This is a genomic window from Paenibacillus sp. sgz302164 (assembly GCF_056120505.1).
Map to the genome: position 1 here is coordinate 118,650 of NZ_JBVYOL010000018.1, position 41,974 is coordinate 160,623.

At 51.6% G+C, this 41,974-nt stretch carries 32 protein-coding genes (1 of these 32 running past the window's edge); all 32 read right to left on the reverse strand.

Features of this window, described 5'->3' with window-relative positions; all coding sequences use genetic code 11:
* Nucleotides 1-1,370, reverse strand: the beginning of a protein-coding gene (locus AC0LWT_RS26860) for an S-layer homology domain-containing protein (protein WP_474684355.1). Its footprint begins 1,903 nt before the window's first position; the window shows 1,370 of its 3,273 coding nt (coding positions 1-1,370); it begins with the start codon at nucleotides 1,368-1,370; its stop codon lies off the left edge, out of view.
* A 377-nt stretch (nucleotides 1,371-1,747) separates the two neighbouring features.
* Complete coding sequence (locus AC0LWT_RS26865; protein ID WP_474684356.1) at nucleotides 1,748-4,888, reverse strand: S-layer homology domain-containing protein; 3,141 nt, start codon at nucleotides 4,886-4,888, stop codon at nucleotides 1,748-1,750.
* Nucleotides 4,889-5,082: 194 nt separating this feature from the next.
* Entirely contained in the window at nucleotides 5,083-5,715 is a 633-nt protein-coding gene (locus tag AC0LWT_RS26870) for a hypothetical protein (RefSeq protein WP_474684357.1), read from the reverse strand.
* 235 nt (nucleotides 5,716-5,950) lie between these two features.
* Nucleotides 5,951-8,827, reverse strand: a complete 2,877-nt coding sequence (locus tag AC0LWT_RS26875) for an S-layer homology domain-containing protein (RefSeq protein ID WP_474684358.1) — start codon at nucleotides 8,825-8,827, stop codon at nucleotides 5,951-5,953.
* Complete coding sequence (locus AC0LWT_RS26880; protein ID WP_474684359.1) at nucleotides 8,824-9,225, reverse strand: S-layer homology domain-containing protein; 402 nt, start codon at nucleotides 9,223-9,225, stop codon at nucleotides 8,824-8,826. Before AC0LWT_RS26880 ends, AC0LWT_RS26875 begins: the two co-directional genes overlap by 4 nt.
* A 225-nt stretch (nucleotides 9,226-9,450) precedes the next feature.
* Nucleotides 9,451-13,440: an S-layer homology domain-containing protein gene (locus AC0LWT_RS26885; RefSeq protein ID WP_474684360.1), complete on the reverse strand. Its 3,990-nt coding sequence runs from the start codon at nucleotides 13,438-13,440 to the stop codon at nucleotides 9,451-9,453.
* A 780-nt stretch (nucleotides 13,441-14,220) separates the two neighbouring features.
* The gene (locus AC0LWT_RS26890; protein ID WP_474684389.1) at nucleotides 14,221-15,330 is read right to left on the reverse strand and encodes an MraY family glycosyltransferase; all 1,110 of its coding nucleotides are present in this window, start codon (nucleotides 15,328-15,330) and stop codon (nucleotides 14,221-14,223) included.
* Nucleotides 15,331-15,467: 137 nt separating this feature from the next.
* Nucleotides 15,468-16,259, reverse strand: a complete 792-nt coding sequence (locus AC0LWT_RS26895) for a WecB/TagA/CpsF family glycosyltransferase (protein ID WP_474684361.1) — start codon at nucleotides 16,257-16,259, stop codon at nucleotides 15,468-15,470.
* Between the two features lie 59 nt (nucleotides 16,260-16,318).
* Complete coding sequence (gene csaB, locus AC0LWT_RS26900) at nucleotides 16,319-17,455, reverse strand: polysaccharide pyruvyl transferase CsaB (protein WP_474684362.1); 1,137 nt, start codon at nucleotides 17,453-17,455, stop codon at nucleotides 16,319-16,321.
* Nucleotides 17,431-19,482 carry a DUF5693 family protein gene (locus tag AC0LWT_RS26905; protein WP_474684363.1) on the reverse strand — a complete coding sequence of 684 codons (2,052 nt, stop codon included), beginning with the start codon at nucleotides 19,480-19,482 and terminating at the stop codon, nucleotides 17,431-17,433. The genes csaB and AC0LWT_RS26905 overlap by 25 nt, the downstream gene beginning before the upstream one ends.
* 182 nt (nucleotides 19,483-19,664) lie before the next feature.
* Nucleotides 19,665-21,371, reverse strand: coding sequence for a phospho-sugar mutase (locus AC0LWT_RS26910; RefSeq protein WP_474684364.1), 1,707 nt, complete (start codon nucleotides 21,369-21,371; stop codon nucleotides 19,665-19,667).
* Nucleotides 21,372-21,401: 30 nt separating this feature from the next.
* Complete coding sequence (gene fabZ, locus AC0LWT_RS26915; protein ID WP_474684365.1) at nucleotides 21,402-21,830, reverse strand: 3-hydroxyacyl-ACP dehydratase FabZ; 429 nt, start codon at nucleotides 21,828-21,830, stop codon at nucleotides 21,402-21,404.
* A 149-nt stretch (nucleotides 21,831-21,979) separates the two neighbouring features.
* On the reverse strand, nucleotides 21,980-22,501 hold the full coding sequence (locus tag AC0LWT_RS26920; protein WP_474684366.1) for a CDP-alcohol phosphatidyltransferase family protein: 522 nt from the start codon (nucleotides 22,499-22,501) through the stop codon (nucleotides 21,980-21,982).
* A 111-nt stretch (nucleotides 22,502-22,612) separates the two neighbouring features.
* Entirely contained in the window at nucleotides 22,613-22,855 is a 243-nt protein-coding gene (locus AC0LWT_RS26925; RefSeq protein ID WP_474684367.1) for a DNA-directed RNA polymerase subunit beta, read from the reverse strand.
* Between the two features lie 26 nt (nucleotides 22,856-22,881).
* Nucleotides 22,882-23,745: a flagellar hook-basal body protein gene (locus AC0LWT_RS26930; protein WP_474684368.1), complete on the reverse strand. Its 864-nt coding sequence runs from the start codon at nucleotides 23,743-23,745 to the stop codon at nucleotides 22,882-22,884.
* Nucleotides 23,746-23,800: 55 nt separating this feature from the next.
* Entirely contained in the window at nucleotides 23,801-24,697 is an 897-nt protein-coding gene (locus AC0LWT_RS26935; protein ID WP_474684369.1) for a flagellar hook-basal body protein, read from the reverse strand.
* Nucleotides 24,698-24,732: 35 nt separating this feature from the next.
* Nucleotides 24,733-25,731, reverse strand: a complete 999-nt coding sequence (gene mreB, locus AC0LWT_RS26940) for a rod shape-determining protein (RefSeq protein ID WP_474684370.1) — start codon at nucleotides 25,729-25,731, stop codon at nucleotides 24,733-24,735.
* Nucleotides 25,732-25,911: 180 nt separating this feature from the next.
* Nucleotides 25,912-26,202 (reverse strand): sporulation transcriptional regulator SpoIIID, encoded by a 291-nt coding sequence (gene spoIIID / locus AC0LWT_RS26945; RefSeq protein ID WP_474684371.1) that lies wholly within the window; start codon nucleotides 26,200-26,202, stop codon nucleotides 25,912-25,914.
* A gap of 248 nt (nucleotides 26,203-26,450) precedes the next feature.
* Nucleotides 26,451-27,191 carry a peptidoglycan DD-metalloendopeptidase family protein gene (locus AC0LWT_RS26950; RefSeq protein ID WP_474684372.1) on the reverse strand — a complete coding sequence of 247 codons (741 nt, stop codon included), beginning with the start codon at nucleotides 27,189-27,191 and terminating at the stop codon, nucleotides 26,451-26,453.
* A 100-nt stretch (nucleotides 27,192-27,291) separates the two neighbouring features.
* Nucleotides 27,292-28,344 carry a stage II sporulation protein D gene (gene spoIID, locus AC0LWT_RS26955; protein ID WP_474684373.1) on the reverse strand — a complete coding sequence of 351 codons (1,053 nt, stop codon included), beginning with the start codon at nucleotides 28,342-28,344 and terminating at the stop codon, nucleotides 27,292-27,294.
* A gap of 113 nt (nucleotides 28,345-28,457) precedes the next feature.
* A complete protein-coding gene (gene murA, locus AC0LWT_RS26960; protein ID WP_474684390.1) occupies nucleotides 28,458-29,777 on the reverse strand; it encodes a UDP-N-acetylglucosamine 1-carboxyvinyltransferase in 1,320 nt (439 codons plus the stop codon).
* 245 nt (nucleotides 29,778-30,022) lie between these two features.
* The gene (locus tag AC0LWT_RS26965; protein ID WP_474684374.1) at nucleotides 30,023-30,274 is read right to left on the reverse strand and encodes a DUF1146 family protein; all 252 of its coding nucleotides are present in this window, start codon (nucleotides 30,272-30,274) and stop codon (nucleotides 30,023-30,025) included.
* Nucleotides 30,275-30,294: 20 nt separating this feature from the next.
* On the reverse strand, nucleotides 30,295-32,811 hold the full coding sequence (locus AC0LWT_RS26970; RefSeq protein ID WP_474684375.1) for a S8 family peptidase: 2,517 nt from the start codon (nucleotides 32,809-32,811) through the stop codon (nucleotides 30,295-30,297).
* A 170-nt stretch (nucleotides 32,812-32,981) separates the two neighbouring features.
* Entirely contained in the window at nucleotides 32,982-34,493 is a 1,512-nt protein-coding gene (locus AC0LWT_RS26975) for an NADH-quinone oxidoreductase subunit N (RefSeq protein WP_474684376.1), read from the reverse strand.
* 4 nt (nucleotides 34,494-34,497) lie between these two features.
* Entirely contained in the window at nucleotides 34,498-36,120 is a 1,623-nt protein-coding gene (locus AC0LWT_RS26980; protein WP_474684377.1) for a complex I subunit 4 family protein, read from the reverse strand.
* Nucleotides 36,110-38,023 carry an NADH-quinone oxidoreductase subunit L gene (gene nuoL / locus AC0LWT_RS26985; RefSeq protein ID WP_474684378.1) on the reverse strand — a complete coding sequence of 638 codons (1,914 nt, stop codon included), beginning with the start codon at nucleotides 38,021-38,023 and terminating at the stop codon, nucleotides 36,110-36,112. The genes AC0LWT_RS26980 and nuoL overlap by 11 nt, the downstream gene beginning before the upstream one ends.
* Nucleotides 38,024-38,038: 15 nt before the next feature.
* Complete coding sequence (gene nuoK, locus AC0LWT_RS26990) at nucleotides 38,039-38,350, reverse strand: NADH-quinone oxidoreductase subunit NuoK (protein WP_474684379.1); 312 nt, start codon at nucleotides 38,348-38,350, stop codon at nucleotides 38,039-38,041.
* A gap of 3 nt (nucleotides 38,351-38,353) precedes the next feature.
* On the reverse strand, nucleotides 38,354-38,884 hold the full coding sequence (locus tag AC0LWT_RS26995; RefSeq protein ID WP_474684380.1) for an NADH-quinone oxidoreductase subunit J: 531 nt from the start codon (nucleotides 38,882-38,884) through the stop codon (nucleotides 38,354-38,356).
* Nucleotides 38,877-39,329, reverse strand: a complete 453-nt coding sequence (gene nuoI, locus AC0LWT_RS27000) for an NADH-quinone oxidoreductase subunit NuoI (protein ID WP_474684381.1) — start codon at nucleotides 39,327-39,329, stop codon at nucleotides 38,877-38,879. Before nuoI ends, AC0LWT_RS26995 begins: the two co-directional genes overlap by 8 nt.
* 13 nt (nucleotides 39,330-39,342) lie before the next feature.
* Entirely contained in the window at nucleotides 39,343-40,347 is a 1,005-nt protein-coding gene (gene nuoH / locus AC0LWT_RS27005; RefSeq protein ID WP_474684382.1) for an NADH-quinone oxidoreductase subunit NuoH, read from the reverse strand.
* Entirely contained in the window at nucleotides 40,348-41,448 is a 1,101-nt protein-coding gene (locus tag AC0LWT_RS27010) for an NADH-quinone oxidoreductase subunit D (RefSeq protein WP_474684383.1), read from the reverse strand. It abuts the gene before it with no gap.
* Between the two features lie 3 nt (nucleotides 41,449-41,451).
* The coding region (locus AC0LWT_RS27015) for an NADH-quinone oxidoreductase subunit C (protein WP_474684384.1) at nucleotides 41,452-41,974 on the reverse strand (523 nt) is incomplete at its 5' end.

Below are 41,974 nucleotides of genomic sequence, written 5' to 3' on the forward strand. Positions count from 1 at the left end.
ATATCTCCAGCTTCCATTTTTGTAATGAATGGAGCCACACCTACTGTGAAGTTTTTGCTTGCAGACAAGTGTGTATCATTGAAGTAGATGTTTACTGGAATGACAGTCAAGTTGGATTGCGATTCCGAACTTGGACCAGACTTAGTGCTATCAAAAGTAATTTTCAGTACGCCATCGTCTTTTTTAGTAATTTGAGCGGTTTGGCTGTTGCCCAAAATTACTGTGTAAGAACCAGCCGAGAAGGAAGCATTTTCACCGTATTGGTTAGTAGCTTTAACAAGTACAGTTGCGCTTGTAGTTTTAGCGATTGTATCGCTAGCATTTACGAAGTCGATTTTCTTAACAACTTCGTTTTCAGCAGTGAATTTAGCAGTTGTTTTATCAACAACTTTTTCATCCAAGCCGCTCAGCGTAACTGTGTACTCACCAGCACGAAGATTTGCATCTAAAGACAAGGTTGCGGATTTTTTATCATCAGCAAATTTAGTAGTCGATACAACATCAGTGTTGCCTTGTTTCACGGAAAGCTTAGCTTTGTCAGTGTCAACTGGTTTGTTGAAGCTAACTACAACTGTTTTAACGCCAGTAGGCTTAGCTTCTGTTACGGAAATTTTGCCAGCTGGAACATATTGTTGTTTAGCTTCGTATGCGCCAGTCAGAAGCAGGTCGCGAGTTGCATTGGATTTACCGCCGAAACCGCCGTCAGCTGCTGGGAACAATTTCAGTTCGAGAGCCAATGCTACATAGCCTTGTGCCCAATCGTCAACTGTTGCATCGTCGCCAGTTTTTGCTTTTGCTTCAGCATCTTTACCCAGTACGCGAACCAGGAAAGTTGCCAGTTGTTCTTTAGTTACTTTGCCAGCTGGGTTGTAAGTACCTTCGCCGTAACCGTCAGTTACGCCGGCAGTTTTCAGAGCTTCGATGTAAGGAAGCGCATAGCCGTTAGCTGCATCGTCGGATTTAACATCGGAGAAGCTGGAAGTTTTCAGGTCTTTGTTGATGTCAAGAGACATGACCAAAGCCGCTACTTTAGCGAATTGAGCGCGGTTCATTTCTTCTTTCAGACCAAACTCAGTGTCGCTGATTCCGTCGAAGATTCCTGCGCTAATCATAGCGTCGAATTTTGCTTTTGTCGCTGCGTCAAGATCTTTAAGATCTGTGAAGTTAGCGGATGTTTTTGTTGCTGTAGTTGCTGATGTAGTTGTTGCTGCTGTATCAGCAAATGCTACGGAAGAAAATACGGATAATGCCATTGCTGTAGAAAGAACTACGGATAAACTTTTCTTCATAACCTTTTTTTCTCCTCCTCGAATATCTTTCGCTTTATTTTGTAGGTTTGATCTAACAATATTTGAGCTCGATTCACTCATTGTCCGGTTCACCCCCTTTCCAGAGTTGGAGCATAATTATAACTAAGTTCGCTTGTAGCCCTTTAGCCACATGGAAACTAGTAAACTTTAACTAGAAAAGAAAAGATAGGTACCCACTCATACCACTTCACATTATACAATGGTCGAATAGCGTCGTAAAGAGTTATTTTTAATCATTTCCAAAACAGGCTAACTGTTCTTCTTGCCTTAACTGTTTTCAAAAGTATTAAACGCAGTATTCGAAAAAAAGTTGCGTCACATGAAAAAAAAGTTTTTTCTGCATCATTTTTTATTTTGAATTGGCTAAAAACACGTTGTTTGCATAAAAATAAACAAACAAAGAAGACCCCGAAGGGTCTTCTTTGCTTGCTTATTGATTATTGAGCTGTCAAAGCGATGCTTGCCGATTTGCCGCTTGGTGCTGTAGCCGTCAGGTCGAAGCTTACGGATGTCGATGGGCTTGTTGGCGTTGCCACTACGTTGCCGTATTGGTCTACCGATACCGTTCCGCCCACCACATGGTCGACCGAGAATGTTGCGCCGAGCAGGTAGTTGTACATTTTCGCGTCGCCGTCTTCGTACTTGATGCCGTAGTTGTCGACGATGTTCATACCTGTGAAGGCGTTGAATCCGCTAAGTCCGATCGTTTTGCTTGTATCGTCGAAGCTGAGTTGATCTACTGCAAGCGCATCGCTCTTCACGGTTACTGCTGTTGTTGCTGTTTTCACTTTGCCGTCGTTCGTTTTGTAACTCACGTTGATCGTTGCCGTTCCCGCTTTGTTACCAATCACATACCCTTTGCCACCAGAGTAAACTACTTGAGCTACTGATGTGTTCGAGGAAGCAATTGCAGTAATTTGTTTCGGAAGCGCTACAGTGTCGCCGGCTGCATTCGTTGCAGATACGGTTACTTCGCGAGCCAGTTTACTTGTGTTAGCTGCTTTTTGATCCGCTGCACTCAGTGTGCCGCTTGTATCGTATTGAGCGCCGTCGATGATAACTCCACTATCGATGGCATTGAACAAAGCCGGTACGCTGTTCAGACTGTAGCTCAGGCTGTCGGTCGATGTCGCTACGTCGATGTTGCGAGTCACGGTATCAACTACGCTCTCATTGCCCGATGCGTCTACTTTGACCAGTTCCACTTTCACGCCGAACGTTCCCGACGCGCCGGATCCGGTTGCCAGACGGTACGTATCGTTCATTTGATTGAACGCTGTGTTCTCAACCATGCCTGTAGCGCCGCTCACAGCTTGAAGGTTTTTGAAGCTGTTCGCCGATGTGAACGCAGCTGTTACGGCGCTGGATGCAGTGTCATTGTCCGCTGTGATCGCTTGAACGCCTGTTGTTGTGTTCACCGGCGTCATTTTTGCGTAGTAGTACACGCTGCCGGAAACAGATGTAGGAGTAGCGTTTGTTGACGCATTGCCTTGGCCGTCCGTTGCAAGGTAGGAATCCTGGCTTTTGCCGTATTGGTCAATCGCTTGAACCACGAAGCTTGTGTAGCCGCCAGGTACGATTTGTTTAGCCGGCTCAGTGACGACTTTCAAGTGATCCGGGATACGTACGTTGCCGACCGTGTAGGACTTCGTAGCCGTGCTGTTAGCACCGGACGTTGCGATGTAGGCATTAACCGTTACAACGCCGTTATGGCCCGCTGTGATGTTCGACAAGCGGATGGAACCTTTGTGTTCGCCGCCTTGGTAGATTTTCGCTACGCTTGCTGCGGTTGTAGTACCTTCGTTCAGGGCGCTGGCTCCGGATACTGCCACATTGATCCGATCCACGTTTTGATCGCTTGTCAGGTCGTCTACGCTCAGTTTGTTGCCCGCTGCGTCATAAGCCACGATCGGGATGTACACGTCTGTGTCGCCCGCGGCAATCACGTCGCCCATGTCGCCGATTTCCACTTTTGTCGCTACCGCTTTGGATGCGATCGAAAGTTTGCTCGATGCCGATGCGCCTTGCAGGTACACTTGAACCGTATAGTCGCCGGCTTTTTCGATGTTGTTGGTCAGGTTCACGCGTACTTCTGGGGTATCGTTGTTGTCGTAATCCTGCATGCCTGCGTTCAGCAGCGCCTCGTATGGCGAGAATACCACTTGCGCTTTTTGATCGGTTACCAGGTCGTTTGCGTTTGTACTCAGGGCGCTTTGGATCGCACTGAAGCCCATTTCATTGCCGTATTGGTCAAATACGCTCACTGGGATCGTTGCTGTTTCGCCTTTTTGAGCGATGCTCGTTTGGCCGTTCGAGTATTTTACAGTACCCAGTTCCATTTTCGTAATGAATGGCGCTACGCCGACTGTGAAGTTTTTGCTCGCCGACAAGTGCGTGTCATTGAAGTAGATGTTCACTGGAATGACCGTCAGGTTGGACTGGGAAGCCGTGCCTGCAGCAGCCAATGTGCTGTCAAATGTCAATTTCAGCAAGCCGGCATCCGTTTTGGTAATTTGTGCCGTTTGGCCGTTACCCAGGATAACTGTGTAGGAACCTGCGGAGAACGAAGCGTTCTCGCCGTATTGGTTCGTTGCTTTGACCATGACCGTCGCTTTTGTGGTACGAGCTACTGTGTCGCTGGCGTTAACGAAGTCAATTTTTTGCAAGGTTTCGTCTTGGGCCGTGAAAGTAGCTGTTGTTTTATCTACAGCTGCAGTGTCCAAGCCGCTCAGCGTAACGGTGTAGTCGCCTGCGCGAAGGTTGGTGTCCGTCAACGTCAAGGTTGCTGATTTTTTGTCATCGGCAAATGTAGTCGTAGTTGCTACAGCCGTTGTGCCTTGCGTCAAAGCCAGTTTCGCTTTGTCGGTGTCTACCGGTTTGTTGAAGTTGACCGTTACTTTTTGTACGCCTGTCGGTTTCGCATCGGTTACCGATACTTTACCGGCTGGAACGTATTGCTGCTTGGCTTCGTATGCGCCAGTAAGCAGCAGGTCGCGAGTTGCGTTCGCTTGGCCGCCGAATGTGCCGTCTGTGCCGTTAGGCAGCAGTTTCAGCTCCAGCGCCAGGGCTACATAACCTTGAGCCCAGTCGGAGACTGTAGCGTCGCTGCCTGTTTTTGCCCGAGCGTCAGCATCTTTGCCCAGTACGCGGTCCAGGAACGTCGCCAGCTGCTCTTTGGTTACTTTGCCGGCCGGATCGAACGTAGTGTCCGTTACACCGTCAGTAACGCCGGCTGTTTTCAAAGCCTCGATGTAAGGCAATGCATAGCCGTTCGCAGGATCGTCCACACTAACGTCAGCGAAACTCGATGTTTTCAAGTCTTTGTTAATGTCCAGCCCCATGATCAAGGCCGCTACTCTCGCAAATTGCGCGCGGTTCATTTCATCTTTCAAGCCAAACGTGGTGTCGGTAACTCCATCGAAAATACCGGCGCTAATCATGGCGTCGAATTTCGCTTTTGTGGCTGTGTCAAGATCTTTCAAATCCGTGAAATCTGCGGATGTTTTCGCAAAGGCTACTGAAGAAAATACGGATAAAGCCATTGCTGTTGAAAGAACGACGGTTAGACTTTTCTTCATAGAGTTTCTTTCCTCCTAAGTATTTGAAGTTTTTTGTTATAAAATCTTATAACCGATGGGAGTGTACAGCGATTTTTACATCACTTTTGTGTAGATTTTTGTCTATCACCTAATCTACAAAAACAGTATACTATCTGTTATTCACTCAGTCATTGATAAGAATTTTCCAGCTAATTCATCGTCACGGATTTGTTTTAGCCGACTTTGCTTTGCAATAATTCAATCAATTGCTTGCCCGGATCTTTCATTTCACCTGCAGGTCGATTGCCGCCGCCTTTGCCATCTTGGCCCTTGGACCCGTTCGTACCTTGGTCTTTCGTCTCGCCCTGATTTGTGCTTGGCGCCTTGGATGCATCCGCATTGCCGGAGGAATCCGTACTTTTCGCTGCATTCCCGGCATCCGCATTTTTCTTGCCGTTACCGCGGTTAGCCATGCGCGCGGCCGCATCGTCCACAAATTTCTTTTGGGCATCCGTCAGATTTTCAAGCAGCTTGGCCTTGCTGTCGTCGGTAATCTCGCCTTTGGCGACGATATCTTGAGCTGTTGGCAGCATCGCTTGCGCTTCTTCTTTCGTAATTGAAAGTCCATCGGCTTTGTCCATCATAAGCAGCGTTTGGAATGTGGAAAACATTTGCCGCTGCTGCTGGCTCATCGCAGGCCGATTTGGGTTGGATTCCTTTTGATCCGTCGTTTGACTCTGGCTTTGCTGTTGTGGCTGCGCGGTGCTGACTGCGGCAGAAGCGCTTTGTGCCGCCGGCTGGTTGCCGCAGCCGCTTAATAAAACGGGGATGACCACACAAATCCCGGCTAGCTTTTTTAAATTCATTTAGGTGACCACCCTCCTATCTGATTCCTACAAATACAAGGGTACAGCCGGTTTGTGAAGAAACTAAGACTAAAAGCTGAAATCAGCATAAAAGTTAGCTTAAAATAAGCTGAAATCGCCCGATTTCATGGGATTTTCAGGATCGACAGACCGGAATTTTCCATAAATTTAAGACTGGAAAAAAGGCCCAACTTAAAACAAAAAAGACCCCGAAGGGTCTTCTTTGATCGCTTGATTATTGAGCCGTCAATGCGATGCTTGCCGACTTGCCACTTGGTGTTGTAGCTGTCAGGTCGAAGCCTACGGATGTCGATGGGCTTGTTGGTGTTGCTGCTACGTTGCCGTATTGGTCCACCGTTACAGTACCGCCCACTACATGGTCGACCGAGAATGTTACACCCATCAAGTAGTTGTACATTTTCGCGTCGCCGTCTTCGTACTTGATGCCGTAATTGTCGATGACGTTGATGCCTGTGAAAGCGTTGAATCCGCTAAGTCCGATTGTTTTGCTTGTATCGTCGAAGCTGACTTGATCTACCGCAAGCGCATCGCTCTTCACAGTTACTGCAGTTGTTGCTGTTTTCACTTTGCCGTCGTTCGTTTTGAAGCTCACGTTGATCGTTGCCGTTCCCGCTTTGTTACCAATCACATACCCTTTTCCACCTGTGAGGACCACTTGGGCTACCGATGTGTTGGAAGAGGCAATTGCGGTAATTTGTTTCGGCAGCGATACCGTGTCGCCGGCCGCATTCGTTGCAGATACGGTTACTTCGCGAGCCAGTTTACTTGTGTTAGCCGCTTTTTGGTCCGCTGCGCTCAGTGCGCCGCTTGTGTCGTACTGCGCTCCGTCGATGATCACTCCGCTATCGATAGCGTTGAACAAAGCCGGTACGCTGTTCAGGCTGTAGCTCAGGCTGTCAGTCGATGTCGCTACGTCTACGTTGCGAGTCACGGTGTCAACTACGCTCTCTTTGCCCGATGCGTCTACTTTGATCAGTTCCACTTTCACGCCGAACGTTCCCGCCGCGCTTGATCCGGTTGCCAAGCGGTACGTATCGTTCATTTGGTTGAACGCTGTATTCTCAACCATGCCTGTAGTGCCGCTCACAGCTTGAAGGTTTTTGAAGCTGTTTGCCGTTGTGAACGCAGCTGTTACGGCGCTGGATGCAGTATCATTGTCCGCTGTGATCGCTTGAACGCCTGTTGTTGTGTTCACCGGAGTCATTTTCGTGTAGTAATATACGCTGCCGGAGCCGGACGTATTGGCGTTTGTTGTCGCATTGCCTTGACCGTCCGTCAACAGGTAGGAATCCTGGCTTTTGCCGTATTGGTCAATTGCTTGGACGACAAAGCTTGTGTAACCGCCAGGTACGATTTGCTTAGCCGGCTCAGTGACGACTTTCAAGTGATCCGGGATACGTGCGTTGCCGACCGTGTAGGACTTCGTAGCCGTGCTGTTCGCACCGGACGTTGCGATGTAAGCATTGACTGTTACAACGCCGTTATGGCCCGCTGTGATGTTCGACAAGCGGATGGAACCTTTGTGTTCGCCGCCTTGGTAAATTCTCGCCACATTACTTGCAGTTGTGCTGCCTTCGTTCAAGAAACTGGCTCCGGATACTGCCACATTGATCCGATCCACGTTTTGATCGCTGGTCAGGTCGTCTGTGCTCAGTTTGTTGCCCGCTGCGTCATAAGCCACGATCGGGATGTACACGTCTGTGTCGCCCGCGGCAATCACGTCGCCCATGTCGCCGATTTCCACTTTTGTCGCTACCGCTTTGGATGCGATCGAAAGTTTACTCGATGCCGATGCGCCTTGCAGGTACACTTGAACCGTGTAGTCGCCGGCTTTCTCGATGTTGTTGGTCAAGTTTACGCGTACTTCAGGTGTATCCGTGTTGTCATAATCCTGCATGCCTGCGTTCAGCAGCGCTTCGTATGGCGAGAACACCACTTGCGCTTTTTGATCGGTTACCAGATCGTTCGCATTTGTATTCAGAGCGTTTTGGATCGCGCTGAATCCGAGTTCGTTGCCGTATTGGTCAAATACGCTCACTGGGATCGTTGCTGTTTCGCCTTTTTGAGCGATGCTTGTTTGATCGTTGGAGTATTTTACAGTACCCAGTTCCATTTTCGTAATGAACGGCGCTACGCCGACTGTGAAGTTTTTGCTGGCCGACAAGTGCGTATCATTGAAATAGATGTTCACTGGAATGACCGTCAGGTTGGACTGGGAAGCCGTACCTGCAGCAGCCAACGTGCTGTCAAATGTCAATTTCAGCAAGCCGGCATCTGTTTTCGTAATTTGCGCCGATTGGCCGTTACCCAGGATAACTGTGTAGGAGCCTGCGGAGAACGAAGCGTTCTCGCCGTATTGGTTCGTTGCTTTGACCATGACCGTTGCTTTTGTAGTACGAGCTACTGTATCCCCGGCATTGACGAAGTCAATTTTTTGTACGGCTTCGTCTTGGGCTGTGAAAGTAGCTGTTGTTTTATCTACAGCTGCAGTGTCCAAGCCGCTCAGCGTAACGGTGTAGTCGCCTGCGCGAAGATTGGTGTCCGTCAACGTCAAGGTTGCGGATTTTTTGTCATCGGCAAATGTCGTCGTAGTCGCTACGGCCGTTGAACCTTGTGTCAGAGCCAGTTTCGCTTTGCCGGTGTCTACCGGTTTGTTGAAGTTGACCGTTACTTTTTGTACGCCTGTCGGTTTTGCATCGGTTACCGATACTTTACCGGCTGGAACGTATTGCTGCTTGGCTTCGTATGCGCCAGTGAGCAGCAGGTCGCGAGTTGCGTTCGCTTGGCCGCCAAATGTGCCGTCTGTGCCGTTAGGCAGCAGTTTCAGCTCCAGCGCCAGAGCTACATAACCTTGAGCCCAGTCGGAGACTGTAGCGTCGCTGCCTGTTTTTGCCCGAGCGTCAGCATCTTTGCCCAGTACGCGGTCCAGGAACGTCGCCAGCTGCTCTTTGGTTACTTTGCCGGCCGGATCGAACGTAGTGTCCGTTACACCGTCAGTAACGCCGGCTGTTTTCAAAGCCTCGATGTAAGGCAATGCATAGCCGTTCGCAGGATCGTCCACACTAACGTCAGCGAAACTCGATGTTTTCAAGTCTNACCGGCTGGGTCAAACGTAGTGTCGGTTACACCGTCAGTAACGCCGGCTGTTTTCAAAGCCTCGATGTAAGGCAATGCATAGCCGTTCGCAGGATCGTCCACACTAACGTCAGCGAAACTCGATGTTTTCAAGTCTTTGTTAATGTCCAGCCCCATGATCAAGGCCGCGACTTTCGCGAATTGCGCGCGGTTCATTTCATCTTTCAAGCCAAACGTGGTGTCGGTAACTCCATCGAAAATACCGGCGCTAATCATGGCGTCGAATTTCGCTTTTGTGGCTGTGTCAAGATCTTTCAAATCCGTAAAGTCTGCGGATGTTTTCGCAAAGGCTACTGAAGAAAATACGGATAAAGCCATTGCTGTTGAAAGAACGACGGTTAGACTTTTCTTCATAGAGTTTCTTTCCTCCTAAGTATTTGAAGTTTTTTGTTATAAAATCTTATAACCGATGGGAGTGTGCAGCGATCTTTGCATCACTTTCTTGCAACTTTTTGTATATCACCTCGTCTACAAAAACAGTATACTATTTGCTATACACTCAGTCATTGATAAGTATTTTCCAAAATAAAAAACGCAGACGCCTCTTTAATGAGGTCATCTGCGTTTGCGAATCGTTGTTTATGGAACCATCTTTTGCTGCTTCATTACTCGATATGCAATGACGGAAGCTTGCGCGCGCGTCATGAGCTCTGTCGGATCAAAACGGTATGTTTGTTTCGCTCCGGTCGCGACCGTATTTGCAATGCCTTGCATATAGCCTGCCTTCACGATACCTTCTACAGCTGTTCTTGCATAGAAGTCAATCGAATTGGCATCCGTAAATGATTTCTGCAAGCTTGCGAGCGATTTTGTCGTATCCGTACCCAGCTTCATGTTCGCTGCCCGAGCGATCATAATCGCCGCATCCTGGCGCGTAATCGAACCGCCCGGATTGAACCGATTGCTGGCTTGGCCGCGGATAATACCCGCTCTCGCAGCCGTCTCAACAAATTTGTACTCGTATAAGCCGTAATCCATTTTCAGCACGTCGGAGAACGTAGCATCGCCCTCGTAGTCGAGTGGAACTTTAAACATCTTCACTAACATCTGAGCGAACTCTCCGCGTGTAATCGCATCGTCAGGACTAAAGGAATACGTAGTTCTTGCCTTCATAACCCCTTTGGAATACAAAGTTTCCAATTCGTTCTTCGCATAAGCATGTCCGGTAATATCGTCAAAAGATTTGTCCATATACATGACTTGATAGTAGCCGAACTTTTGGAACGGTACCGTGATGGTATTCGTTCCTGTGTCAACGACGCCTCCGAGATTTTTCCACCCACGGTCGGTTTGATTAGAATAGTTCGGATAAATGTCATAGAAGAACACCGTTACATATTTACCTGAATCCAGTCTGATAGACGAATTATATTTCAACGTCAAAGTACCAGGATTGGTCGGAACGACAAGCTCAGGGTAATTTCTGCTAAAGTATGATCTGCCTGAAATGCTTGAATCGTATGGATCCAAACCAGTACCTGTCAGACCGGCCGCCAGCTCCCCATTGGACGTTGTCGTCGAGCTAGGGTCAATAATAAATCCCGCATCCAGGTAATATAAATCGCTGGCCGTACCGAACGAATTCTCAGTTACCTTCTGAGTAATTAGCGATTTGTAATAGCTGTTCGTCGGATAAGTCGCTTTGTCTATACGTCCGTCGTTAACATCAGCCAATCCAAACAAGAGTTGACGATCATTAGTCAAGTATTGGTTATTGTTCGAGTCGGGCGAGTAGCGTCTCATCTTTGTATCTTTAGGAAATTTCAATTGAATTTTGCCGTTGAATATTTTCAAGTTCGCATTCATGCCCGTCATGTATTCAGCGCCTTGAATATCCGTGTTGGCGTAATAAAGAATAAAGCTCCCGTTTGCTTTACTAGTGCCGCGGTTTACAGTGAACTTGACCGTATTGGCGCCTGGCTTCAAATTTTGAATCGTGTACACATACTGGTCGTAGTTGCCTGTAGTATCGGAAACAGTTTGTTTGGTAGCTTGGCTTTTGCCGAAAACAACACTATCCGCATTTTCGGCGTTAATTTTAACCGTATAGAAGTTGCTGTTGATATTGGCTTGCAAAGTACCGCTGCTGTTCTTTATCAGAACAGGCTGAACTACTGTATAAGAGACATCCGACCTTGAAATCGTAATCGACTTGGTTGCTGTAATATTTGAATTGTTAGTAATGCTGAATTCAAATACGACATCGCTATTGTTCAGCAGGTTGAATGAGTTTGTCGTGAACGATTGCGGGCTTGATGTGTTATTGATCGCCGTAAAATAATTGCCCGTTCCGGTAGAGATGACGCTCTGATAGTTCGCGCTGGCATCTTTGGTCACGTTGTTGGCGTCGACAGTTTGGTGCAGAACCAAAGCATTGCCGTTTGAGTCCTTCGTATGGACAGTCAAACTCATCGTTTTGATTGTAGGAGTCGTACCATCCGACAACAAGCTTGAGAAAATACCTTTAAACGAAACAGTACGTTCCGTAGTTGTGTACGTTCCCGCTTGAGCCGCAGCAATAAACTGTGTGCCCGCTGTTCCGGTCTCGACCGGCTTGATGCTGGTAAATGACGGGGCCTCCGTGCTGTACAAATAAATGTTGTAGGATTGCTCAATAATAAAGGTACCACTGACATACACTCTGAATTTCAACGTATTCAGACCTTCTACAAGCACGCTTGACAAAGTTCCGAACGAAGTCAAAGGAATTTTGAACACATTCGGATCTGCAGCTGTACTAGGAGAGAAAATGGCATCGTCAGTGCTGCTGTTTAATGTAAACACATTGTTGTTAACATAGACTTCAACTTTATTCGTATTCGCGGTATCTTGGAAGAAGTTCACAACCCGACCCGAAATACAAGGTGCTGATGAAGCGAGCCCGCACTGCAGATTATTAATGTTTTTGATCGACATGTTGTTCGAAATATTGTTGACGGTAACATACGGTGCGTTGCTGATATTCAACGAATACGTTGTTATAGCAGCATTATATGGATTGCCCGCAGCGTCAAACGGGTAAATAACCATTTTTTTGGCGCCATCTGTTAATCCTTGAAGCTTGACTGTATACAAGTATTCTGTAGGAGACGCTGCACCTAAATTGTCGGGTTTGCGGATACCGGTCGTATTGTCGACATTCGGCGCCGTACCGCCGCTTACATAATCGGCCATATATGTCGTTCCGTCCAAATCGACACGAAGCGTCGATGTATACGTATTCGCATAAATCATCAATGTCGCTGGCAATTCGCTGATTACGTTCGTATCTGACAAGCTCAATTGGCTTTCTACGCCGGTTTTCAGAGTAACTTTATTAATGTAAGGTTTTGCAGGATCCACATATTTAAAATTGTAAGTCGTCGTCACATCGGAAAGGGTGCCCGTGCTATCCTTGAATGTAAATGTAAGCAACTGCGGATTGGCCGTGCTAATGGAAGCAATGTTAGTATTGACAGTAACATCGCTGACCGCGTACTCGCCGGACCTTGTTAGCGCCGAGTTCTTGCTCAAAGTAACTGTCGTGGAGGTTGCACTATTGGCGACAACTTTCGTTGCATCATTCGATGTAAAATCGACATTGCTGGCAATGGTTGTCCCATTAATCGCGATATCCGCATATGTATACTTCGTAACGGATGTACCGCTAAAGTAATCGCTCTTGATGCTGGCTTTAATCGTTACGGCAGTGCTCCCGAAAGTAGGAACCGTAATTAAATCTTGATAAGCAGGAGTTGCCGCAGTTGCGGCGATCTGACCGTTAAAAGCGAACGGGCCGCCATTGTCGTACCATATTTTCTTGGTTACGGAATATTTGTTCGTATCGTTGCTGGCGACAAACGTGATTTGGTTGTCACCGGGCGTAAAGCAAAAGTTGGTGGTCGATGAACAAGTCGTTGTCGATTTCGTTTTATCGTCCCCGGTAAAATAAACGGATCCGTCGCTGCTTAAGAAACCGTCTTTGGTTACAGTATCGCCCAGCATCATACCTTCAACTTTCGTTGAGTTAGGCGCATTGGCTTTAATTTGAATGCCGGTAGTGCCCGCTTTCAGCGGACCGCGGTTAACCGGATACATCGTACCGTCCACCCAATTGGCCGTATTGACCGTGAAACCGGACAAAGTAGTCGTAGGAGCATAATAAACCCACCCAGGTGCGGATGCATAAGAATCCGAATCGCCGAGCATAACGACGATTTTGTTTAAGCCCTCTTTAAGAGCGACATTTCGAAAATATACCTGATTGGCGGAAGATGTCTGCGCCTTGTTGTTTTTCTCAGTCGTTACGGTTCCCGAGTTCACATTCGTAACAACGTAATACAAGGAACTAATCTGGGAATCAGTTACACCCGTTATGTTCACATAAAGTGTAAAAGGCAAAGAAGTAATACGGGTAACTTTGCTATCGTCGGCTGGCGCTTCGGTTGAGGTTCCTGAGTTGGCCGTGTCCGTGTAAAGATTGGTGATCGTAAGCGTAGCAGCAGCATACGCCGTCATCGAGGGCAGCAAACTGACCAGCATCGCAAAAATTAAAGCTAAACTTGTCCACTTTTTCTTAAGTAGTTTCAAAACTGGCTCCTCCTTAATTGTGTCATTCATCTATTCTTTAAAATTTCAAGCTATCCTTCCTTATTCGACAATCCCTCCCAAATACTTCTATCATTCTACAAAATTAGACGTCGCAATAAACCAAAAGTTGTTGTATCATTCTTATCGGTAAAATACGCTGAAATGTTTAGAGCTAGAAAAAAATGAGATTACCCCCTGCCAAGGAGGATTCAAGAATGAACGAGTTGCGGTTTTCGGTTAAGCTTGCCGGAGAGACCATGATGATCTGCGCGCGGTTTGTGTGGCGTCGTATGAGCGGTAGGTCAGACCTAGCCGGGCCGGGAAAGCCTGGCTGCCCAGAACCCCCCGCGTCAGAGGCGACAGATACAACTCGCCTGGTTGTACGAAAAACCTGCAAAAATACATGAATTTGCGTCCGTGATCGCCGGCAACGAAGAATTCCTGCAATAGTGCAGGCTTTCCAGCAAAAACATGGACTCCGATTCGTTTTCAGCGAAAATTCCTGCACTTTTGCAGGTTTTCCGATAAAATAAACCGATTCCCAAAGAAAAACCTGCACTTTCGCAGGTTTTCTTTCTACCAAGCTGCTTCCTGCCAAGTTGCGCAGTTCCACGACCTACGGCAAAGAGAGGGCACGTTGGGATAAATCAGCTATCCCCCGAATTAGTGCCCTCTGCTTCCCCTAACCATAACAAAGTGTCCCGACTTTCTCGGGCAGCTTACCCAAATCAAAAAAAGCCCGGTCCGCTAAGGACTGGGCTTGTATTATTTTCAAAAAAACTATTTTCCGACCCGGTCGGTCTGAACCTGCTTGCGCATGAGCTTTTGCAGGAAATTCAGGATCGGCTTGCGGCTCTTGCTGATGATGCCGATAGCTTCGGCTCCGACGAGCATGATCAAGAAAAGCGCGACGACAATCACTACCCAGCCCCACAAAATTTGCTGAGACATCAATACCGAGCACACCACTGCGCTGCCGCCGAAAATCAAGGCGATTCCATAAATAATCAGCACGCTCGTACGGTGGCTGAAGCCCATTTGCAGCAAGCAATGATGCAGATGGCTTTTGTCAGGCGCTGAAATCGGCAGCTTGTTGACATAACGGCGTATGATTGCGAAGAACGTATCGGATAACGGTACGCCCAAAATCATGATCGGCAGCAGCAACGACACTACGGCAGCTTGTTTAAAACCGAGGATCGAAAGCGTCGCAAGCGCGAAGCCGAGGAACAACGCCCCGGAGTCGCCCATAAAAATTTTGGCCGGATGGAAATTGTAGAACATGAAACCAACGATGCTTCCAAGCAAAATGATGCTCAGCAGCACAACGGTAGCGTTCGGCATCATCAAGGCGAGCACCAGAATAGTAAGCGTCGCGATACCGGAAACGCCGGCCGACAGGCCGTCCAATCCGTCAATCAAGTTAATAGCGTTCGAAACGCCGACAATCCATAATATTGTAATCGGAATGCTCAACCAACCGATAGGAAGGTTCGTTTCTCCAAAAGGAATGTTCACAAGATCGATCGTAAGACCGAAAGAAACGACAACGCATGCGGCAATAAGCTGCCCAAGCAGTTTCCATTTCGGCGAAAGCTGGAACCGGTCGTCCAATGCGCCTGTAATAACGATAATAGCGCCTCCGATAAGCAGACCGAATGCCGCATCCGAGTTGAAAACTTTGAGTGCTGGAGAGATAACGAAATAAGCGCCGACGAAAGCAAGGAAAATAGCCAGTCCTCCCAGACGCGGCATAATTCGAGTATGTACCTTACGATGGTTCGGCGCGTCGACGGCTCCTACCCAGAAGGCAAATTTTTTGACCAAGGGTGTCAGCAGCAACGCCAGCAGGCATGAAGCGATAAACCCAATCGCATATAATCCATACATCTTCTTCTTCACAGCTCCTCTTGTCTTGGGTGGCAGGTTATCCGCCCGCCGAAATGAATTATACTCCGAATTGTCCGCGAATACCACTGTTAAATTTGTCTGAAATCGCTGTTTTCAGCTTATTTTCATAATTATTTTCAAACTTTTGTGACTTTATCTTTTTCGCGGATCACTTTCACTGCGAATTTCGGAAGTATAAGCATTCTTTTGTAGCGCCACGGCTCTTGCAAAAGCCGGTAAAACCACTCCAAGCGAAGTTTTTGAAACAAAATGGGGGCCCTTTTTAACTTGCCCGAAAGTACGTCAAAACTTCCCCCCACCCCCATCATTACCGGGATGCCAAGCTGTTGTTTATATTTGGCAATCCAGGGCTCCTGATTGGCCGCGGATCGTCCCACGAAAAGCAAATCCGGCGAAGCGTTCACGATGTCCCGGATGACTTCGGCATCCTGTTCGGCGCCGAAATATCCGTCGCGGACTCCGACAAGCCGGATGTCGGGGTACATGGCTCTAAGCCGATTCGCCGCCGCTTCAATCACATCAGGAGATGCGCCGAGCAAATAAACCTTCCACCCGCGCGGCTCTCCGATTTTCATCAGCTCGTGCAGCAGGTCGTAGCCTGCTACCCGCTCCGCCACGGGCTCGCCCACATATCCCGAGGCCCAGACTACACCCGTTCCGTCGGGGACGATCAGCTCGGCTTCCTGCATCATGCGAAGATAAGCCGGATCGTCAAGCGCGGACATTACCATAATCGGATTGGCCGTAATAATTTGATGCGGCCGTCTGCGCTCGATGGCATCGGTCAAATAAGCGACCGTCTGCTTCATATCCATTTTGGATATGGGAACCCCGTAGATCCGGACTTTTGGAACAGCTGCAGCCGAAACGGAAGCTGCTTGCGAAGCGGTCGATGTCTGCACACTCATGGAAATCTCACCCTTTATGACGTTGAAATCAGGACTTTAGTTCAGTCAAGACAAAAAAATTAGCTTTTGGAGCTGTAAAAAGCGGCGATCCGCTGCGCAGGACGCTGCGCCTGCGCTTTCAGCTCTTCGATGGCGGCGCGCTTGTCCGCCGCCCACTGCTCCCGCCCGCCGAGAAGCCGCTGCGCCTCGGCGGTCAAAGCGTCGGCATCGAAGCTTGCGGTCGATGCCGCGGCTTTCATGCCGAGCCGATGGAGGAACTGGTCGATCTTCGGATCGTACGAGATGCCGACCATCGGCACAAACTGCGAGGCTGCATAGATCAGGGAATGCAACCTCATCCCGATGAGCAGGTCGCAGCCGGCAACCTGCTCCAGCATGTCCTGCGGATGGGCGATGCCCCGCGCCAGCTCCACACGCCCCCCGTGATCGCCGCCCATGCGGTCGATCACGAACTGCGAGGCCGCCTCGTCCGAAGGGAGGTGGAAGGGCAGGAACCGCAGCCGCACGTCCGAGCGGGCTGCGAGCAGCTGCGCCAAGGACCGCGAGAGAGCTTCCAGCTCCGAGCGGTCCTCGTTCCAGAAGCGGACGGACACGCCGACCGTCCGCATCCCCGCGGGCGCGCCGTCGGCCGCGCCCGGACCGCCCGACCCGGACGCACCGCGCAGCGGCAGGCCCATGACCGGGTCGGGCACGACCTCGATGCGCTCCCGCGGGAGGCGCATCGAGACGAGCAGGTCCGCGGACTCCGTGTCGCGGACCGAGACATACGGGCAGCGACGGAACGCGCCGCGGATCCAGCCGTCGAACATCCGGCGGTTGACCGGGCCGATGCCCTGCGAGTATACGAACGCGGGCTTGCCCAGCCACTGCGCCAGCTTGAGAATCGCCAAGTAGTAGACCATCGACTTAGCGCTCGTGACGTCCTGCAGCAGGCTGCCGCCGCCGCTGATCAATCCGTCGGCTTCCCGCAGCGCTTGCAGCACGGCTCCCGGCTTCATCCGGTGGTAGGCTCGGACACCGTACATCCGGGCGGTTTGATCGGGACTCGCCGACAGCACGATCGGTTCGATCTTCACGCCCTGCGCCTCTCCCTGCTCCTGCAGAGCGAGCAGAATCGACTGCAGGACGGCTTCGTCGCCGCTGTTATCGAAGCCATAGTAACCGGAAAGCACTATTTTACAGCTCGGGGCACCCATCGTTTCCAACTCCTTGCGACAATCTCCCATGCTGCAATCAGTACGAGGCCAATCAATACGCCGAACCCGATTCCGTACGAAATGCGGATCAACGAAATGTGAAGCGGTGTATGCAAATGTGCGAACGTATCGACGATCGACAGTTGGCCGATAACGCCGATAAAGAGCAAATACACAGCTTGTCTATACCGAACGGACAGGTAGGCCCCTAACAGGAAGAGCGGATGCGCGATCAGGAACTCCTTCGTCCGGGGACGTACGCCCAGCGTATTTTCCAGGAAAGAACGGAACAATTTTTCAAACGCGGATGCTTGTCCTTCGTTCCCTGTTCTCGTTAAGTAATAGTAAATTGCCGCAAGAGCAACAGCCGCCGTGACGACCCAAAGCACACTAATATAGGAAGAAAGAATTTTTCGAATTTGCGCCAGCTTGTCCGCGTACGTGTTGTTTTCGCTGAAAAGCAGCAAATAGAGACCCACGATCCCGATTGGAATCAAATGCAGCACTCCCACGCCGCGGAACTGCTGCAGCACGAGCATATATGTGATGTGATTCAGCAAAGCGACTTCATATAAGACTCCGATGAAGGAGATCGCCGAGGTTTTTATCAGCTGCCATAGTCCGTAAGCGAGGCCGGATTTCCACTTGGCCGCTTGCCCTGACCGAACCGAATGGATCGCCAGCATCATAGCCACGCTCGGCGCGCAAATCGCCGTACCCAGCGCCAGCCCCTGTGCATACAGATTTGCTGAAAGTATATGCAGCGCCGCGGCTCCAAGGATGCCGACCACAAATAAGAACAGTGCGGCTTCAGGCACGAAAAAGGATAAGGCAAGGGCGATCAAGCTGACTCCGCCAATTAGTATTAATGCACTCGCCGCCTTCTGCCAGGAGGTTGTCGTTACTTGGAAAGCTTTGGCTTGCCCCAAAGTAAAGCCGGCTTTTTCAATGCGCGGTATGGCCCCGTCCTTTCCGTTCAAGCTCTCGTACAGGGCGTTCAACGGATCGACCAGCTTCGCTTTGTCCGGATTTTTAAGCGGCTTGGCGTTCAAATACACCATGCGGATGTCGCGGTCCTTCACGGCAAGCACGAACCGGTCGGCGACCCCTTGTATCCGGTCCTCCAGCTCCGGTTTGGTCAGCGGCTCCATCAGCTTCTCGCCGTCCTTTTCCGTAAACGAATGCAGCCGGACGACATCGTAATTCGTTTGCTTGGCTAATGTATTGAACCCTTTTTGAGGCTCCTTGAGCATTTCGATTGCCGCCAGACCGATTCCGTTCTTATGAAGAAGTTCGGCCATTTTATTCAGATTGACTTCGGTATTTTCTTCCGTGTAGCCGGGAACTTCACTGCCGTCCACAATCATGCGCCTGACTCCGAGGTCATACAACTGCTTGAGCAGCCGATCCATATCATTCGTTACGAACGGCCGGCGGTTCGAAAGCCGCACTACGATGTTGAAGCCCTGTTCTTTGAGCATCTTCAACGTCAACGGATCCGGGTCCATCGACTTGATCGATGCTTCGTCCGAGCTCATTTCAATCACAAGCCCGTTTTTATTTTTGAAGCTCCACGGCCTCGTCGCTACTTTCAAGTCGCCGAACGCCTTCTGGATCATCGGCTGCAGCGCTTGCTGTGTGGCGTTATCGGCAAACAAAATATAAGTGAAGTTCTCGTTCGGATCGCCGAAAGTTTGTGTCAACGACATCGCATCCCGGGAGTTGTACATCTCGATTCTGCGGCTCTCCCTCAGCTCGGAGAGGGTCGATTCGAAGACGGATATGGAGGTGATTCCCGCCTCTTTCATGCGTTTGAGATGATCCGCAACAAAGCTTCGCGGATTCGTCTGGACATCTGCAATATCCAGCAAATTCCGGTAATTGAAGACGAACTCCACCTGCTTCTCGGACGTTTCCGTCTGCTGACGGGCGTATACGAGCGGAAGCGAGCCGAGCATGCCTATGATGACGAGCCACCACAAAATTTTTCTGAAGGGACGATTCCACATTTGATACCGCTGTATCAAGTCATTCACTCCTGTCTGTCTGTTCGGCGCATTTCACTTATACATTCGAAAACCTCTCCATTCCCTGAAGCCGCGGGAGAAGGTCAAATGAATACGGATTTGCATTCCAGTTATCATTCATTAGACGACCTATCCCCGACTCAGGTTCTGAAGAGGTTCATTCCATTCTATTGAAAATTTTATCAGTTCTGCGGCTGCGCGTCTACACGGCTAAGCACGTAGCGGATAATGCCGTTCAACTGTTCGGATGCTTGAGCGCCGGAATTTCCCTTCACCGCAAAATAGAACTTGATCTTGGGCTCTGTGCCGGATGGACGAAGGCAGAACCAGGAACCGTCCTCCAGGATGAATTTCAAGACGTTTTCCTTCGGCAATCCGTGAATGCCTTTTTCGTAATCTTCCACTTCGGCTACGCGCAGGCCGTGAATATCCGCAGGGGGATTCGTTCTCCAATCCTGCATGATCCGTCCGATTTGCTCGACGCCGTCCTTGCCTTTGAGCGTTCTTGATTCCAGCTTTTCCAAAAAGTAGCCGAAAGATGCGTACAGCTCCTGCAATACCTCGTACAAGGTTTTGCCCTGCTTCTTGTAATAAGCGGCCGCTTCGCAAATGAGCATGGCGGCGATGACCGCGTCCTTGTCCCTGGCGTAGTCGCCGGCCAAATAGCCGTAGCTCTCCTCATACCCGAACAAGAAGGTATGCTCGCCGGATTTTTCGAATCCGGTCATTTTCTCGCCGATATATTTGAAACCGGTCAGCGTATTTAATGTAGGCACTCCATAATGATTGGCGATAACCGCTCCCATTTCGCTGGTTACGATCGTTTTCACTACGACGCCACCCGCAGGCAGGGCACCGCGCTCTTTCAGGCTGGACAACAGGTAGTTGACCATTATCGCCCCGGACTGGTTGCCGGTCAGCACGAAATATTCGCCATTCGAATCTTTCACTACGGCCCCCATGCGGTCCGCATCCGGATCGGTTCCGATGATGATATCGGCATTCCAGGCTTTCGCTTGCTCGATGGCAATCGCGAAGGCGTCCTTCTCCTCCGGGTTCGGGGATTTGACGGTCGAGAACTGCGAGTCCGGCTGTTCTTGCTCCGCCACTACGCGCACCTGTTTGAAGCCGACCGCTTTCAGCACCTCGCGCACCGGCACATTTCCCGAACCGTGAAGCGGTGTAAACACAACGCGGAAATCGTCGTTGATTTCCTTGATAACTTCGGGATTCTGACTTATTCCCGACACAGCCTGAATATATTTGGCGTCTACTTCTTCGCCCAGCCATTGCAGAAGCCCTTGCGACTCCGCTTCCGCTTGCGTCAGCTTCTTCACTTTATCAAAAGCATCCACGCCGTTCACTTGCGCGATGACCTGTTCTGCAAACTCGGGAACAAGCTGGCCGCCGTCCGAGCCGTATACTTTGTAGCCGTTGTACTCCGGAGGATTGTGGCTGGCCGTGATTACGACACCCGCCGTCGCTCCGAGGTAACGCACTGCGAACGAAAGCTCCGGCGTCGGGCGAAGCGTTTTGAATACGTAAGCTTTCACTCCGTTTCCTGCAAATACCAAAGCGGATTCCAGCGCAAACTCAGGCGACATATGACGCGAATCATAGGCGATGACAATAGAAGGGCTTGGCGTTTTCGTTTGCAGCACGTATTGCGCTAACCCTTGCGAAGCGCGTCCTACAGTGTAAATATTAATCCTGTTCGTGCCTGCGCCGATTACCCCTCGCAATCCTCCTGTACCAAATTCCAGATCCTTATAAAAACGATCCTCGATTTCCTTAGCATCCCCGCTGATAGCGCGCAGTTCTTCCTTAGTTAAGGCATCAACAGCCGGGTCCTCCATCCATAATTGGTATTGTGTTTGTACACGCGTCATAGTTGTCAGGTTCATCTCCTTTTATCTGTCTTATTTATTAGCAAGGGCGAACATAAGCTCGCCTTCGACTACCACTTTGTCGCCTACTTTCGCTACGGCCTGTCCTTTTACAATCGTGCCTTTCATTCTGGTTACCGTAAGTTCAAGTGTCAACGTATCGCCGGGCACGACTTGCTCGCGCCAGCGAATACCGTCTGCGCCGGCAAATAAACCGATCTTTCCTTTATATTGAGGCATGGAAAGAATCGCCACAGCACCTACCTGTGCCAGCGCTTCTATAATAAGCACTCCCGGCATCACCGGGTATCCCGGGAAATGTCCGGCAAAAAACGGTTCATTCATCGTTACGTTTTTGATGCCTACAGCTCTGACCCCTTCTTCTAATTCCAAAATGCGGTCCACCAGCAAAAAGGGGGGCCTGTGAGGGATAATCTCCTGAATTTGATTGATATCTAGCATGCCGTTGATGCTCTCCTTTCGATGTTTGCATAAAACACAAGGCAATAACTTACAATAATGGTGTCCCCTCGCGATCTGCAGCAGTGAGGGTTGATATAAGGGAGCTTATGTGTAGACCCGTTAGGCAGGTCCATACATAGGTTCTTTTTTCACGATTTCATATTTGCTCTGCGGTTTAATAAGAGGAATTGAATGATATAGATAATGGAAGTTGCAAAGGAGACGATGATGACGAACCACAGATAGACCGTAGCGAAGTCTAACTGAAAGACGATAAATAATATGGCCAAATAATACAATACGGTCGTCAGCTTCCCCATTGCGTTAGCGGGAACGGTCAGCTTGCCCCGAAAGTGAACCAATGCCGAGCCTATAATCATGCCAAGATCCCGAATAAACATCGCTGCCGCCGCCTGCCAAGGGATCATCCCGGAAATAAGCAGCGAGAGAATGACGGCGATCATCATGCATTTGTCGGCGAGCGGGTCCAGCATAACGCCGACCTGCGTGACGAGCCCCCGGGTTCTGGCTATATATCCGTCCAAGATATCGGTGAGTCCGGCAAGGAGCAGGATGAGGAATGCGGTCCGGACGTATCCGTCAAAAAATAAGATCAAATAAACAGGGATCAGGCCAAATCTGCTTATCGTCAGGATGTTCGGTAGATTCAAGGTACCCCTCCCCTTGCTGCCACGCCTTATATATTTCTATACCCTTATCCTAAACCTTCATCCATTATACCTTTCCTTACCAAAAAATAAAACTCCCACGAGGGAGTTCTGTTAATTTGCAAACACCAGATCGTACAAGTGTTTCCAAGTGCTCATATGAAAAATTTCCGAAGCCGGCTGGCCGCCGAATTTGCTGTAGCCGAGCCAAAGACCGGCATAAATGGCCAAAAGCGCCAGGACAGGAATACGTATTATCTTTATAATTAGCAGGACGATTTTCAACCATTTAGGCTTTTGCTTTTTTTTAGGTTTTGGCTTCTGCTTATCTTTCGCAGGAGCTGACGTTTCAGACATCGAACCCGGTTCCCTCCCTATCTCCATCAGGCACGCAAGTTATTCGCGATGTTCATCATCTGATCGGAAGAAGTGATCGCCCGGGAATTCAGCTGAAGCGCTCTTTGCACCATGACCAAATCCGTCATTTCATCGGATAGGTTAACGTTGGATTGCTCCAGGAAACCCTGCATCAGCGTTACCCGGTCTGTAGGGTCGGCTTGAGCTCCGTTGACGTTTTGAAGAACATTCTGGGTATTCGCCACGCCGGCCTGCAGCGTGTACAGGTTCTCTCCCATGTCCTGCAGAAGCTGCGGACGCACGACGCGAACAAGCTTGATCTGCTGCCCTGTATCGACGGGAGCCGAGCCTGGCGCAAGCTCGTTGTACGCTCTGATTCTGCCGTCCGGTTCCACGACAGGACGGGAATTAGCCTGGATACGGATCGGCTGGCCGTCGGTGCCGTTCACAAAATAGCCTTCCTTGGTCGTCAGCACCGAGCCGCCGGTGCCGTCCGGGGTCAAGCTAAACCCGCCATTGCGCGTCCACGCGGTCTGAGGGACTTGAACCCCGTTCTGATCGGCCTTGTAGACCGTTACTTCAAAAAGCCCGTCGCCTTGAATCGCAAAGTCCGTCGAATTCCCCGTAGGCTGAATCGGTCCTTGAGCCATGTTCGTCTGAATTTGCACGAGCCTTGCGCCCCAGCCTTGGTTAAAACCGAGCGGTGAGAACCGCCCCTGCTGGCGAAAGCCTTCAGGCTGGTTTTTGATATTCGTCAAGACATCCTCGAAGGAGGCCTCTTTCTTTTTGAATCCGTTGGTGTTCACATTCGCAATATTGTTCGCCAAAATATCCAGCTTCTGTTGCAAGCCATGCATAGATACCGACGAGTTGATCATTGAGTTGTTCACGGATAGTTCCCCCTAAGAGATCTGCTTCAGCAAAACCGGCTTCGAATCCGTCGCCCTATACGCGACCGACTTCATTAGCTGCTTTATCCATGCTTTTGTCGTAAAACTGAATCACTTTTTGGTTCGCTTCATACGCGCGCAAGGCAGACATCATGTCGACCATCGATTGAGCCGAATCTACGTTGGAGCGCTCGATAAAGCCTTGGCGCACCTCAACCTGGTCGCCTGGCGCAACCTGCGTTACCGTGGCTTCATCGCCGGGATTGATGCGGTACAAGCCGTTACCTTCGCGAAGCAGCAGGTTCGGGTTCTCCGCGCGGGACAGCATCAATCCGATCGGCTGGTTTGCGGCGTTCAGCATCGGCTGGCCATCGCTGTTTAGAAGCTCCCCTTTGTCGGTTACCTTAAAAGTGCGGATCGGCAAATTGGTTGCAGGATCAACCAGCACGATCGGCTGGCCGTCCCGTCCGAGCACCCGGTTGCCGTTGCCGTTCACAAGCTGTCCGGTCGGGTCGACCGTGAATTTCCCGTTCAACGAATAGCGCTGCTCGCCGTTCGCGTTCTGCACCGTAAACAGCGCTTGCGGTTGGAACGTAAGCGTGCCGTCCGCATTCACATATTTGCCCGAAGCGTCAAACGTTGCCCCGGGAACCTGAATGTTGGAAACAAGCGCGAAGTCAAAAGGATTTTGCGTCTCCTGCAAGTCGCCTTGCGCATGGAGCGAGATATTCTCTTCGGCGAACACGCCTGTGTTCAGCCTTCCGAGCGGAGCCGTCGAGGCGCCTTGGCCTCCCCGAATCGTGGAGATCAGCATTTCCGGAAACGAACGGGAGAGCGAGTTGCCTTGCTTGAATCCCGGCGAATTGATATTCGCAATGTTATTCGTAATGGTATCGTGTCTCCGCTGCTCGGAAATCATTCCGGAGGCCGCGGTGTATAGTCCTCTCAGCATGCATCTTCACCCCTGTTTGGAATCGCTAAGCCTAATTAGAATTTGCGTTTGGTCACTTTATCCAGGTTGTCCAGCATGATGCCCGTTCCTTTGACGACGCAGGACATCGGGTCCTCGGCAATCAAGACGGGCACCTTGAGCTCGTCCGCCAGCAATTGGTCCAAACCGTGCAGCATCGCTCCGCCGCCGGTCAAAATAACGCCTCTGTCGATAATGTCCGCCGAAAGCTCGGGCGGGGTCCGCTCCAGCACGCTCTTGGCTGCCGTCACGATGGATGACACCGGATCCCATAGCGCTTCCTGCACTTCGCTCGAATGAATCGTAATGGTCAGCGGCAAGCCCGATACCATGTCTCTTCCGCGAATGTCCATCTCTTCGTCGCGGCCGTCCGGATACACCGTTCCGATTCTGATTTTAATATCTTCGCTCGTCCGTTCCCCGATAAGGAGCTTGTACTTATTTTTGATATACTTCGTAATGGACGTATCGAACTTGTCCCCCGCAATCTTAATGGAAGAGGAGGTGACGATGTCGCCCATTGACAGCACGGCCACATCCGTCGTTCCTCCGCCGATATCTACAACCATGTTGCCGCTAGGCTGGAAAATGTCCATTCCGGCGCCAATCGCCGCCGCCTTCGGCTCTTCTTCCATGAATACTTCCCGGGCACCGCTGCGCTCAGCCGCTTCGCGGATCGCCTTTTGCTCGACCGAGGTAATGTTGGTGGGAGCGCAAATGAGAATTCTCGGATGAGAATACCATTGTTTGCCCCCCACTTTGGCGATAAAATGCTTCAACATCATTTCCGTGATCTCAAAGTCCGCAATAACGCCGTCCTTCAACGGACGAATCGCGATAATGTTGCCCGGCGTACGGCCTACCATCCGGAAAGCTTCCTCGCCGACGGCCAGCACGCGCTTCGTATCGCTTTCAATCGCAACAACGGAAGGCTCGTCGAGCACGACGCCTCGTCCTTTGACGTGGATGAGCACATTCGCCGTGCCGAGATCTATCCCAATATCCTTGCTGAACATTTCCTGTTAATCCTCCCTAAACCAACCGTCCATCCCGTGAAGAATCGGCGCTCATATATATAGTTCTGATCTATAAGCTAATTATAAGCTAAATTCGCTGCAAATGCATAATTTCCTCTTTTTTTTATGATAATCGACAAAAACCATTTATAGGAAGCGTCCGGGGGGGTGAACGGATAGCTAGGACTTGACGGTCACTAAAGTTTCGGAAGGCTTCGGACTTCTCGTTTTGCGGTATTTGATTTTCGTCGCTTCTCCTCCCCTAAGGTGCCTGATGGATTTGTGGTACTCCAGAATGTGCTTGACCTGATTGGCCAGGTCCGGGTTGATTTCCGGCAGTCTTTCCGTCAAATCTTTGTGCACCGTGCTTTTGGAAACGCCGAATTCCTTCGCAATGGTGCGGACCGTGTTCTTGGTTTCAACGATACAGGTACCGATTTTAATAGTCCGCTCTTTGATGTAATCGTGCACTCCCCTCGCCTCCCTACTCGAGATAGTTTGGTACATTATATGAGGGGCATGACTAGATATTCTACGTAACCAAGCCTGACAAGCCCAATTCGCGCATTTATTTATGAAAATCCCGGCTAAGCCAGGTTAAATGTTCCAAAATGCTGCCTCCCTGACGATGAAAAATCAGCCGCAACGATCACCGAAATCGCACGCAAACGCGCAAAAAAAAGCAGCCAGTTGACCTGACTGCTTGATCATATAAGCTTTTATTGCTGTTTGTCGTTCAAAAGCGTTTCCGGATTCAGCGCTGCGCCATCCGCGCCTTGGCGAACTTCGAAGTGAAGATGGACGCCGTCTTCTTTTTCCAATTCGTTGCGTCCGGCTTTGGCCAGCACGTCGCCTTTTTTCACGTCGGCGCCTTTCGTTACTTTCACATCGGCCAAGCTCTGATAAACGGTCACCAGGCCATTGCTGTGCGTAATTTCAACCAGACTGCCGACGACCGGATTTTGCTCAACGGCCGTTACTTTGCCGCTCATCGCAGCGAGTACGTCGAAGGCCGCCTCGTCTTTCGCTTTCAGGTTGATCGCGGTATGAGGGATGAGCTGGTCATTGTATTGAATCATGGCCGCTTGCTTAACCTCATTGGACGCCTTTGCATCGTAGAATGGCATTGAAATGCTGACTTGATTTTTGTCTTTCACAGGCCATTGCATCGTTTCCGGCTGAGCCGAAACCGCAAGTGCCCCGTCCGGCGAGCTGGAGCTTTGCGCCGTTTTGTCGCTGCTGCTAACCTTAATGCCCAGATCTTCTTGGCTGACTGTTTTTCTTCCGACATCCTGGTACACCCACATTAAGGTTAAGATAATTGCCGCTGCTGCCATATACGCTGCTGGGAATACCCACTTTTTAGCTAGCAACCTCTTCCATGTGGATGGGACGCCTTGCGCTCCTTGATCATTTTTAGGAGCCTCTTCCTTTTGAAAACCTTTGTTTTGTTCATTCATGGTTATCACCTCATCAACCATTCTTGACACATTTAAAGGTTTTATACTTTCCGGAAAAGATATTTTTATAGAGACGCCGGATTGGATTAATCTGCATTTTTTAGGAAGTTTTCATAAAAGCGGAGGCTTTCTCAATAGAGATGCCCGTGTAATAATAGGTTACGATGTCCGAGGCGCTCTTCCCCTCTTTGGCCATGCCGTTAGCCCCCCATTGGCTTAAGCCGACGCCGTGGCCGTACCCGTAAGTCGTGAATTCAAGCTGCGTGCCTTTCCACTTCCATTCGAATTGCGAGGATCCCAGTCCCAACTTCTCTCTCGCTTCGCGGCCGGAGAACGTCTTGCCGCCGATGGCGATCTTCTTGATGCGGTGGCCGGCCGACCATTCCAGCACCTTCATTCCGTTCGCGCGGGCGCTTGCCGCCGATATGCCGGAGACGCCCAGTTTTTGCTGTACCGTCTTATAGCTGAGCGTCAGCGTCTCCCGGTAGCGCGGCGAAAGATTTACATCCCACGGGCTCGGCTTGCTGCGCAAATAAGGGGTGGCGACGCCAGGCCAGTAATCTTCCGAATTCTCGGTGTATCCGTTGCTCGTTGAAAAGAAAGTGGCGTTAATCGGCTTATGCTCGTAAATGAGAATCAAATCTTTCGTTTCGCTGACGGCTCTATCGATTTTGGCCATATTGGCTTTGTAAGTTGCAGGGTCCCACTTATCCCGCAGCTCTTGTTCGTTCAAGTAAGCCTGATGCGAAGTGGTGTCCGTAACCAGCGCGTCGCTGACCGGTACGTTGCTGTAGTCTTTTTCCAAAATCCTGCGCACGACATAGGTTCTGGCGGCCATCGCCTGGGCCTTCAACGCTTCCAGCTCGAACTCGACCGGCATTTCCGCCGCGAGCACGCCTTTGACATACTGTTCCAGCGGCACCGTCTCAATCATGTCTTTCTTCGTCAAATAGACGGGAATCATCGGCCCCTGTTCTTGTCCTTCAGGGCCGTTTCGCGAATCATTGCCGACAGTGGGCGTGGCGGTGTGCGGAGGAATCTTTTTAACTAGTATTCCGGGGACGATGATAGTGACGGCAAGCATACTGGACAAGCAAACTGCGAACCAGAGGACGGCCCTGTGCATAAGGGCCCTTTTCTTCTTGTACATCATCTAGTGCCTCCATGAGTGCGGCATTTGGTATACCCCATCTTATGAGAGGAATTACTAGAATAGAACACGGAAAAGCCGGCCCCGAGGAGCCGGCTTGTCGAACTTTGCGTGTATTAAGCCATGGATGGCTGGATGTTGAAAAAGCCCACTTCCGGCTCTTCCTGCTGAGCGGGCTGTGGCACAACCCTGTGAATGTCCGCGCCGAGGCCGCGAAGCGCCGAGGTAATGTCCACGTAGCCGCGGTCGATGTGGTGGACGCCGGTGATCTCCGTTTCCCCGTCCGCTGCGAGCGCGGCGAGGATGAGGGCGGCGCCTGCGCGCAAGTCCGTGGCACACACTTTGGCGCCCTGAAGCTTCGCATTGCCGCTGACAAAGGCCGTTCTGCCGTCCACTTTGATTTGCGCGTTCATATTCGTGAATTCTTCCACATGCATGAACCGGTTCTCAAACACGGTCTCGGTCACGAGACTGGTGCCGTCCGCCACCATCAGCAGCGCCATCATCTGCGACTGCATATCGGTCGGGAAGCCGGGATACGGCAGCGTCTTCACGTCTACCGCGCGAAGCGGTCCGTTCGTGCGAACCCGGATGCCGTTCTCATCCTCTTCGACGATTACGCCCATTTCCTGCAATTTGGAAATGACAGGACGGAGGTGATCGCCGATCGCGCCTTCCATGTAAAGATCGCTTCCCGTTATCGCGGCGGCGATCATATAAGTTCCTGCTTCGATTCGATCCGGAATTACCGTATGTACAGCTCCTCTGAGCCTCTCCACGCCTTCTATGCGTATAACACCCGTTCCCGCGCCGCGAATCACAGCGCCCATCGCATTCAGATAGTTCGCCAAATCTACGATTTCCGGCTCCTTGGCGGCATTCTCGATAATCGTCGTGCCTTCGGCCAGCGTAGCCGCCATCATAATATTTTCGGTGGCGCCGACGCTCGCGACGTCCAGGTAGATTTTGGCGCCTTTGAGCCTGCCCTTGATCTTGGCTTCGATGTAGCCCTGGCCGAGCTCAATTTCCGCCCCCATCGCCTCGAAACCTTTGAGATGCTGATCGATCGGCCTTGTGCCGATTGCGCAGCCGCCGGGAAGCGAAATGCGGGCCAGCCCCAGTCTCGCCAAGAGAGGTCCCATGACCAAAAAGGAAGCTCTCATTTTGCGGACGAGATCGTAAGAAGCTTCGCAGGTCGTGATCTGCTGGGCGCGAACCCGAATCGTCTGCCCTCTGTACTCCACTTCAATTCCGAGACTTTCCAACACTTTATTGATAACCATTACATCGTCAAGGGGAGGCGCGTCGTGAATGACGCTTTCGCCTTCCGCCCCCAATATGGAGGCTGCGATAATCGGCAATACCGCATTTTTCGCTCCGTTTATCTTCACCTTGCCGGCTAATTTTCGGCCACCGCGGACGATAATTTTGCTCATCATGGTCCCTCCGCGAACTTATTTTGATTGACTATATGTTCTTTTCATCGATACAGCAAGCTGAAACGCTCACTTTTCACATTTCCTAAGTTTATCATCTCACCCTATATTGGACAACTGTGTTCTTGTGGAATTTTTTGGGCTACCCATAGCATTCGGATGAAAGTTCTATTTAGGTCCGTTCTACTATCCATTGTTGACAAGAAAACTGCTCATTATTCGAAAAAACGACGAAAAATCGGAGTTTAAAACATCCGGCCAAAACCGATGGACAACCCCAGGTATTGCATGAAAAAGCTGGCTACAAGCTGGCCTAATGCGATGGACAGCAAAATTTGCAGCATGATGGCCTGTGCGCTCCTGGGCCGTTTGAGCAGAACGTCGAACCGGAACTCCTGCAGCGCCCACCATGAAGCGGCTATGCATACTAAATAGACCAGAATGTTCAAAATTGACGAAAAGGACGCAAACGAGCTTAACGTACTGCCATCCGCCATATAGACGCCCCCTATTTCGGTTATCGGTTCAATACTTTCGCTAGCATGGTGACGAATTCTGCGCGCGTAGCCTGCTCCTCAGGCCGGAACGTACCGTCCGGATAGCCGGCAATCCAGCCGTCCGCCCACATTTGCTTGAGAATTCCGGTTCCCCAGTACGATTCGTTCACATCGGTAAACGGTGAATTTCCTCTCCGCTTGCCGGTCATGTTCATACTGCGGGCCATCATCTGCGTCATTTCCATGCGCGTCAGCGTCCGATTCGGTCCAAACGTGCCGTTCGGATAGCCGTCGACAAGTCCGGCCAGCACGGTTTTGGCCACGTACTCATACGCCCAGTTCGAAGAGTCCATGTCCTTATAGCTGAGCTCCGCCTGCTTAGTCAATCGGAGCGCGCGCGCCAGCACTGCGGCGGCTTCAGCCCGGGTGATCGGGCGGTCAGGGCCGAACCGGTAGTTGCCGTAGCCGCTGATCACATCCTGACCGGCCATCTGGGCAATGGCATTCTGCGCCCAATGGCCGGCGATATCGATAAAGCCGCTAATCAATGGGTAGCTGCCTATGTTCAAATGGTACAGCTGGCTGAGAAACGCTTGGTCCGATTGAAGTTTCACGTAGTAAGTGCCGGCCGCAAGCTTTTGCTCGAAGTATAGAGAGCTTGCTCCGTAATCGTTTTTGTAGGAAGACAGTTCTTCCAGACTGCTGTCGTACAGAGAAGCATAGATCGTCCTGCTTGTCGGAATATTCATTAAGCTGAGCTGCGCCAAACTGTCCTGACTGAGGCGGAACTCGAACCAGTCGATATCGTCGTCCTTATGAAACAATCCCTCGTAATCGGTAAACATGCTGACATGAGTAGCCTGATACGGCTTATCGTTCGGCTCGTTCGGATCGATCAGTTTGGGCGTGAATTCAATGCTGAGCGTATACTCGCCCATAATCGGCTCTATATAATCTTTGACGTTGCTGATGCGGATGTAATACTGGCCCGGAAGAAGTTCCATCGGCGGACTGACCTCCGTAGCGCCGTCGCCCCCCTGATCGATCGTGATCGACTTTTCTCCCTCTTTTTGAAACAGGATGGCCGGGTCGATCCGGGCCGTATCGACGGACACCTTCAAGCGCATCGTGCCCGATTGCTCAAGCGGGATCATAAACCAGTCGACGTCGCCTTTTTGATGAAACGTTCCGCGAATGGTCTGGCTTCTGGCCGGAAGCACATACGCTTTATACTGCTTATCGTTATCTTCATACGGATCGCGGTAAATGTGGAAATCCGTGCGCAACGAGTAGTCCAGCGCTGTATTGCGCGTGCGGTCCACTGTCTGCAGCTGTACGTAGTTCCGTCCTTTGCTTACCGGAATGGAAATCGGTCCGGCGGTGTCGGTTGTGTACATCCCGCCCGCTCCCGTGCGCACGCGAACGCCCGAGCCGTCTCCTGTCCGGATCGTCAGCAGCAAAGTTCCGTCGTAAGGAGCATCGATTGCGAACCAGTCTTGATCCTGAGCAGAGCTTAACGATGAGTGGACGTCCGTATGAACGGAGATCGTGGCCGCCATATCCATCCGGTCATTCGGTTCGAACCGGTTTTCCTTATACGGCTGCGTCAGCGCGCGGTCCACCCGCAGCATCCCGTACCCCGTATGGGCGTCCCAGCCTGTGCCTTCCAAATCCTCCGCCGTCTGTTCCAAAAGACTGCGAACCTGGTAAGCCTGCAGGCCCGGATACTTGCCCCAGACCAGCGCTGCCGCTGCAGCGACCTGCGGAGCCGCCATCGAGGTGCCGTCCTGGTACTGGTAGCCGCCTCCGAGCGCGGTCGTGTACACGTCCCAGGGAGCCACAAGGTCAAGCTCCGGCCCGAAATTCGAGCGGTAGTCCGCATGCAGGTCCGCCGTCACGCCGCCAACGGCCAGCACGGTCGGATAGGCTGCCGGGTATTTGACGCTGTTTCCCTCATTGCCGGCGGCCGCTACAAGCAGCACGTTATGGTCCTCCGCATATTGCACGATATCCGCCAAGTAATCCGAATATTTGTTCAGTCCGAGGGAAAGCACGACGATCTTGGCGCCGTGATCCACTGCGTAGCGAATCCCTTCGCCAAGCTTGGCCTCGCCGCCCGTACCGTCGGATTCCAGCGCTTTGATCGGCATCACCTTGGCGTTCGGGGCAATTCCCGCGATTCCTTTATCATTATTGCGGACAGCCGCAATGATTCCGGCCACATTCGTTCCGTGTCCGTTGTCGTCGAACGGCTTTTGTCCGGGCTGGAGCAGGTTCGTCCCATCAACCAGATTCCCGGCTAAATCAGGATGCGCAAGGTCAACGCCGGTGTCGACAACGGCCACCACGATAGGCGTCTTGGGATCGCCCGCCGCAGCCCACGCTTCATTGATATGAATCGTATCCAGATACACTTGCTTGACCCGCATCGGGTCGGTAGATTCCGGATATGCCGCTTCTGCTTTCATTGCCGTTCCTGCAAGTTCCATAACCAGTATCATTGATGTAATAAGCAGCAGGTGCCGGGTCATTTTCATGAAATCACAGGTCCCTCTTATTCATAGTAATTTTATTATAGTAATTTTTTAAGCTACTGTTCATAATAAACCTTTTACATTCTGCATTCAAACCCGATTTCCCTGCCTGCCAGGCAAAAAAACAGCCTTCTCCCACATTTACGCGGGAAAAGGCTCAAATAGAATGCCGTTTACATCATTATAAAGTCCTTGGTCAGGCTGAAAATCGATTCAATCCCTTTCAGGACAAGGTGCGGGACAAAGCCGAGCGCAACGCCGGCCAGCGCGCATATCCATACCGTAATGCCGAGCGGCAGCGGCACTTTCACCTCGGTAGACTCGTAATCGGTGCGCATGAACATTTGTCTCACGACGCCGAAGTAATAATAGAACGAAACGACGCTGGTGGCAATCATAAGCGCGCCAAGCCAGTAATGCTGCGTCTGCATTGTGCCCAAAATAATGTACAGCTTCCCGAAAAACCCTCCCGAAACCGGGATGCCTGTCAAGGAAAGCACGATCAGCACCATGGCCAGAGCCGTCCAGGGCGCACGGTAATACAACCCTGCAAAACCTTTAAGCTCGGTATGTCCCTCGGCTTGCTCAACGATCATCAGTACGGCGAAAGCCCCGATGTTCATGAACAGGTAAGCGATCAGGTAAAACATAAATTCGGAAAAGTTGGCGAAATGCGCAGCCGAGAAATACGCGCTGATCGGAACGAGCAGGTAGCCCGCATTCGCGATTCCCGAATAGGCCAAAAGCCGTTTGATATTCGTCTGTTTAAGCGCAATGAAATTCCCGGCCACCATGGCGATGGCCGCCGTAACGGACAAGGCCAGGAATACGTCCGCCTGAATCTGGCTTTGCCCGAAGCTGTTGAAGCCGAACAGCAGGTAGACGATCCGGAACAAAATCGCGAAGCCCGCCGTTTTGGATACGACGGCCAGGAATGCCGAGACCGGCGTCGGCGCGCCCTGGTACACATCCGGGGCCCAGCTGTGGAACGGAGCGGCGGCGATTTTGAAGCCGAAGCCCGCCAGCAGCAGGAAGAAGGACACGTACAGCAGCGGCTCGTATCCCGGCAGCAGCTGAGGCAGCGCCGCCCCGATCTGCGACAAATTCGTAGAGCCGCTCATGCCGTACAGGAACGACATGCCGTACAAAATAATGGCTGAGGAGACGCCTCCCATTACGATGTACTTGAAGGCTCCTTCGTTCGACTGGTTGTTCTTTTTCTTCATGGCCACTAGCAGGTAAGACGTAATGCTGAGCAGCTCCAGCCCGACAAACAGGGTAATTAAATCGCCGGAAGAAGACATAACCATCGCGCCTAATACGGCAGGGAGCAGAAAATAGTAGTATTCGCCGACATGCGGGATGTCGTCTTCCTTCACGGAGCCCAGGCTCATCAGGATGACAAAGCCGGTTCCCGCCAGCAAGACGAGCTTGAACAAATTAGAGAAATCGTCCACCCGATAACTCATATTGAGAAGTTGAACCGGCTCTGCCGGATTCAATTGAAGAATGACGAACAACGCCGAGACGGCAATGCCGACAAGCGACAGCCATCCGATTACAGAGCGGCCGACCGTTCTGGGCAGGATCAAATCCAAGAGCGACAGGACGATCGCGGCGGCAACGAGCGAGAGCTCTGGAAGAAGATGCGATAAATCGGCGACATGGAGTCGTAGCTGTTCCACCGGACTAACCTCCTATCTTCCCGGCTGCGCTTTGGATCACCTGATCAAAGCTGCCCAAGGTTTGTTGCAAAAGCTGGCTAAGCACGCTGGGGAATATGCCCAGCAGCAGAATGAAAGCTACCAGGGCGATCATCGGCACGGCTTCGATCAGCCGCGCATCCCTCATTCCCTGTACGCGCAGCCCCTCGTTCGGAGGTCCGTACGTGATGTTCAACACCCCTCGAAGCACATACACCGCCGCTAAAATAATGCCGAGCGCACCGACAACCGTATAGACGGGATGCGTTTGGAAGAGCCCCAGAAAGGCCAGGAACTCGCTGATAAAACCGGACAATCCCGGCAGCCCGAGCGAGGCCATGCCGGCTACCAGCAGGATGCCGCTCATGAAAGGCACCGAGCCGGCGAGGCCGCCCAGCCTGTTGAGCTGCGTCGTCTCGGTTCGCTCGAAGATGCTTCCGACCATCAGGAACATAAGCGCAGAGATCAGTCCGTGCGAGACGAGCTGGAACACGGCCCCCTGCAGCCCGCTCACATTAAAAGCGGCGAGGCCGAGCAGGACGATGCCCATATGGCTGATACTTGAGTAAGCCAACACGAGTTTGAAGTCTTTTTGCACGATGGCCAATATGGCTCCGTACACAATATTGATGACGCCAAGCAGCGCCAGCATCCAGGCCCATTGCTTCGCTTCCGCCGGGAAAAACAGGATGCCAAACCGGATCAGGCCGTAAGCGCCCATTTTCAGCAAAATGCCGGAGTGGATCATAACGACCGACGGCGGCGCTTCCGTATGCACCTTAAGCATCCACGTATGGAACGGAAAAATCGGCAGCTTGATGCCGAACGCTACGAGGAGCATGATGAACAGCGTCCATTTCATGCCGCTGCTCAGGTAAAACGGCGTATTCGGCTGATTTACCAGCGCCGCCGGGTCCTGCAGCAAATTATGGGCAATCGTATGAATGTCCCCGCTGTAATACACGATCGCTTCCGTCTGCGACTGCACCTGGCTGAAACCGGCCGTGCTGACCAGAATCAGGAAAGCGATCAGCATAATGGCCGAACCAAGACCGTTATAGATCAAAAAGCGGTTGGCGGCTTCTTCCCGCTTGATATAGCCCCAGATTCCGATCAGGAAGAACATCGGCACGAGCGTAGTTTCGAAGAAGAGGAAGAAGAGAAACAGATCCTGCGCCATGAACACGCCGAACATCCCGGTTTCCAGCAGCAGGAACAAGATGTAGAACGTCTTCCAGCGCTTCTTGATGTGTACGGATGCCAGAGCCGCCATCGAAGAGATCAGCGCCGTCAAAAAGACAAGCGGCAGCGACACGCCGTCCACGGCCATCGAATATTTGAATTCGAAGAAATATTGGGTTAATTGCTGAATGCCTTCATGATTAAGCGGCACTGTAATCCAGCTGTGCTGCTCCTGATATTGCAGGGGCTCGCCCTGATAGTTGTAATCCACGTACAGCCATGCCGCCAAAATGAGCGGAATCAATGTGGCAGCTATGGAAATCGTTTTGATCAGATTGCCTTTCTCCTGACGGACAAAGAGCAGAACCAGAACCCCCAGCAGCGGTGAAAAAGCGATTAAGCTTAAGATCGGCAAATTAACCAGCATGGATGAATCTCCTTCCCGCTATGGCGAGCGCCAGAATCAGCATACCCAGAACGGTGATCAGTCCGTAGGTTTGCAGCTGCCCGTTTTGCAGGCGGGCGCCCAAGCGGCCGAGACCGACTACCGCAAAAGCGCTCAGACGCACGATGCCGTCGATGATATACACATCTATCCATTCGAGGATAAAGCCCAGGCCGCGAAGCGGTCTGACAAACACCCCGTCGTAAGCCTCATCCACAAAATATTTCCGGTACAGCAGCTTATGCAGACCCGGAACTTTGGCGGAAAAGAAATCTTCGGGCAGCGAGCGTTTCAAATACATCAAGTAGCCCAGGCCGATTCCGAGCAGGCCGGCAAGCGTCGACAGCGCCATGACCGTCCAGTTCGCGGACGCCGCGTGTTTATCGCCTGTCAGCCAATGGCTCAGCCATTCATTGGCCGGCGTGTTGACAAAGCCGGCGACGACAGCCAACACGGCAAGGACGATCAGCGGCATCGTCATCGAAGACGGCGACTCATGCGGCTCGTGAGCATCATGCCGGCCATGATCGTCAGCCGCATGGCCCTTGGCGCGAGAAGTGCCCATGAAGACAAGGAAGAACAGCCGTGACATATAAAATGCGGTAAAGAACGCAGCCGCTATCCCGACCCAGAACAGCAGTTGATTGTGTTCGAAAGCCTCGGTCAAAATGAGATCTTTGGACCAGAACCCGGAGAATGGCGGGATTCCGGCGAGCGCGAGCGAGCCGACGGCAAACGTCCATGTCGTGATCTTCATTTTGCGGGACAGCCCGCCCATTTCATGAATGTCCTGCGTATGTACGGCATGAATCACGCTTCCCGCCCCCAGGAACAGCAGCGCTTTGAAGAAGGCGTGCGTGAACAAATGGAACATTCCCGAAGCGTAAGAAACGCCGATGCCCAGCCCCATCATCATGTAGCCAAGCTGACTGACGGTCGAATACGCGAGAATGCGCTTGATATCGTTCTGCGCGACGCCGATCGTCGCAGCGAAAATCGCGGTGAAGCCGCCGACATAAGCGACGACAAGCAGCGCATCCGGCGAAGCGTGGAAAATATCGAACGTGCGCGCCACCAGGTACACCCCTGCGGCAACCATCGTTGCGGCGTGAATGAGCGCACTGATCGGCGTCGGGCCTTCCATCGCATCGGGCAGCCACGTATGCAGCGGGAATTGGCCCGATTTGCCGATGGCCCCGACAAAAATGAGAACCGCGATCAAGGTGACGATCGCCGGATCGATTTTCCCCGTCGTAAATGCGTTATGTATGGAGCTGAAATCCAGCGAATGTCCGGGCATATACCAGAACAGCAGCAAAATGGCGAGAAATAAACCGACGTCCCCGATACGGGTTACGATAAAAGCCTTTTTGGCGGCCGCTTTCGCTTCCGGCTTGAAATACCAGAATCCGACCAGCAGGAAGGAGCAGACGCCCACAAGCTCCCAGAAAATGTAGAGCTCCAGCATATTTTCGGAAATAACAAGGCCCAGCATCGAGAACGAGAACAGGGCGATGTAGCTGTAGAATACATGAATCCGTTCATCGTCTTTCATGTAGCCTTTGGAGTAAATATTGACGAGCAGGCTGACGAGCGTCACGATAACGAGCATGAGAGAGTTCAAATTCGTAACTTCGAATCCCATTTTGATCGTGACATCGCCCACTCTGAGCCAATCCAGCTTATCCCACGTATACCCTTCGACATTGCCCCCGAGACGCTCCAGGAAAATAAACAGCGCCACGATAAATGACGCGGCCATCGCGGCAATGCTGAGATAAATGCCCAAGTCTTTCAACTGTCGTCCCATAGCCGTAAGCGCTAGAAAAGCCAGCAGCGGAAACAGCGGAATGAGCCATGCGTATTGTGAATAATCCGATACCATGTCCTTTTCAGCCTCCTAGCGCTTCATAGAATCCATTTCGGTAACGTCCGATGTTCCCTTATTCCGGTATAGAGAAATAAGTATCGCGATGCCGACGGCAGCTTCCGCCGCAGCGATCGTAATATTAAAGAGCGAAAAAATTTGTCCGGTAAGTGCCGGATGGTCGCCAAGCTTGGAGAATGCCACCAGGTTCAGGTTGACCGCATTCAGCATCAATTCGATGGATAACAGCACGATAACCCCGTTTCTCTTGGTCAAGGCCCCGTACAAACCGATGCAGAACAAAATCGCTGCCAGAGTCAGGTAGGGAGTGATTACAGTTCCCATCCGCTAGTCCTCCTCTCTTTTGGCGATGACGATTGCACCGATAAAGGCCACCGTCAACAGCACGGACATGATTTCAAAAGGAATGACATGCTCGTTATAGAGCAGTTTGCCGATTTCGAGCGTGTTGTCTTTGCCCGCGTCCAGTGTGCCGTTCGCGATGAACGTCGTTTTTTGAATCGCATAGAACAAAATTCCGAACAAACCGACTGCGCCCAGAATAGACAGCCCTTCATGCCACGGACGGCGCGGCTCCTCCTCTTCGCCATGTCTGTGCTTGGTCATCATGATGCCGAAAATCATCAGAATCGAGATCGCGCCCGCATAGATCAGCACCTGTACGAAAGCGACGAACTCCGCCTCCAGAATGACGTAAAGCCCGCCAAGACTTATAAACGCAAGGGCTAGCGAGATGACCATGTGAATGACCTTGGTAAAGCTGATCATGAAGATAGCGCCGCCGATCGCCAGCAGTGCGAAGATGAAGAAGGCCCAACTGGATCCGCTCGATAGAAAATCGCCAATTCCGCTAAACATCCTTTTTGGCGCCTCCTTTCGGCATGGCCGAGTTGTTCTCCTTGCGAATGTTGGTGTTGTTGTCGTTCAGCCATTGCAAGTTTTTGAACAAATCGTCCCGGCTGTACGTGCTGAGCTCAAAATTGTTCGTCATCACGATCGCTTCGGTCGGACAAACCTCCGTGCACAGATCGCACAGGATGCAGATTTCAAAGTTAATGTCGTACGTATCGATAACTTTCCCTTTTTTCTCCGGGTCCGGATTCGCTTTGCCCGTCAAAGTGATGCACTCCGTCGGGCATATTCGCGCGCACTGATTGCAGACAATGCATTTTTCCGGATCAAAATGTTGAATGCCACGGAAGCGATCCGGCATTTCGAGCGGGACGTCAGGGTATGCGTAGGTGATTTTTTTCTGGGTCATGCTTTTGAACGTTACGCCCAAGCCTTTCATTAAGCCCTTCACTTGTCAGCCCTCCTTAAAAAATGCTCATATAGATCGCCGTGACGAAAATGTTCGCCAAAGCCAGCGGGAGCAGCACTTTCCAGCCGAAACCCATCAGTTGATCGATGCGCACCCGGGGCAGCGTGCCGCGAATCCAGATCAGAACGAACACGATGAAGGTGAACTTCAGCAAAAACCAGATAATGCCCGGCACAAAATCAAGGAACGGCAGCGGCGACTGCCAGCCGCCCAGGAATAGCAGCGCCGTCAGCGATGCGATGACGAATACGTACACATACTCCGACAGCATGAAGAAAGCGAAGCGGAAGCCGCTGTATTCGACGTGGTAACCGGCGACCAGTTCCGACTCCGCTTCCGGAAGGTCGAACGGCGTCCGGTTCAGCTCGGAAATGCCGGCAATGACGAACACGATAAAGCCGATAATTTGCGGCAGGAAGTTCCAATGCCAGAAGCCCCCGGCCTGCTGATCTACAATAGTATGAAGGTTGAGCGAGCCCGTCATCATGATGACGCCGATCACGGATACGACCAGCGGCACCTCATAGCTGATCATTTGCGCAGCCGAGCGCATGCCGCCGAGCAGCGCGTACTTGTTGTTCGACGCCCACCCGCCCAGGATGATGCCGATCGTGGAAATTCCCGTCAGCGCCACATAATAGAGCAGCCCGATGTTGAGATTGGCGTTGAACAGCTTGTCGGAAAAAGGTATCGCCGCGACGATCGTGAACGAAGGGATGAACGTAATGACCGGCGCCAGTATGAAAAGCTCGCGCTCCGCTTTTTTCGGAATCGTATCTTCCTTGATCAGCAGCTTCAAAACGTCAGCTACGGTCTGCAGCAGTCCGAGCGGACCGGTCCGGTTCGGACCGATGCGAAGCTGCATCCAGCCCAGCACCTTACGCTCGAAGTAGATCGCATAGGTGACGAAGCCAAGAACGAGCATCAGCATGACGACGCCCCAAAACAGGAAGATGAAAAAGTTCGTCCAAGTCAGATTTTGATTCAGCAAATCCATCATTTACGCATCGACCTCCCCGACGACAATGTCAATTCCGCCAAGAATGGTAATGAGGTTCGTCATCGTTTCGCCTACGAGCAGTTTGGGCAAAATTTGCAGATTCACAAAGGAAGGCCTGCGGAATTTCAAGCGGTATGGCTCCTGTTTGCCGCGGGAAATGATGTAGCAGCCGATTTCGCCGCGCGGCGACTCGATGGCGGCATACACTTCGCCCTCCGCCGGGCGGAGCACTCTGGGCACCTTGCCCATCGTTTCGCCTTCGGCCGGGAACTGCTCCACCGCTTGCTCCAGAATGCGCAAGGATTGGCGAATTTCTTCCAGCCGGATGACATAGCGGTCGTAGCAGTCGCCGCCGTCCCTAACCGGCACATCGAATTCAAAGCGGTTGTACAAGCTGTAAGGCTGCGTTTTGCGGATGTCCCAATTTACGCCGGTACATCTCAAATTCGCGCCGCTGAGGCCGTAAGCGATAGCCGTCTCGGCATCGTATTTCCCTATTCCTTTGATCCGGGACAGGAAAATTTCATTGCCGCTGACGAGATTATCGTACTCGTCCAGCTTGCCCCGCATGTAAGGGACGAACTCGCGCACTTTGTCGATCCAGCCTTCCGGCGCATCCCATTTCACGCCACCTACCCGCATGTAATTGTATGTAAGCCGGGCGCCGCACAGCTCATTGAACAGATTGATAATGATCTCCCGGTCGCGGAACGCGTACAGGAAAGGGCTCATCGCCCCGATGTCCAGCAAATAAGTTCCCCACCACACCAGATGGCTGGCGACACGTTGAAGCTCCATAACGATCAGACGGAGAAACTCCGCCCGCTCGGGAACTTCCAGCTGCATCAGCTTCTCTACGGCGTGGACGAGCACGTAATTGTTGGTCATAGCCGACACGTAATCCATCCGGTCCGTATATGGAATAATTTGCGTATAACTTAAATTCTCCGCCAATTTCTCGGTTCCTCTATGCAGGTAGCCCATCACCGGAATTGCTTCCCGAATGATCTCCCCGTCCAGCTTGACGATTACGCGGAACACTCCGTGCGTACTAGGATGCTGAGGGCCTACGTTCAACAGCAGTTCTTCTGTCCGTAACAAATGCTACACCTCCGGGTCCAGCGGTTCGTAATCTTTGCGGAGCGGATGTCCGACCCAATCGTCAGGCATCATAATTCGGCGCAAATCGGGGTGTCCCGGAAAATCGACGCCCAGCAAATCGTAAACTTCCCGCTCGTTCCAGTTCGCCGTCGGCCAGACCGGCGTCACGGACGGAATGCTTGGCTGATCGCGGTCCGTCTTGACCTTCACGCAGTACTCGCGGTTATACGGGATGGAAAGCAGATGGTACACAACTTCCAGATGCGTCTCCTGATCGACACCTGCAAGATTGCGAAGGTAGTCGCATTTCAGCTCTTCGTGATTTTTGAGCGCTTCGGCCGCCTGCGGCCAGCGCTCGCGCTGGATGACCACGTAAGGACGGTGGCCGTCCCTTTCGTTGATAAAGCTTTCGACGACAGCGTCTTCGCCGGCGCTGTCTTTCAAGATCGCCACCAGCCGGTCCAGCAGCGGCTGGTTCGGCGACGGCTCCTTCGGCGCAGCAGGCTCCGCGTCGCCGTCTTTGGCC

What these genes read in the sequence shown, in the direction of transcription:
- AC0LWT_RS26895 (WP_474684361.1), bottom strand. Translation starts at nt 16,259, where the DNA reads ATGAGTGTGCAGACATCGACCGCTTCGCAAGCAGCTTCCGTTTCGGCT.
- csaB (WP_474684362.1), bottom strand. Translation starts at nt 17,455, where the DNA reads ATGGGTGCCCCGAGCTGTAAAATAGTGCTTTCCGGTTACTATGGCTTC.
- AC0LWT_RS26870 (WP_474684357.1), bottom strand. Translation starts at nt 5,715, where the DNA reads ATGAATTTAAAAAAGCTAGCCGGGATTTGTGTGGTCATCCCCGTTTTA.
- AC0LWT_RS26865 (WP_474684356.1), bottom strand. Translation starts at nt 4,888, where the DNA reads ATGAAGAAAAGTCTAACCGTCGTTCTTTCAACAGCAATGGCTTTATCC.
- AC0LWT_RS26970 (WP_474684375.1), bottom strand. Translation starts at nt 32,811, where the DNA reads ATGAAAATGACCCGGCACCTGCTGCTTATTACATCAATGATACTGGTT.
- murA (WP_474684390.1), bottom strand. Translation starts at nt 29,777, where the DNA reads ATGAGCAAAATTATCGTCCGCGGTGGCCGAAAATTAGCCGGCAAGGTG.
- AC0LWT_RS26910 (WP_474684364.1), bottom strand. Translation starts at nt 21,371, where the DNA reads ATGACGCGTGTACAAACACAATACCAATTATGGATGGAGGACCCGGCT.
- fabZ (WP_474684365.1), bottom strand. Translation starts at nt 21,830, where the DNA reads ATGCTAGATATCAATCAAATTCAGGAGATTATCCCTCACAGGCCCCCC.
- AC0LWT_RS26925 (WP_474684367.1), bottom strand. Translation starts at nt 22,855, where the DNA reads ATGTCTGAAACGTCAGCTCCTGCGAAAGATAAGCAGAAGCCAAAACCT.
- mreB (WP_474684370.1), bottom strand. Translation starts at nt 25,731, where the DNA reads ATGTTCAGCAAGGATATTGGGATAGATCTCGGCACGGCGAATGTGCTC.
- spoIID (WP_474684373.1), bottom strand. Translation starts at nt 28,344, where the DNA reads ATGATGTACAAGAAGAAAAGGGCCCTTATGCACAGGGCCGTCCTCTGG.
- AC0LWT_RS26890 (WP_474684389.1), bottom strand. Translation starts at nt 15,330, where the DNA reads ATGTATGGATTATATGCGATTGGGTTTATCGCTTCATGCCTGCTGGCG.
- nuoL (WP_474684378.1), bottom strand. Translation starts at nt 38,023, where the DNA reads ATGGTATCGGATTATTCACAATACGCATGGCTCATTCCGCTGTTTCCG.
- nuoK (WP_474684379.1), bottom strand. Translation starts at nt 38,350, where the DNA reads ATGGGAACTGTAATCACTCCCTACCTGACTCTGGCAGCGATTTTGTTC.
- nuoH (WP_474684382.1), bottom strand. Translation starts at nt 40,347, where the DNA reads ATGATGGATTTGCTGAATCAAAATCTGACTTGGACGAACTTTTTCATC.
- AC0LWT_RS26965 (WP_474684374.1), bottom strand. Translation starts at nt 30,274, where the DNA reads ATGGCGGATGGCAGTACGTTAAGCTCGTTTGCGTCCTTTTCGTCAATT.
- AC0LWT_RS26950 (WP_474684372.1), bottom strand. Translation starts at nt 27,191, where the DNA reads ATGAATGAACAAAACAAAGGTTTTCAAAAGGAAGAGGCTCCTAAAAAT.
- AC0LWT_RS26995 (WP_474684380.1), bottom strand. Translation starts at nt 38,884, where the DNA reads ATGTTTAGCGGAATTGGCGATTTTCTATCGAGCGGATCCAGTTGGGCC.
- AC0LWT_RS26980 (WP_474684377.1), bottom strand. Translation starts at nt 36,120, where the DNA reads ATGCTGGTTAATTTGCCGATCTTAAGCTTAATCGCTTTTTCACCGCTG.
- AC0LWT_RS26935 (WP_474684369.1), bottom strand. Translation starts at nt 24,697, where the DNA reads ATGCTGAGAGGACTATACACCGCGGCCTCCGGAATGATTTCCGAGCAG.